Source organism: Thermus tengchongensis, from assembly GCF_021462405.1.
Classification (GTDB): Bacteria; Deinococcota; Deinococci; order Deinococcales; family Thermaceae; genus Thermus; species Thermus tengchongensis.
Window position 1 is genome coordinate 383,618 of record NZ_JAKEDU010000001.1, and the last position, 47,697, is coordinate 431,314.

The 47,697-nt window shown below is 66.2% G+C and carries 72 protein-coding genes and 2 tRNA genes (1 of these 74 running past the window's edge); 55 read left to right on the top strand and 19 right to left on the bottom strand.

The annotated features are described in order from the left end of the window. The 7 genes from gcvPB to L1087_RS01980 form a co-directional block, all read right to left on the bottom strand. Positions 1 to 807, bottom strand: partial view of an aminomethyl-transferring glycine dehydrogenase subunit GcvPB gene (gcvPB, locus tag L1087_RS01950; protein WP_234557366.1) — the 5' portion only. Its footprint begins 618 nt before the window's first position; 807 of the gene's 1,425 nt are visible here — the first part of the coding sequence; the start codon lies at positions 805 to 807; the stop codon falls past the left edge of the window. Then, positions 804 to 2,120: an aminomethyl-transferring glycine dehydrogenase subunit GcvPA gene (gcvPA, locus tag L1087_RS01955; RefSeq protein WP_038043049.1), complete on the bottom strand. Its 1,317-nt coding sequence runs from the start codon at positions 2,118 to 2,120 to the stop codon at positions 804 to 806. Before gcvPA ends, gcvPB begins: the two co-directional genes overlap by 4 nt. Positions 2,121 to 2,237: 117 nt before the next feature. Continuing rightward, positions 2,238 to 2,624 (bottom strand): glycine cleavage system protein GcvH, encoded by a 387-nt coding sequence (gene gcvH / locus L1087_RS01960; protein ID WP_038043050.1) that lies wholly within the window; start codon positions 2,622 to 2,624, stop codon positions 2,238 to 2,240. An 18-nt stretch (positions 2,625 to 2,642) separates the two neighbouring features. Beyond that, a complete protein-coding gene (gcvT, locus tag L1087_RS01965; protein ID WP_234557367.1) occupies positions 2,643 to 3,692 on the bottom strand; it encodes a glycine cleavage system aminomethyltransferase GcvT in 1,050 nt (349 codons plus the stop codon). A gap of 108 nt (positions 3,693 to 3,800) precedes the next feature. After that, the gene (locus tag L1087_RS01970; RefSeq protein WP_234557368.1) at positions 3,801 to 5,525 is read right to left on the bottom strand and encodes an ATP-binding protein; all 1,725 of its coding nucleotides are present in this window, start codon (positions 5,523 to 5,525) and stop codon (positions 3,801 to 3,803) included. A 3-nt stretch (positions 5,526 to 5,528) separates the two neighbouring features. Next, the gene (locus L1087_RS01975; protein WP_234557369.1) at positions 5,529 to 6,410 is read right to left on the bottom strand and encodes a DNA double-strand break repair nuclease NurA; all 882 of its coding nucleotides are present in this window, start codon (positions 6,408 to 6,410) and stop codon (positions 5,529 to 5,531) included. 4 nt (positions 6,411 to 6,414) lie between these two features. Next, complete coding sequence (locus tag L1087_RS01980; RefSeq protein ID WP_234557370.1) at positions 6,415 to 8,145, bottom strand: NAD-dependent malic enzyme; 1,731 nt, start codon at positions 8,143 to 8,145, stop codon at positions 6,415 to 6,417. A 196-nt stretch (positions 8,146 to 8,341) separates the two neighbouring features. Here L1087_RS01980 and surE point away from each other — a divergent pair, with 196 nt between their 5' ends. Next, positions 8,342 to 8,998, top strand: a complete 657-nt coding sequence (surE, locus tag L1087_RS01985; protein ID WP_234557371.1) for a 5'/3'-nucleotidase SurE — start codon at positions 8,342 to 8,344, stop codon at positions 8,996 to 8,998. 127 nt (positions 8,999 to 9,125) lie between these two features. Here surE and L1087_RS01990 read toward each other — a convergent pair whose 3' ends face one another. The 5 genes from L1087_RS01990 to L1087_RS02010 all read right to left on the bottom strand — a co-directional run bounded on the left by L1087_RS01990 (position 9,126) and on the right by L1087_RS02010 (position 12,353). After that, entirely contained in the window at positions 9,126 to 10,253 is a 1,128-nt protein-coding gene (locus tag L1087_RS01990; protein WP_234557372.1) for a tyrosine-type recombinase/integrase, read from the bottom strand. Continuing rightward, positions 10,243 to 10,602, bottom strand: a complete 360-nt coding sequence (locus tag L1087_RS01995) for a hypothetical protein (RefSeq protein ID WP_234557373.1) — start codon at positions 10,600 to 10,602, stop codon at positions 10,243 to 10,245. Before L1087_RS01995 ends, L1087_RS01990 begins: the two co-directional genes overlap by 11 nt. Continuing rightward, positions 10,562 to 11,035, bottom strand: coding sequence for a hypothetical protein (locus L1087_RS02000; RefSeq protein ID WP_234557375.1), 474 nt, complete (start codon positions 11,033 to 11,035; stop codon positions 10,562 to 10,564). The genes L1087_RS01995 and L1087_RS02000 overlap by 41 nt, the downstream gene beginning before the upstream one ends. Position 11,036: 1 nt before the next feature. After that, a complete protein-coding gene (locus tag L1087_RS02005) occupies positions 11,037 to 11,312 on the bottom strand; it encodes a hypothetical protein (protein WP_234557377.1) in 276 nt (91 codons plus the stop codon). A 546-nt stretch (positions 11,313 to 11,858) separates the two neighbouring features. Beyond that, entirely contained in the window at positions 11,859 to 12,353 is a 495-nt protein-coding gene (locus tag L1087_RS02010) for a S24 family peptidase (RefSeq protein WP_234557380.1), read from the bottom strand. Between the two features lie 270 nt (positions 12,354 to 12,623). Between L1087_RS02010 and L1087_RS13375 the strand changes: the two genes are divergently transcribed. The 37 genes from L1087_RS13375 (at position 12,624) to L1087_RS02180 (ending at position 30,864) form a co-directional block, all read left to right on the top strand. Beyond that, positions 12,624 to 12,848, top strand: a complete 225-nt coding sequence (locus L1087_RS13375; RefSeq protein ID WP_386083142.1) for a helix-turn-helix domain-containing protein — start codon at positions 12,624 to 12,626, stop codon at positions 12,846 to 12,848. Continuing rightward, positions 12,838 to 13,038, top strand: coding sequence for a hypothetical protein (locus L1087_RS02015; protein ID WP_234557381.1), 201 nt, complete (start codon positions 12,838 to 12,840; stop codon positions 13,036 to 13,038). The genes L1087_RS13375 and L1087_RS02015 overlap by 11 nt, the downstream gene beginning before the upstream one ends. A gap of 110 nt (positions 13,039 to 13,148) precedes the next feature. Then, positions 13,149 to 13,361 carry a helix-turn-helix domain-containing protein gene (locus L1087_RS02020; protein ID WP_234557384.1) on the top strand — a complete coding sequence of 71 codons (213 nt, stop codon included), beginning with the start codon at positions 13,149 to 13,151 and terminating at the stop codon, positions 13,359 to 13,361. Next, positions 13,358 to 13,606 (top strand): hypothetical protein, encoded by a 249-nt coding sequence (locus L1087_RS02025; protein ID WP_234557385.1) that lies wholly within the window; start codon positions 13,358 to 13,360, stop codon positions 13,604 to 13,606. Before L1087_RS02020 ends, L1087_RS02025 begins: the two co-directional genes overlap by 4 nt. 10 nt (positions 13,607 to 13,616) lie before the next feature. Next, positions 13,617 to 13,904 carry a hypothetical protein gene (locus L1087_RS02030; protein WP_234557386.1) on the top strand — a complete coding sequence of 96 codons (288 nt, stop codon included), beginning with the start codon at positions 13,617 to 13,619 and terminating at the stop codon, positions 13,902 to 13,904. Beyond that, positions 13,901 to 14,437 (top strand): hypothetical protein, encoded by a 537-nt coding sequence (locus L1087_RS02035; protein ID WP_234557387.1) that lies wholly within the window; start codon positions 13,901 to 13,903, stop codon positions 14,435 to 14,437. The genes L1087_RS02030 and L1087_RS02035 overlap by 4 nt, the downstream gene beginning before the upstream one ends. Before the next feature lie 48 nt (positions 14,438 to 14,485). Further along, positions 14,486 to 15,748 (top strand): hypothetical protein, encoded by a 1,263-nt coding sequence (locus L1087_RS02040; protein WP_234557388.1) that lies wholly within the window; start codon positions 14,486 to 14,488, stop codon positions 15,746 to 15,748. A gap of 3 nt (positions 15,749 to 15,751) precedes the next feature. Next, on the top strand, positions 15,752 to 16,096 hold the full coding sequence (locus tag L1087_RS02045; protein WP_234557389.1) for a hypothetical protein: 345 nt from the start codon (positions 15,752 to 15,754) through the stop codon (positions 16,094 to 16,096). Next, positions 16,093 to 16,518 carry a hypothetical protein gene (locus tag L1087_RS02050; protein WP_234557390.1) on the top strand — a complete coding sequence of 142 codons (426 nt, stop codon included), beginning with the start codon at positions 16,093 to 16,095 and terminating at the stop codon, positions 16,516 to 16,518. The genes L1087_RS02045 and L1087_RS02050 overlap by 4 nt, the downstream gene beginning before the upstream one ends. Before the next feature lie 34 nt (positions 16,519 to 16,552). Beyond that, positions 16,553 to 16,849 carry a JAB domain-containing protein gene (locus L1087_RS02055; protein ID WP_234557391.1) on the top strand — a complete coding sequence of 99 codons (297 nt, stop codon included), beginning with the start codon at positions 16,553 to 16,555 and terminating at the stop codon, positions 16,847 to 16,849. A gap of 101 nt (positions 16,850 to 16,950) precedes the next feature. Beyond that, the gene (locus tag L1087_RS02060; RefSeq protein WP_234557393.1) at positions 16,951 to 17,415 is read left to right on the top strand and encodes a hypothetical protein; all 465 of its coding nucleotides are present in this window, start codon (positions 16,951 to 16,953) and stop codon (positions 17,413 to 17,415) included. Between the two features lie 229 nt (positions 17,416 to 17,644). Then, positions 17,645 to 17,773 carry a hypothetical protein gene (locus L1087_RS13125; RefSeq protein WP_267964615.1) on the top strand — a complete coding sequence of 43 codons (129 nt, stop codon included), beginning with the start codon at positions 17,645 to 17,647 and terminating at the stop codon, positions 17,771 to 17,773. 161 nt (positions 17,774 to 17,934) lie between these two features. Next, a complete protein-coding gene (locus tag L1087_RS02065) occupies positions 17,935 to 18,504 on the top strand; it encodes a hypothetical protein (RefSeq protein WP_234557394.1) in 570 nt (189 codons plus the stop codon). 73 nt (positions 18,505 to 18,577) lie between these two features. Beyond that, positions 18,578 to 18,997: a hypothetical protein gene (locus L1087_RS02070; protein WP_234557396.1), complete on the top strand. Its 420-nt coding sequence runs from the start codon at positions 18,578 to 18,580 to the stop codon at positions 18,995 to 18,997. Next, positions 18,912 to 19,436 carry a hypothetical protein gene (locus tag L1087_RS02075; RefSeq protein WP_234557397.1) on the top strand — a complete coding sequence of 175 codons (525 nt, stop codon included), beginning with the start codon at positions 18,912 to 18,914 and terminating at the stop codon, positions 19,434 to 19,436. The genes L1087_RS02070 and L1087_RS02075 overlap by 86 nt, the downstream gene beginning before the upstream one ends. Positions 19,437 to 19,500: 64 nt before the next feature. Further along, complete coding sequence (locus L1087_RS02080) at positions 19,501 to 19,989, top strand: M23 family metallopeptidase (RefSeq protein WP_234557399.1); 489 nt, start codon at positions 19,501 to 19,503, stop codon at positions 19,987 to 19,989. Between the two features lie 418 nt (positions 19,990 to 20,407). After that, positions 20,408 to 20,602 carry a hypothetical protein gene (locus L1087_RS02085; RefSeq protein WP_234557402.1) on the top strand — a complete coding sequence of 65 codons (195 nt, stop codon included), beginning with the start codon at positions 20,408 to 20,410 and terminating at the stop codon, positions 20,600 to 20,602. After that, complete coding sequence (locus tag L1087_RS02090; protein WP_234557404.1) at positions 20,603 to 21,277, top strand: AAA family ATPase; 675 nt, start codon at positions 20,603 to 20,605, stop codon at positions 21,275 to 21,277. Between the two features lie 163 nt (positions 21,278 to 21,440). Further along, positions 21,441 to 21,860, top strand: a complete 420-nt coding sequence (locus tag L1087_RS02095) for a hypothetical protein (protein ID WP_234557406.1) — start codon at positions 21,441 to 21,443, stop codon at positions 21,858 to 21,860. Between the two features lie 11 nt (positions 21,861 to 21,871). Next, positions 21,872 to 22,381 carry a hypothetical protein gene (locus L1087_RS02100; RefSeq protein WP_234557408.1) on the top strand — a complete coding sequence of 170 codons (510 nt, stop codon included), beginning with the start codon at positions 21,872 to 21,874 and terminating at the stop codon, positions 22,379 to 22,381. Between the two features lie 10 nt (positions 22,382 to 22,391). Next, on the top strand, positions 22,392 to 23,264 hold the full coding sequence (locus L1087_RS02105; protein ID WP_234557410.1) for a hypothetical protein: 873 nt from the start codon (positions 22,392 to 22,394) through the stop codon (positions 23,262 to 23,264). Positions 23,265 to 23,522: 258 nt separating this feature from the next. Beyond that, positions 23,523 to 23,810: a hypothetical protein gene (locus L1087_RS02110; RefSeq protein WP_234557411.1), complete on the top strand. Its 288-nt coding sequence runs from the start codon at positions 23,523 to 23,525 to the stop codon at positions 23,808 to 23,810. Between the two features lie 12 nt (positions 23,811 to 23,822). After that, positions 23,823 to 24,089, top strand: coding sequence for a hypothetical protein (locus L1087_RS02115; RefSeq protein ID WP_234557412.1), 267 nt, complete (start codon positions 23,823 to 23,825; stop codon positions 24,087 to 24,089). After that, entirely contained in the window at positions 24,086 to 24,721 is a 636-nt protein-coding gene (locus tag L1087_RS02120; protein WP_234557413.1) for a hypothetical protein, read from the top strand. Before L1087_RS02115 ends, L1087_RS02120 begins: the two co-directional genes overlap by 4 nt. Continuing rightward, positions 24,721 to 24,924 (top strand): hypothetical protein, encoded by a 204-nt coding sequence (locus L1087_RS02125; protein WP_234557414.1) that lies wholly within the window; start codon positions 24,721 to 24,723, stop codon positions 24,922 to 24,924. The genes L1087_RS02120 and L1087_RS02125 overlap by 1 nt, the downstream gene beginning before the upstream one ends. Continuing rightward, entirely contained in the window at positions 24,914 to 25,222 is a 309-nt protein-coding gene (locus L1087_RS02130; RefSeq protein ID WP_234557415.1) for a hypothetical protein, read from the top strand. Before L1087_RS02125 ends, L1087_RS02130 begins: the two co-directional genes overlap by 11 nt. After that, positions 25,219 to 25,665, top strand: a complete 447-nt coding sequence (locus L1087_RS02135; RefSeq protein WP_234557416.1) for a hypothetical protein — start codon at positions 25,219 to 25,221, stop codon at positions 25,663 to 25,665. Before L1087_RS02130 ends, L1087_RS02135 begins: the two co-directional genes overlap by 4 nt. Positions 25,666 to 25,674: 9 nt before the next feature. Beyond that, positions 25,675 to 26,097, top strand: a complete 423-nt coding sequence (locus L1087_RS02140) for a hypothetical protein (RefSeq protein WP_234557417.1) — start codon at positions 25,675 to 25,677, stop codon at positions 26,095 to 26,097. After that, complete coding sequence (locus L1087_RS13130; protein ID WP_267964616.1) at positions 26,094 to 26,222, top strand: hypothetical protein; 129 nt, start codon at positions 26,094 to 26,096, stop codon at positions 26,220 to 26,222. The genes L1087_RS02140 and L1087_RS13130 overlap by 4 nt, the downstream gene beginning before the upstream one ends. 13 nt (positions 26,223 to 26,235) lie before the next feature. Beyond that, positions 26,236 to 26,403, top strand: coding sequence for a hypothetical protein (locus L1087_RS02145; protein ID WP_234557418.1), 168 nt, complete (start codon positions 26,236 to 26,238; stop codon positions 26,401 to 26,403). After that, positions 26,382 to 26,822: a hypothetical protein gene (locus L1087_RS02150; protein ID WP_234557419.1), complete on the top strand. Its 441-nt coding sequence runs from the start codon at positions 26,382 to 26,384 to the stop codon at positions 26,820 to 26,822. Before L1087_RS02145 ends, L1087_RS02150 begins: the two co-directional genes overlap by 22 nt. Next, a complete protein-coding gene (locus L1087_RS02155) occupies positions 26,822 to 27,904 on the top strand; it encodes a hypothetical protein (RefSeq protein WP_234557421.1) in 1,083 nt (360 codons plus the stop codon). The genes L1087_RS02150 and L1087_RS02155 overlap by 1 nt, the downstream gene beginning before the upstream one ends. Before the next feature lie 9 nt (positions 27,905 to 27,913). Continuing rightward, the gene (locus L1087_RS02160; protein ID WP_234557423.1) at positions 27,914 to 29,056 is read left to right on the top strand and encodes a hypothetical protein; all 1,143 of its coding nucleotides are present in this window, start codon (positions 27,914 to 27,916) and stop codon (positions 29,054 to 29,056) included. Further along, positions 29,056 to 29,316, top strand: a complete 261-nt coding sequence (locus L1087_RS02165; protein WP_234557425.1) for a hypothetical protein — start codon at positions 29,056 to 29,058, stop codon at positions 29,314 to 29,316. Before L1087_RS02160 ends, L1087_RS02165 begins: the two co-directional genes overlap by 1 nt. Further along, complete coding sequence (locus tag L1087_RS02170) at positions 29,294 to 30,001, top strand: lytic transglycosylase domain-containing protein (RefSeq protein ID WP_234557427.1); 708 nt, start codon at positions 29,294 to 29,296, stop codon at positions 29,999 to 30,001. Before L1087_RS02165 ends, L1087_RS02170 begins: the two co-directional genes overlap by 23 nt. Beyond that, complete coding sequence (locus tag L1087_RS02175; protein WP_234557429.1) at positions 29,998 to 30,258, top strand: hypothetical protein; 261 nt, start codon at positions 29,998 to 30,000, stop codon at positions 30,256 to 30,258. Before L1087_RS02170 ends, L1087_RS02175 begins: the two co-directional genes overlap by 4 nt. 30 nt (positions 30,259 to 30,288) lie before the next feature. Further along, positions 30,289 to 30,864 (top strand): hypothetical protein, encoded by a 576-nt coding sequence (locus L1087_RS02180; protein ID WP_234557431.1) that lies wholly within the window; start codon positions 30,289 to 30,291, stop codon positions 30,862 to 30,864. A gap of 68 nt (positions 30,865 to 30,932) precedes the next feature. Here L1087_RS02180 and L1087_RS02185 read toward each other — a convergent pair. From L1087_RS02185 to L1087_RS02195, 3 genes are all read right to left on the bottom strand, one after another. Continuing rightward, a tRNA-Val gene (locus tag L1087_RS02185) sits at positions 30,933 to 31,014 on the bottom strand. 144 nt (positions 31,015 to 31,158) lie between these two features. Continuing rightward, a complete protein-coding gene (locus tag L1087_RS02190) occupies positions 31,159 to 31,353 on the bottom strand; it encodes a type II toxin-antitoxin system HicA family toxin (protein WP_234554523.1) in 195 nt (64 codons plus the stop codon). Positions 31,354 to 31,358: 5 nt separating this feature from the next. Continuing rightward, on the bottom strand, positions 31,359 to 31,580 hold the full coding sequence (locus L1087_RS02195) for a DUF1902 domain-containing protein (protein WP_038043060.1): 222 nt from the start codon (positions 31,578 to 31,580) through the stop codon (positions 31,359 to 31,361). A 41-nt stretch (positions 31,581 to 31,621) separates the two neighbouring features. Between L1087_RS02195 and L1087_RS02200 the strand changes: the two genes are divergently transcribed. The 9 genes from L1087_RS02200 to L1087_RS02240 all read left to right on the top strand — a co-directional run bounded on the left by L1087_RS02200 (position 31,622) and on the right by L1087_RS02240 (position 37,580). After that, positions 31,622 to 32,155, top strand: coding sequence for a hypothetical protein (locus L1087_RS02200; RefSeq protein WP_234557433.1), 534 nt, complete (start codon positions 31,622 to 31,624; stop codon positions 32,153 to 32,155). A gap of 78 nt (positions 32,156 to 32,233) precedes the next feature. Further along, complete coding sequence (locus tag L1087_RS02205) at positions 32,234 to 32,440, top strand: hypothetical protein (RefSeq protein WP_234557435.1); 207 nt, start codon at positions 32,234 to 32,236, stop codon at positions 32,438 to 32,440. A gap of 10 nt (positions 32,441 to 32,450) precedes the next feature. Then, positions 32,451 to 33,443: a bifunctional DNA primase/polymerase gene (locus tag L1087_RS02210; RefSeq protein WP_234557437.1), complete on the top strand. Its 993-nt coding sequence runs from the start codon at positions 32,451 to 32,453 to the stop codon at positions 33,441 to 33,443. Then, the gene (locus tag L1087_RS02215; RefSeq protein WP_234557469.1) at positions 33,443 to 34,582 is read left to right on the top strand and encodes an AAA family ATPase; all 1,140 of its coding nucleotides are present in this window, start codon (positions 33,443 to 33,445) and stop codon (positions 34,580 to 34,582) included. Before L1087_RS02210 ends, L1087_RS02215 begins: the two co-directional genes overlap by 1 nt. Further along, on the top strand, positions 34,570 to 35,187 hold the full coding sequence (locus tag L1087_RS02220; protein WP_234557439.1) for a hypothetical protein: 618 nt from the start codon (positions 34,570 to 34,572) through the stop codon (positions 35,185 to 35,187). The genes L1087_RS02215 and L1087_RS02220 overlap by 13 nt, the downstream gene beginning before the upstream one ends. An 81-nt stretch (positions 35,188 to 35,268) precedes the next feature. Beyond that, on the top strand, positions 35,269 to 35,517 hold the full coding sequence (locus L1087_RS02225; RefSeq protein ID WP_234554939.1) for a hypothetical protein: 249 nt from the start codon (positions 35,269 to 35,271) through the stop codon (positions 35,515 to 35,517). Next, positions 35,514 to 35,999: a hypothetical protein gene (locus L1087_RS02230; RefSeq protein ID WP_234557441.1), complete on the top strand. Its 486-nt coding sequence runs from the start codon at positions 35,514 to 35,516 to the stop codon at positions 35,997 to 35,999. The genes L1087_RS02225 and L1087_RS02230 overlap by 4 nt, the downstream gene beginning before the upstream one ends. Positions 36,000 to 36,205: 206 nt before the next feature. After that, on the top strand, positions 36,206 to 36,424 hold the full coding sequence (locus L1087_RS02235; protein ID WP_234557443.1) for a hypothetical protein: 219 nt from the start codon (positions 36,206 to 36,208) through the stop codon (positions 36,422 to 36,424). Further along, positions 36,405 to 37,580, top strand: a complete 1,176-nt coding sequence (locus tag L1087_RS02240) for a site-specific integrase (protein WP_234557445.1) — start codon at positions 36,405 to 36,407, stop codon at positions 37,578 to 37,580. The genes L1087_RS02235 and L1087_RS02240 overlap by 20 nt, the downstream gene beginning before the upstream one ends. A gap of 77 nt (positions 37,581 to 37,657) precedes the next feature. Here the strand turns inward: L1087_RS02240 and L1087_RS02245 are convergent. Beyond that, positions 37,658 to 37,732 (bottom strand) — tRNA-Val (locus L1087_RS02245). A 91-nt stretch (positions 37,733 to 37,823) separates the two neighbouring features. Here L1087_RS02245 and L1087_RS02250 point away from each other — a divergent pair. From L1087_RS02250 to L1087_RS02265, 4 genes are read left to right on the top strand one after another with little or no spacing between them, the layout of a single operon-like run. Next, the gene (locus tag L1087_RS02250) at positions 37,824 to 38,537 is read left to right on the top strand and encodes a response regulator transcription factor (protein WP_234557447.1); all 714 of its coding nucleotides are present in this window, start codon (positions 37,824 to 37,826) and stop codon (positions 38,535 to 38,537) included. After that, entirely contained in the window at positions 38,534 to 39,427 is an 894-nt protein-coding gene (locus L1087_RS02255; protein ID WP_038043079.1) for a sensor histidine kinase, read from the top strand. Before L1087_RS02250 ends, L1087_RS02255 begins: the two co-directional genes overlap by 4 nt. Positions 39,428 to 39,449: 22 nt before the next feature. Continuing rightward, positions 39,450 to 40,112 carry a phosphate signaling complex protein PhoU gene (gene phoU, locus L1087_RS02260; protein ID WP_234557448.1) on the top strand — a complete coding sequence of 221 codons (663 nt, stop codon included), beginning with the start codon at positions 39,450 to 39,452 and terminating at the stop codon, positions 40,110 to 40,112. 4 nt (positions 40,113 to 40,116) lie between these two features. After that, positions 40,117 to 40,527: an iron chaperone gene (locus L1087_RS02265; protein WP_234557450.1), complete on the top strand. Its 411-nt coding sequence runs from the start codon at positions 40,117 to 40,119 to the stop codon at positions 40,525 to 40,527. A 237-nt stretch (positions 40,528 to 40,764) separates the two neighbouring features. On the opposite strand, the gene prfB is transcribed toward L1087_RS02265, so the two are convergent. Next, a protein-coding gene (prfB, locus tag L1087_RS02270; RefSeq protein ID WP_135343688.1) for a peptide chain release factor 2 occupies positions 40,765 to 41,863 on the bottom strand; the annotation gives its coding sequence in 2 pieces (ribosomal slippage) (positions 40,765 to 41,811 and positions 41,813 to 41,863; 1,098 coding nt in all). A gap of 464 nt (positions 41,864 to 42,327) precedes the next feature. Further along, complete coding sequence (gene murA / locus L1087_RS02275; RefSeq protein ID WP_135343689.1) at positions 42,328 to 43,626, bottom strand: UDP-N-acetylglucosamine 1-carboxyvinyltransferase; 1,299 nt, start codon at positions 43,624 to 43,626, stop codon at positions 42,328 to 42,330. Positions 43,627 to 43,712: 86 nt separating this feature from the next. Between murA and L1087_RS02280 the strand changes: the two genes are divergently transcribed. From L1087_RS02280 to meaB, 4 genes are read left to right on the top strand one after another with little or no spacing between them, the layout of a single operon-like run. Then, on the top strand, positions 43,713 to 43,925 hold the full coding sequence (locus tag L1087_RS02280; RefSeq protein ID WP_015716565.1) for a hypothetical protein: 213 nt from the start codon (positions 43,713 to 43,715) through the stop codon (positions 43,923 to 43,925). A gap of 1 nt (position 43,926) precedes the next feature. After that, entirely contained in the window at positions 43,927 to 45,744 is a 1,818-nt protein-coding gene (locus L1087_RS02285) for a protein kinase domain-containing protein (RefSeq protein WP_038043085.1), read from the top strand. Between the two features lie 4 nt (positions 45,745 to 45,748). Further along, entirely contained in the window at positions 45,749 to 46,123 is a 375-nt protein-coding gene (locus L1087_RS02290; RefSeq protein ID WP_038043086.1) for a RidA family protein, read from the top strand. Positions 46,124 to 46,155: 32 nt separating this feature from the next. Next, entirely contained in the window at positions 46,156 to 47,100 is a 945-nt protein-coding gene (gene meaB, locus L1087_RS02295; protein WP_135261118.1) for a methylmalonyl Co-A mutase-associated GTPase MeaB, read from the top strand. Here the strand turns inward: meaB and L1087_RS02300 are convergent. Further along, positions 47,097 to 47,582, bottom strand: a complete 486-nt coding sequence (locus L1087_RS02300; RefSeq protein WP_135261119.1) for an NUDIX hydrolase — start codon at positions 47,580 to 47,582, stop codon at positions 47,097 to 47,099. The two genes, meaB and L1087_RS02300, sit on opposite strands and share 4 nt — an antisense overlap. Positions 47,583 to 47,697: the final 115 nt, after the last annotated feature.

Consider the following 47,697-nt stretch of genomic DNA (forward strand, 5'->3'; position numbering starts at 1 on the left):
GGTGAAGGTCTTGTGGAGGTTCAGGTGCACCACATCAAAGCCCATGTCCCCGGGGCGGGCCCAGCCCATGACGGCGTTCAGGTTGGCCCCGTCGTAGTAGAGCTGCACCCCCGCCTCCTTGGCCAGGCGGGAGATCTCCAGGATGCGCCTTTCAAAGAGGCCCAGGGTGTTGGGGTTGGTGAGCATGATGGCGGCCACGTGGGGGCCGAGCTCCCGCTTCAGGGCCTCGAGGTCCACCTCCCCGTCGGGCCCGGAGGGCACCTCCTTCACCTGATAACCCGCCATGCTGGCGGTGGCCGGGTTGGAGCCGTGGGCGGAGTCGGGCACCAGGACAAGCCTGCGGGTCTTACCCTCCCCCCGGTCCTGGTGGTAGGCGCGGATGATGAGGATCCCGGTAAGCTCCCCGTGGGCCCCGGCCGCGGGCTCCAGGGTGATGGCGTCCATGCCGGTAAGGGCCTTCAGGTACTCCCCAAGCTCCCACATGAGCTCCAGGGCCCCTTGGGCCGTGCTGGGGTCCTGGTAGGGGTGGAGGTCGGCGAAAAGCCTCGCGGCCTCCTCGTGGAGCTTGGGGTTGTACTTCATGGTGCAGCTCCCCAAGGGGTAGAAGGTGGTGTCCACCCCCACCTGGCGGCGGGAGAGCCCCGTGTAGTGGCGCACCAGGGTGAGCTCGTCCACCTCGGGAAGCCGGGGTGGGTCCTTGCGCAAGAACTTCTCCGGGATGTAGCGGGTGGCCTCAGGCGTCTCCTTCACTAGCCTCAGGCCCCGCCTTCCCGGACGGCTTCGCTCAAAGATCAGGGGGTAGCTCATGCCAACACCTCCCGCATGGCCGCTTGCAGGGCCAAAAGGTCCTCCTCCCGGTGGAGCTCCGTGGCGGCAAAGAGGGCGAGGTTCTCCCCGTACTCCTTCGGCACCGGGGTGGCGGCATGGAAGCCCCTTGCCGCCAGGGCTTCCCGCACCGTCTGGGGTTCCTTGGGAAGCCTGAGAACAAACTCGTTGAAGAAGGGCTTTGGGGTGAAAGGCTCCACCCCCGGGATCTCCAAAAGAAGCTCCCAGAGGCGGTGGGCCATGGCCACCCCGCTTAGGGCCACCTCCTTGAGCCCTTCGGGCCCCAAGGCCGCCAGGTACATGGCCCCCATGAGGGCGGTGAGCTGGGCGTTGGTGGTGATGTTGCTCTTGGCCTTGGCCCGGCGGATGTACTGCTCCCGGGCCTGGAGGGTGAGGATATAGCCCCGCTTGCCCTCGGCGTCCACCGTCTCCGAGACCAGCCGCCCCGGCATTTGCCGCACGAAGGCCTTCTTGGTGGCCAGGTAGCCGAAGTGGGGACCGCCAAAGCCCATGGGCAGGCCCAGGGTCTGCCCGTCCCCCACGGCGATGTCCGCTCCGTAGGCCCCCGGGGGCTTCAGCACCCCCAAGGAGAGGGGATCGGCCACCGCCACCAAGAGGGCTCCCGCCCGGTGGGCGGCTTCCGCCAGGGGGGCCAGGTCCTCTAAGGCCCCCAGGAAGTTGGGGTTCTGGGCCACCACCGCCCCTACCCCCTCGGGCACCTCCACCGCCGGGGTCCGCCCGCCCTCCAGGGGCAGGGTGCGGAGGGAAGCCCCCACCGCTTCCAGGTAGGTGAGGAGCACCTGCCGGTACTCCGGGTGGACCCCTTGGGACACCCAGACCTCCATCCGCCCCGTTTCCCTAAGGGCCAAGAGCACCCCCTCGGCCAAGGCCGTGGCCCCGTCGTACATGGAGGCGTTGGCCACCTCGAGGCCCGTGAGCTCGGCGATCATGGTCTGGTACTCAAAGGTGGCCTGCAAAACCCCTTGGCTCACCTCCGGCTGGTAGGGGGTGTAGGCGGTCAGGAACTCCCCCCGGCTCGCCAAGGCCTGGACCACGGGGGGGGTGTGGTGGCCACGAACCCCACCCCCCAAAAAGGCCTTAAAGGCCGGTTTGTTTTTCCCTGCAAGCCGCTTGAGCTCCTCCAGCACCGCCCACTCCGGCAAGGGCTCGGGCAGGGAAATCTCGGGGTTCAAAACCTCCTTTGGCAGGTGCCGGTAGAGGTCCTCGAGGCTTCCGGCCCCCACCCGTTCCAGCATGGCTTGGATCTCTTCTTCGGTATGGGGCGTGTAGTCCATAGGATCATCCTTAAACAAAACCCCCGGGCCATTTGACCCGGGGCCACATAAGGGCTCTGCCGCCCAGCTAAGGGCATCCGGGCACCCCAAAGCCCAAAGCTCGCCATACCGGCCGCCTTATCCTTCGCTCTCCAAAACCTCCTGGTAGCCAGCGGCATCCAGAAGGTCGTCCAGGTGCCCCATGTCCAAGGGACGGATGCGGAAGATCCAGCCCTCCCCGTAGGGGTCCTGGTTGATGAGCTCCGGGGTCTTCTCCAAGGCGGCGTTCACCTCCACCACCTCCCCGGCCACGGGGGCGTAGATGTCGGAGGCGGTCTTCACGCTCTCCACCACCGCCACCGCCTCCCCTTTCTCCACCTTCCGCCCCACCTCGGGGAGCTCCACATAGACCACGTCCCCCAAAGCGTCCTGGGCGTAGTCGGTGATGCCCACCAAAACCGTGTCCCCCTCGGGCAGGGCCCACTCGTGGGTCTTGGTGTAAAAGCGGTCCTTGGGTATGTCCATAGCGCCTCCTAACCCCCGCTATTTTAGCGGCACAAAGGGCAACGGGCTAAGGGAAGCCCCCGCCTTGCGGCCCCGAACCTCCACGAAGAAGGGCTCTTGCGCCTCTTTCTCCACGTAGGCCAAGGCGATGCCCTTTTCCAAAAGGGGAGAATAACCCCCGCTGGTTACCCGGCCCACCGCCCGGTCGCCGGAGTACACCCTATACCCCTCCCGGGGAATCCCCGCCTCCAGCACCAGACCAACGAGCTTCTCAGCGCACGGCCTAGCCAGCATCGCCTCCTTGCCGTGGAACTCCTTCTCCTTCTTCACCACCCAGGCCCAGGGGGTGCACAGGGGGTTGGTGTCGTCGGTTAGCTCGTGGCCGTAGAGGGGAAACCCAGCCTCCAGCCTCAGGGTGTCCCGGGCCCCCAGGCCCGCCGGGGTCGCTCCCGCCGCCAAAAGGGCTTCAAAAACCGCCTCGGCATCCTCGGGAGCCAGGAAGAGCTCAAAGCCATCCTCCCCCGTGTACCCGGTGCGGGCCAGCCGGGCGGGCCTACCGGCCACCTGGGCGGTGAACACATCATTCTTCCGCTTTTGGGAAAGGTCCGTATCCGTCAGGCCCTGGAGAAGGGAAGCCGCCTTCGGACCCTGCAAGGCCAAGAGGGCGGTTTCCTCGGAGATGTCGGCAAGCTCCACGGCAAAGCCCTGGGAGAGCTTCTTAAGGTGCGCCCAGTCCTTGGCGATGTTGGCGGCGTTCACCACCATGAGGTACTCCTCCTCGGCGAGCCGGTACAGGTAGATGTCGTCCACCACGCCCCCTCGGGCGTTGGGGAGCATGGAGTACTGGGCCCGGCCTACCTTTAGCTTGGCGGCGTCGTTGGCTGTGGCCCACTGGAGGAAGGCCAGGGCCTCGGGGCCCCGGATGAGGAACTCCCCCATGTGGCTCACGTCAAATAGCCCTGCACCCCGGCGCACCGAAAGGTGCTCCTCGCGGATGGAGGTGTACTGCACCGGCAGCGCGTAGCCCGCGAACTCCACCATGCGCCCCCCGTGGCGCAGGTGGGCTTCATAGAGTGGGGTCTTCTTCATGGCAAGGCCATCTTACCCCCAACACGGGGGATGCGCTGGGGACAAAAAGCCTCCGCACGGGGTTCCCTGCGCTTCCCCCCAGGCCCACCCGTTCCTAGCCGCTCAACTTCAGAAAAGCTCCCGCCTCAGGGCCTCGGCGGAGTTGTCCTCCAGGACCTCCTCCCGCTTGGTGGCCCAGGCGGGGAAGGGAAAGCGCACCAGGAGGGGCACGGGGATCTCGGGCTGGGAAAGGATCACCATCCCCTGGGGCAGGATCAGAGCCCGTTGGCGGAAGGAGGCGGGAAGGTAGCGGTACTCGGGCCGCTCGGCCTCGGCGGCGTCCAGGCGGCCCACTACCCGGATGGCGGCGTTGCCCACCACCCTGCGCTCCACCTCGCTAGCCGTCTGCTGCGCCCCGATGAGGATCACCCCCAAGGAGCGGCCGCGCTCGGCGATGTCCAGGAGGACGTCCTTGATGGGGCTCTCCTCGTCCCGGGGGGCGTACTTGTTGAGCTCGTCCAAGACGATGAAGACCCGGCCCCGGTACTGGCCCCGCTCCTTGCGCTCAAAGAGGTCCTTGAGCAAAGCGCCCACCACGAACATCTGCGCCTGGGGGTGGAGCTTGGCCAAGTCCACCACGTGCACCTGCTCCCCTTTTAGGGGGTCCGGGGGGTTGCCGGGGCGGTCGCCCCGGAGGAGGTGGCCCACGTTTTCCACGCTGGCGCGCAGGCGCCGCACGAAGGCCTCGAGGGTCCCTCGGGCCTGCCGGGCGGTCCAACCCCGGTCTCCCTCCCCTTCCCCGCTTTCCGGGCCCAGGAGCTTGAACTCCAGGTAGCGCACCAGCTCGGCAAAGCTCTGGAGGCGCACCCGGCCCAGGGCGTCGAAGGTGATCCCCTCCGGCAGGTCTTCCCCGGGCCAGTCCTCCACCAAAAGGGCCGGGCCCTTCTGCTTCTCCGCCAGCCGCCTGAGCTTCTCCGCCACGTGGACCACCAAGAAGCCCAGGTTGGTAAGCGCCCCCTTGTCGGCGAAGAGGAAGGGGAGGAGGCCCCTTTGGGCGAACTGCACCAGGTCCCAGTGGTAGGCCCGCACCCCCTCCAGCCGGGTGTCCACGTCCGGCAGGTACCCCTCCTTCTTGGGCGGGGCCAGGAAGGCCACGCTCCCGAAGGGGGTGGCGGGCAGGCCCAGCCGGGCGTACTCCTTCCGGGCCTCCTCCGTGAGGCGGGCGTTGGTCTTGTCCAGGAAGAAGAGGTCTTCCCCCTTCACGTTGAAGAGGAGCACCTTGGCCTGGTGGGCATCCTCCAGCACGCCGCTTTCCAGGAGGCTCTTGAGGAGAAAGGTGGCGTAGCTGGTCTTGGCCGCCACCCCGCTGATGCCGGAGATGTTGACGTGGCCCCCTTTGACCCCGTTCAGGAACTCCAGGTTGAGGTAGGCCACCTCCCCGTTCTTGAGAAGCCCTGCCGGGAGCTTGGTGCTCCCCCTCTGGTTCCTCATGGCCTCGTAGTAGAGGGCAAGCTCCAAGTCCCCCCCTTGCGCCAGGTAGACGGGGGAGCCAGGGTCTGGGGGGAAAAACTCCTCGGGCAGGATGCGGGTCACGCTCACGTGGGCCACGTAGGCCAGGGAAACGGGGATCTTGCCCTCCACCGCCAAAAAGGTGTCCGTGTCAAAGTTCTCCCCCTCGTGGGCCTTGGCCACGTGGTCCACCATGCCGAAGTAGCGCACCTGGCCCACCTTGGGGTGGTATCCCTCCACCACCACCAGGTCGTCCAGGCGCAAAAGCCCCTCCCCCTCCACCCCCACCCAGAACTCCAGGGGGGTGGCCTCCCGGCTTCCCAGCACCACGCCGATCCGCTCCACCCTTCACCTCCCAAGATGCCTGGCCAGCATGCGGGCCACCACCTCGCGGCTTCCCATCCTTCGGGCCAGCTCCCGCTCCAGCCCCCCCACGGGCAGGAGGTTCTGCGGAGCCCGGGGGTCTTTCACCGGGTGAGAGGCCAAGGCGGGGAAGAGGCTTAAGGATAGGTCCGCCAGGGCGCCGAAATCCCCCTGTAGCGGGGTTTCCACCCGCAAAAGCCCGCTTTCCGGCGGGCGCACCCCCTCCGGGGGCAGGGGCAGGCGCAGGTACCAGCTGGCGAGCTCCATCCCCTGCCTGCGCACCCGAAAGGCCGGGGTGCGCTCCCCTGGGGCCAGGGCGCGGAGGAGGGCCTCCTCCTCCTTGGGCAGGTACCGGGCCCAGTGGGTCTTGATGTAGCCCAGCACCGGGCCTTCCCGCACCGCGCGCACCGGCCCGTCCACCACCAAGAGCCCCCCCACTAGCTCCTTGGCCAGTTCCTGCTCCAGGCCAGCCCGGGCTTGGCGCAAGCCCTCCTGCAGACCCTCGAGGCCCTCCCCCACCGCGGACACGGGTTCGTAGGCCAGCTCCCCCACGGCCAAGGGCTTCTCCAAGCCAACCCCCACCCGGCGCACCACAGGGGGAAGAAGCCGCATCCTTCCCCCCTCCCACACCACCGTCCCTGCGGCCACGCACCCCAGGAGGGCAAGCCGCTCCCCGTCGGAGATCAGGGCCTCGGCCCGCTCCCGCCCGTCTAGGAAGTAGAGAGGCTCGGGCCAGGGTTGGGGAGGAGCGGTCCTGGCCTCCCAGGACTCCTCCAGGAGGTGGAAGGCCTCGGGCTCGCTCCCCCGGAGAAGGGCCTCTTCGGCCTCCTGCCAGGGGAGGTCCAGGGCGTAAAGCCGCCAGGCCATGCCCCTAGATTACCGGGGCCGGGCGGTAGGGCAGGTACTTGGGCTCCCAGAAGCGGGAGCGCACGAACTCCATGAGCCCCTTGAAGGAAAGCCCCTTTACCCGCTCCTCCTCGGCCACCCCGTCCTCGAGGGCCTCCTGCATGACCCGGGCCGCCACGTAGGGGGAAACCTCCCGCAGGCGAGCCACCGGCGGGTAAAGGAGGTCTGGGAAGTGGGCCTTGGTGTAGTCGTAAAGGGCGTAGGCCGCCTCCAGGACCATGCCGTCCGTGACCTCCCGGGCCCGGGCCAAAACCGCCCCAAGGCCTAGGCCCGGGAAGATGAAGGCGTTGTTCCCCTGGCCGATGGGGATGGTGCGCCCCATGTACCCCACCGGGGGGAAGGGGCTCCCCGCCGCCACCAAAGCCCGGCCCTCCGTCCAATAGATGAGGTCGTCGGGCAGGGCCTCGGAGGCCGAGGTAGGGTTGGAGAGGGGAAAGATGACGGGGCGCTCGCTAAAGGCCAACATGGCCTTGGCCACAGGCTCGGTGAAGCTCCCTCCCTGACCGGAAAGGCCCAGGAGGACGGTGGCCTTGGCGTTGCGGATGGTCTCCAGAAGGCCAGGGTAGGGACCGGAGAACTCCCAGCCCGCAAGGCGCTCGGGCCGCTGGGCGTAAGGACGCTTGTAGTCCTCCATGCTCCGCCCCTCCACCAAAAGCCCCTTGGAGTCCAGCACCAGCACCCGGGCCCGAGCTTCCTCCTCGGAAAGGCCTTCCCGCTTCATGCCCTCCCGCAGGGCCCAAGCCACCCCGATACCCCCGGCGCCCGCCCCATAAATCACGATCACCTGCTCGGAAAGCTTCTCCCCCTTCAGACGGCAGGCGGAGAGCACCCCTGCCAAAGCCACCGCTCCTGTCCCCTGGATGTCGTCATTGAAGGAGGGTATCACCTTGCGGTAACGCTCCAAAACGGCGAAGGCCGTCTCCTTGGCAAAGTCCTCCCATTGGATTAGGGCCTTGGGGTAGCGCTTGCGCACCGCCTCCACGAACCGGTCCAGGAAGCGGTAGTACTCTTCCCCCCTCAGGCGCTTGTGCCGCACCCCCAGGTAGAGGGGGTCGGCCAGGAGGTCTTCCCGGTCGGTGCCCACATCCAGCTCCACGGGCAGGGTCTTGTCCGGCCCCACCCCCCCTGCGGCGGTGTAGAGGGTGAGCTTGCCGATGGCGATGGCCATGCCCCCGTACCCCTGGTCCCCGATGCCCAGGATGGCGGAGGAGTCCGTGGCCACGATGAGGCGGACCTCCTCCAGGGGAACGTTGGCCAGGGCCTCCTCGATGTGGCCGATGTTTCTGGTGCTGGCGGTGAAGCCCCGGGGGTAGCGGTAGATGTGGGAGAACTCCCGCACCGCCTCCCCCACCGTGGGGGTGTAGAGGATGGGAAGCATCTCCTCCAGGTGGTCCACCAAGAGGGCGTAGAAGAGCACCTCGTTGCGGTCCTGAAGGTGGCGGAGGTAGATGTGCTTCTCCAAGGGGCTCTGGATCAGGCGGTAGCGGCGGTAAACCCGCTCCTTTTGCTCCTCCAGGGTGTTCACGTGGGGGGGGAGGAGGCCCTCGAGGCCCAAGGCTCTCCGCTCCTCCTCCGTGAAGGCCGTGCCCTTGTTGAGAAGGGGAAGCCGAAGCAAAAGAAAACCGGAAACGTAGGGCTCCAGGTAGCGCTCGCCTCGTTCGTCCCGTTTGACATCGTAATAGCGGCTAACCGGCATAGCCCTATTCTTCCACCACCAAAGCGGCAAGGCTAGGGTAGAAACGTCCTGAGCGCGATGTAAAGAGGGGTTGGCCCTCCCCGCACCTGCAAGGGGAGGCCGGGGCACCCCAACGGGTGGGAGGGACCAGGACGGACGCCCAAAGGAAACCCGCCTCCTGCTGGTGGTCCGCTGACAGTGGCCCCTTAGTGGGGGCATGCACATCCTGGTAAACGACGACGACGGCCTCTTCAGCCCCGGGCTTTGGGCTTTGGCAGAGGCGGCAAGCCGCTTTGGCGAGGTCTTCGTGGCGGCTCCGGACGTGGAGCAAAGCGGGGTGGGCCACGCCATCACCATCGCCCACCCCGTGCGGGCCCTCCCCCACCCATACCCTTTGCCGGGCCCCCACTTTCCCGCCTACCGGGTGCGGGGTACCCCCGCCGACTGCGTGGCCCTGGGCCTCCGCTTCTTCGGCCCCGTGGACCAGGTCCTTTCCGGCATCAACCTGGGGAGCAACCTGGGCCACGAGATCTGGCACTCGGGCACCGTAGCCGCCGCCAGGCAGGGCACCCCGCATCGCCCACCACCTAAGCCTGGACCGGGCCACAGCCCGGCGGGACCTCAGGCGGCGGGTGAAGGGGTGGTTGTGGCTGCGGCGGTGCTACGGGAGCGTGGAGGAGGTGAGGCGAGGGGTGGAGGAGGCGTTGAGGAAGCTGCAGGAGCGCCTGGAGAGGGAAGTGGGGCAAAGCCTATGCAGGGCTACTTAGCCTGGATCAAGCCAAGGGCCAAACCAACGCATTGGGGTGAACAACAGAAAACCCGGGAGTGTCCCGGGTTTTTTCCTCCCCACCCTGGTGGGCGGCGTAGGACTTGAACCTACGACCTCTCGCGTGTGAGCCGAAGGCGACGGTTATGTGCTCCAGAACGGCCTGGTAGCTTTTAGTCTCCCCTAGCGGAAAAATCCCTTCCGGGTAGTGCTAGGTTAAGCGCTTTGGTACACCCTAATCCGAAGCCTCTAGGTGTAATAAGGTGTCAAGCCCGAGGGCGGCCCGGCGGCGGTCCTCCTCCTGGAGGTGCTGGTAGACCCGGAGGGCCAGGGCAGGGTCCGCATGCCGTAGCCGCTCCGCCACCTCCTTGGGGCTCAGGCCGGCCCGGAAGGCCAGGGAGGTGTAGGTGTGCCGGAGGCCGTGGGGGGAAACGTAGGGCACGCCGGCCTTCTGCACCAGCCCCTTCCAGGTGCGGAGGAAGGAGCGGTAGCCCAGGGGGGTCCCCACCTCGGAGGGGAAGATGAGCCCGTGCTCCTCCCACCGGCGGGCCACCGCCTTCTCCTCCTCCTGGGCCAGGCGGTGTTCCGCCAGGAGAGCCTGCGTCCGGGGGTCCAGGTAGAGGTAGCCCTGGGACCTGGGGGTCTTGGTGGGCCCCAGGGTGCCGTCCCGGCGGAGGGTGTGGCGGATCCAGAGGCGATCCCCCTCCCAGTCCTCCCAGCGGAGGGCCAGGGCCTCCCCTATCCGGAGACCGGTGGCCAGCATGAGGGCAAGCATGGGGTAAAGGCGGTGCCCCTCCGCGGCCTTCAGGAACTGGGCCGCCTCCCCCGCACTCCAGGCCCGGGCAGGGCGCACCTGGCCCGAGGGGGGCGGGTCCACGGCCTCCACGGGGTTCCGTTCCAGGAGGCCCGCCCTCACCGCGTCCCGTAAGGCGGCCTTGAGGAACTGGTAGGCGTGGCGGCGGACCGAGGGGGAAAGCCCCCGCTCTGCCAGCTCCGCAAAGAGGGCCTGGATGGCGAGGGGGTTCAGGCGGGGCAGGGGGGTAGAGGCCAGGGGCTCCAGGAGCTGAAGGTAGTGGCGGTAGGTGTTCAGGGTGGCCGGCCTCAAGCCCTTGCTCTTGGCCCGGTGGTCCGCCCAGTGGCGCAGCCAGTCCCCGAGGCGGAGGCGGCCCGGGTCCTGCACCACGGCGTAGCCCGCCTTGGGCAGGAGGCGGGCTAACTTTTCCGCCACCTCCCGGCGGGTGCGGCCATACACCCACTTCTTCTTCTGCCGCCCATCCGGCCCGTAGCCCACCGTGACGAAGCCCGCCCAGCGCCCGTCCTTGCGCTGGAAGATGCTGCCTTCACCTTTGCCTCTACGGGACATGCCAAGCCCTTCTCAGGTTCGCCCAAATGCTTTGGGCCTCCTGAAGGTACTTCTGCAAGCTATTAGGGTCCGGACACTTGTAGCGGACCTCAAAGCTGAGGCTGAGGAGGTGGTTGTAAGCCTTCCTATGCTTCCTTGCTACCCCAGCCCTTTTGAGGAGGGACTTGACCTCTTGGTGGTCTTCCGGCTCATCGTTAATGCCCCGGTGGATCAGGTAGGCCCTCGCCTGATGGTAGGAAGCGTAAAAAAAGGCCGTGACCGCCCAATCCTTGTAGGTTCCACCTGCCAAAGTGAGGGCCAGGGTCTCGTTATGGATGGCCTGGGCTTTGTGCTGGTTCAGGTGGGGCATCTTCGCTCAGGAGAATGACGGTGATGTCTTCCAACCCGTACTTTTCCTCCACATCCAGGGCAAGGTCGTAGATGGGTTCTAGCTCCTCGTAGGTGTAGCGCTCCGGAGGATGGTAAGCGTAGAGAAGGATGTACCCCTTCCTTACCTGCGGTTCCTCAAAGCGGGTGATGAGGCCTTCCTCCCGGAACCTCTCAAGCCCCTGGATGAGTTCTTGTACGGCCTGACGCTCCACCCTGAGGTCATCTTCCCTTTCCTTCTGGAGCCTGACAAGAATCACCTGAACATTTTCCTCAGGGATAGTCCTCAAGAGCAGAGCGAAGAGGCCCCTTTGAGTCTCCTCAAAATAGCGCACAGGGATTTTTTTTGGTGGAGGGAAGAAGGTAGTGCGTATTTGCTCCTCCCAAATCCTTTGCGAAGTGATGGCGCTTGGCATCCTAAACCTCCTCCCCCACAGCTTGCAGAAACTGCTTCAGAGTTTCGTACAAAAACTTTGCCTGCGGAGGGGTAAAAGCATAAGCCCCTGTAAGGGTCAAGTGCATGGCATGCTCACTCGTGCTGTTTCCCTTAGGAAGGGGCATCCCGGACAAGAGACCTAAAGTGAGGATCTTTAGCTCAAGGTTTTGGTTGATGACCACGCCGCTCACGTAAACCGGTGTTACCCTATCAGGGGGGATGTAAATCTGCTCCGGAAGGTCGGGCTTTTCACTCATACCAAACCTCCTTTTACTTCCTATGGCGGCTTACGGTCATGCCGCTCACGTAAAGAGGCACGGCCCGGTAGGGGTCCGAGATGGAGAAGCGCTGGGGGGGTGGGGTTTGTTGGTCAGGCATGGGGTACCTTCCTGCTTTTCACCTAACAACACAGGTCCCGTCAGGTCTTTGTTGTCCAAGGCGTGTAGGGGATTCGTAATAGTCCCAATACAAGCCGTACAGCCTTTCACGAGCGTGGCGGACAACAACAACATCGCCCGGAACATACCGTGAAAGCTCGTAACGGACAGAGCTCACAAAGGGGGTTGGAACTCCGTTGATTGCTACTATGACATCCCCCTCACGAACACGCGCCAAATATAGGGGGCCTCCACTTTGCAGGGAAACGATTTTTGCTCCCCTGGGATTTTGATGGTCTTGAAGATAAGCGCCAAGGCAAGCAGGCCCAGCAGTAGGGGGCTCAAAATCGGGAAGAGTGACGGTAACGGGGGAGCAAGCGGTGAAAATGTAGGCTCCTAACAGAAGGCCGAAAAGCACCCTCATACTCACACCTCCCTAATGCTGATTACCCGGTAAACCTCCCCCACGATCTTCGCTTCATCTGGGGTGAGGATGGGGCCCTTGGGGTTGTCCGAGGCGAGAACCCAACCGCTCTTGGTGCGGCGGGCCCGCTTGACGGTAAGGCCGTCCCCTATGATCTCCACCAGGAAGACCTTCCCCTCCCTAAACTCCTTGAGGTTCTGGTCCACCAGGACGTAGTCCCCATCCCGGATGCCACCTTCTTCCCCGTTGTCCATGCTGTCCCCTTCTACCCGGAAGACGATGCTCCCCGGGCGAAGCCAGCGCTTAGTGATGGGGATGTGCTCCACCGTGGGCCAGGGGCGGCCCCCCGAGGCAGAGCCGATGACCGGGACAAGCTCAATCTCATCTGGCGAGACGGGCTTAGCGTCTCCGCCTCGCTTGGGCTGGGTGTAGATGGAGGGGACCTCCAGGCCCGTAGCTTCAGCAAACTCTTCGGGGGTCCAGCGGAGAGTGGCCAAAATGCGGTCTAAAGTGGCAGGCTCCTTATAGGCAAGGTAGCGTATAGCGTTCTCAACGTTTGGCAAAAAGCGGGTTGCTGCCCAGCTTGGGCTCTTCCCAACCTTAGTGGAAAAAGAGGCTTGGGAAATCCCTAAAGTCTTTAAGCGGGCCTTGATCGCTTCCGCCGGGTCTTTAACGGCCACCATAAAACCCCTTACCACTTAGGGTAATGAGGCAATAACTACAGGTGGTATTGACAAAACCTTAAGTAGTAGTCACAATGGGTGACGATGACCGGAGTGGGCCAGAAGCTAAGGGAGCTAAGGCTCAAGCGGGGCCTAAGCCAAACCAAGTTAGCTCAAAAAGTGGGGGTTTCTCAAACATTCATTTCCGCCTTGGAGATGGGGCTTAAACAGCCCAGTTTAAAAACCCTTTTGGCTTTGGCGGATGCTCTTTCTGTTTCCCCCGATGAGTTGCTACATGTAGCGGCTGAGGAGGTTCCCCATGATTCCTGACTGGGCCCCCATCCTGGCGACCTATCTCCTCGGGGTCTTCCTGGCCCTCTCTACCCTGCTCCTCTACCTGCAGGGCCGCGGCCTTAAGCCCGGCCCTGTCGTGCTTGCGGTTGTTTCGTTTATCGCCGGGGTGGCCGGGATCCTCCTGGCCTACCTGGCCGCCCTGGCGGCGTGGGGAGGTGGAAGGTGAAGCGGGAAGGGTTCTGGTGGCGTTGGGGTTTAGACGCCGTGGGGGGCGTTCTCCTCGGGCTCATCCTCCTTTGGGCCTTGGCCAACGCCCCCGCGGTGGGGAGGTGAGGCATGGACAAGCCGGTGTACCGGGTGGACGAGGTGGCAAAGTTGCTGGGGGTCTCAAAGGACACGGTCTACGAGCTGGTACGCGCTGGGCGCATCCCCCACAAGCGCATCGGGCGGCGGATCGCCATCCCCAAGGTCCTCTTCATGGAGTGGCTCAACACGCCGGACCCCTGGGAGTCCTACGACGTGCCCCGGCGTAGGGAGGTGAGGCCATGACGGAAGTGCAGGGCAGGGCGGCCAAGATTCTGGCTGGGCGGGCGTTTGAGATCGGCGGGCGCTTCTCCAAGGCGGCCCGGGAGCTCCTGGAGTCCGGGGAGGTGAGCGTGGCCCTGGCCCAGGACCTCCTGCGGCACGCGGCGGCCTTCCACCTGGCCGTGGTGCTTCTGGAGGAGGGCCAGGAGGAGGAGGCCATCCGGACCCTGAACCACCCGCACCGCATGCGGGGGTACGAGGTGCCCTAGGGGGTGGGGGATGCTGGACATGGAGCGCATAGAGGCTGAAGAGCGGGCCCAGGGCATCCAGCACGTGCGGGTCATGCCCAGGTGGAAGGCCGGTATGCGCCGCCTGGCCCGGGCGGGCTACATCGTCTCCCTCCGGCGGGAGATCGGCCCCCGGGACGGGGAGTACTGGTTCTGGGCCCGGGCTTCCTACCTGGACGAGGGCCTTTTTGACTCCGGCCTCCGCCTGGTGGCCGAGGTGGGACCCTTCCCCGAGCCCGACCAGGCCGTCCAGGCCCTTCTCGGGGAGGTGGGGGTGTGACGGTGCAAACCCCCGACCGGACTTTCCATCTGGGAGAGGCTCCTAACGTGGCCGGGTTGGTGCGGGCTCTTCGCGAGCGGGGGTACAAGACCTCCTTTGAGCTCAGCTACTACACGATGGAACTTTCCCCCAGCAGCCCGGTCAGCATGATCCTCTGGATCAATGTCTTCTCCCCCGAGCTCGGGGACCGGGCCCATGTGCGGCTCCGCTCCTCAACCTACGCCCGCACCCCCGAAACGGCGTGGCAGATCCTCCCCTCTCCCGTTTTTTGGGGGGCCTACTGGTCCGCAACCGTACCGGGGGGCAAGGGCTCCATCAGGGCCGCCCGGGAGAAAGCCCGGCTGGTGCTGAAGGCCTTCGCCCCCATCATCCCTCCCAACGGGTACATCTACGTCTCCGTTGAGGGCGGCCTGAAGGCCAACGGTTGGCATAAGCCCCAAACCCGCATCTTCGCGGTGAAGAAGCTCCTTGAGGGTCCCCCCTCCGTGTTTGACGAGCTCCCTTCAGACCTCGGCGTGCTGCTGAAGAGCTAACCCCTGCCCCGGGGGCCATCCCCCCGGGGCTTCCCTTCCGGAGGAAACATGGACGCGGAACTCCAAGCCAAGATTGAGGCCATCCGGCAAACAAACCCTGGGATGGCCGAGGCCCTGATGCGGACCTACGAAGCCCTCAGGGCCAAGCAGGAAGGCCAGCAGAAAAGGAGCCCCCATGACGAGGAGGCCCACCAGGACGAGGAAAACCCCCGGCCCCAAAAGGCCGAGAAGGCCCCTCCCCCTCCTCCGGCGGCTCATCCTACCCCCCTACCCCCGGCAGGCCCGGCAGAGGCCCTTAAGGAGGCGGAAAGCCTCCAGGAAAAGCCCGCCCAGGACCTGACCTGGGCCGAGGTGCGCCTCTTTGAGTGGCGGGACCTCCTGGCCAAGGCGGAAGACCTCATCCGCAAGGCCGGGGACTGGGAGGCCCTGGGTCCCCTCCAGCCCCTGGTGCGCCTCCTTGTGGCCTTCGCACTCCGGGAGGGGGCCCGCCACGTACCTGAACGGGAAGCAGCGGTCTTCCTGGCCCAGTGGGAACTGGCCGCGATGCTGGAGGTCTCCACCCGCACCCTGGAGCGCTGGCTCAACGACGACCGCTACGAGCCCTACCGCAGGGTGGCCCAGGACTGGATTGCCTGGGAGACCTGGATGACCTCGGGGGAGGGGATTGGGAAGCCCCACGCGGTCCGGGGGGGCACGGTCTGGCGGGTTCGCGTCAAGCCCGTGCGGCGGAAGGAGGGGCGGAAGATCCGGGTCCTGGCCCCCTACCTGACCCTCCCCTGGCGGAATCTCGCCCAGGACCGCAAGGAAAAGCGCACCGAGCGGACGGCGAATGCGAACTCCGACACAGTGTCGGGATATAAAAGACTCCATCAGTTAGGGAATGGCTTAACTCTCCAGATCTTAGTAGGGGGGCCGTTACCCGCCTTCCAAAGGGAGAAAACCCCGTTACCTTTATATCCCGACACTCGGGCGGCAAGGGACCTCCGGGCCCTCCTCCGGGCCGCCTCCATCCCGGGAAGCCGGGAAGGGCGGCGCTCCTGGGCCCAGGAGGTGGCCTCGGCCATCGCCCGGGCCCTCGGGGACCAGAAGAGCATGGCCTTCTGGCTCCGGATGGTGTGGGCCGCCCTGCGGGTCATCGCCTACGGGGGCGGGGAAGGGGTTTTGCGGGTCCTCTTCCGGGTGGTCTCCATCGCCCAGGAGGCCCGGCAGGACGGCTTTGCCCGCTCCCCGGGGGCCTACGCCCAGCACCTCCTCAAGCGGGAAGGCTTCTTTGACCTGGTGGCCCCCTTCGCGGCGTACCGGGTGGGGTGAACCATGCGGCTGGACCGGATGAACCCCGAAGGCTTGAAGCTGGTCCTTTCCGGCCTACCGGAGAACGCCCGGGCCAAACCGGGGAAACCTGTTTGGACCCTCATCCGCACCTCTGAGGCGGACGGGGTCCAGGTGGGGCTGAAGTGGGACGGCTACGGGTACATCGTCTACCTGAGGCGCCCCAACGGGAAGGAGTACCTTCAGGAGATGGAGGTCATCCTCAGGGCGCTAAACCTGGGCCGCACCCTGGAGATCACCGAGGCCCAGGGTAAACTCCCCCGCAAGTGGGGCCCGAGGAAGTATCTTGTGGCCATCGTGGTGCCCGAGGGAGAGGAGGGAGTGGCATGACCCGGAACACCCTGATCAGCCTGGTGGGCCTGGTGGGGATCGCCCTCTACTTCGCCCTTCAGCCCTCCCGGCCTGCCGCCACGCCGGTGCAGGAGGAACCCTACAGTGCACCCCGGCCTGCCGTCCCGGCGGTGCACGGCGAACAAACCCCGTCCGGGAGCCCGGAAGTGCGGATTGAACTTTTGGGCGAAGCGGCAGGCTGCGGCGCACGAATCACGTCCCTGGGCCGCTCCGGGGCGGAGGTGGTCTTGAGCTACGAGGGGGAGGCCTCCCGGATTTGGGCGAAGTGGCCCGGCGGGACGTACCAAGCCCGTGTGGAAGACGCTTGCTCCGGTTTGACCTGCCGCCTCGTACTACCCCGTCCTGGCATGGGGGAGGTGCAGGTGGGCCTAGACGCGTGCCCAGGGGTGGAAATCCCCTGACACCTGGAGGCGATACGTGGTAGAGTGGGAGCAAATGGAAGAGCTGCGCAAAGGACGCCCTTCACGCCGCCTGTTGGACTTGGCTTCCCGGAAAAGGAACCCCATTCCCCTGGAGCGCCAGCCCCTGGAAGCCCTCCTCTACGCCCTTCTGGGCAACCTCCAGGCGGCCCGGTCCATCGCCCAGGCCCTGGAGGGGGACATCCGCAACATCCACGGCTGGGACATCCGGGACCTGGAGGCCCTTCCCGGGGTGGGGCGGGGGGTGATCGGCAAGCTGGCGGCCCTGGTGGAGCTCATCCGGAGGCTGCACCAGCCGAGGCCCAAGATGTAGTGCCCTGCCGCACATCCAATCAACATCTAGCGGCTTGTGCAAACGTGGTCTGACCCCCTACGGTAGGGAAGGGAAAGGGGTAAGCCCCATAAGGGGGCACCATGACGGCTACCGTGGCTATTGAGAAAGCAAAGCTCCTCCGGAAGGAGAGCGCGGGAGCACTACCCCCTGTCCCTTCGTTGGTCAAGGAGGGGCCAAGGCTTTTCCGGGAACTGGAGGAGTTTGTCCGCGAGAAGTGGGTTGAGCTTCCTCCGGAAGGGCAGGAGGTCCTGAAGGGCTTAGCCTACAGGCTGATCGAGCCCCCCAAGGATTTGCTCACCCGGCTTAAGGCCATTCCGGTGTCCCTTCAGTTGGCCTGGGCAGCTATGAAGGGGCAAATCACCCTCCAGGACCTGGCGGAGTTTTCCCAGGCGGCCCTGGACTTTGCCCGGGCGGTCCTGGACCGCGTGGAGGGAGAGAACCCCGCTTTCCGGGAAAGGGTTTCCCAGGCCTTGCAGGAGGCCTTGGAAGGAAAAACCTCCCCCTTGACCCTGGATGAGCTCCGCTCCGCCATCCTGGACGATTGAAAAGGCCGAGGGCTTCCTCAAAGACCTAAAAAGGCTGGCGAAGAGCCTTTACAAGTCCGATCGGCAGCGGATTGAGTTTGCCGACTACCTTTCATCCCTATACCTGAACTGGGGGGCTACCGGCTTGCCGGTTAGTGCGCCTCCCATGCAAGGTTTTTCGCTTCCTGAAGGGACCCGCCTTCACAAGGTTTACCTAAATCCCCCGGGTACTAGAGGCGCCAGCGGGGAGATGCGCGTCCTCGCGCTGGTCCAAGAGGAGCAGCGCAGGATTGCTCTCCTCATGGCCTACACCCACGCGGAATACGAAAGCCAACCCCCCAAGAGGGAAATCCAAAGGAGAATAGAAGAAGCGCTTTAGCGTCCCCAAGGGCGAAAAGCCGCTTTGCACCGGCGCGGCGGCCTGCCGCTTTGACCCTTTAGGCCGCCTTGCACCGGCAGGTGGGCAGGTCCACCTGCACCTTCGCCTTGCACCTTCCTGCCGAGCTTGATTCTCCCCCCACCCTTCCCGAGCCTGAGGGCATGGCCACCACCTACCGGCGCGTGCCCGTGGACCCGGAGAAACCCCTGGGCCCGGGCACCTACGAGATCGTGGCCGCCCACCGGAGCGGGGACGCTTCCCGGGTTACCCGGGCAGATTTGGAGAGGGCGCTCCAGGCCAAGTACGGCTCCGGGGTGAGGGTCCTGGACTGGGGTAAGAGGGGCGGGGACCTGGTGATCCGCCTCCAGGTCACGTCTTCCCCTTCGGGCTCCGGTTCCTCCGGGCCCACCCTGGACCCCTGGGCCGTGCCCCCCTCCTACGGCGGGTCGGGGTGCGGGTCCCGCTACTGCCCCCAGCCCATGAGCTGGGGCGGGGGCTACGAAGACCTCATCCAGCCGGCCTTCCTGCCGGCCCTTCCCGCCCTCCTCTCCGCGGCGGCGGTGGTGGCGGTCCTGTACCTGACCTTCCGCATCGTGGCGGCCATTAAGGAGACGGTCCAGCTGGTCCCCGAGCCCGCCCGTACCGTGGCCGTGGCGGGTACCGGGGTAGGGGTGGCGGCCCTCGGCCTGGGTGTCCTGGCCCTGGCCGTGTGGCCGAGAAGGAGGAGGTGAACATGCCCAAGCGCAGGAAGACCCGCAAGCGCAAGACCCGGAAGAGCCGGAGGTAAAGAGCCGGAGGTAGGCCATGACCCTGAGGCTTCCCGAGAACCTTTTGGCGGAGAAGGTGGAGATGCCCCCACCGGAGGCCCCCCGTGAGGTGGAGGCCGTCCCCTTGCGGGAGGGGGAGCTGGACCCCGTCCTGACCCGGGCGGTGGAGTCCCAGCCCGAGGTGGGGGTATCCGCGGGATCCCGCGGGAATCCCGGGCCGGAGGTGAAGGGAAAGAAAAGCGTTGAGGAGGCCAAGAACCCAAAGCCCGCCCCTGCCCAGGCTAAACCTACCCTCTCGGGGTACGCCGTGGCCCTTCTGGGCGCGGCCCTGGTGGTGGCGGCGGCGGCCCTAGGCATGAAAGGAGGCACCGGTGCAGGCCCAGCCCCCTGTGGGAACTGCGGAGGCGGAGCCGGAGGTCCTGCCGTTTCCGGCGGGTCCGGCCCCGTCATCTACTGACGGCTTTCAGGACCTGGGGGAGGAGGTCCCCTTCTCTGACCTCCCCCCCGAGCCCCCGCCCATAGAGCCCTTCACCGGAGCCGATTTGGTTCAGGGGGCCACCTGGATCCTCATCCTGGGCCTCCGGCTCCAGTCCCAGGAGGAGGTGGAGGCCTTCACCCGGGCCTTCCAGGGGGGTGTCCTGCCCATGCTCCCCCCGGCCCCGGTGCTGGACGCCCTCAAGGTGGGGGAGGCCCTGGCGGCCTACGGCATCGGGAAGAACCGCCTGCCCCTTCAGGGGGGCCTGGAGGCCCTTCCCCCCTGGCTCCGGATCCTCCTGGGGGCGGGGGTGCTGGCCATGAGCGCCTACGGAGGCATGCGTGCGGTCCAGGAAGTTCGGGCTCGGAGTGCTCCTCCTGCTCCTGTTGGGGGTGCTGATGCTCCACCGGCCCAGGCGTGAACCAAAGCCATGCCCCGAAGCGGAAATCCCCCGCTCAGGCCGGTACTTCTGGCCGCTAAACCCCATGAAGCCCCGACCCGACGCGGGGTTCATGGACCCCAACTACCCAAGCGAGATGGGCTTGCACACGGGGGTAGACCTCAACGGGCCTTTTGGGGGGGACTCCGACTACGGGCAACCGGTGCACGCCATTACCGATGGCCGGGTGGAGGCGGTCCTGCGGAACGTGCCTCCCATGTGGGGCAACATCGTAGTGATTTGGCATCCCGGCCCCGGCATCTGGGCGCGATACGCGCACCTGAAGGACATCTACGTCCGGCGCTGCGACGTGGTCCAGGCCGGCCAGGTGATCGGCACGGTGGGGAAGGGGTACGACAACCGCCTAACCGCCCACCTCCACTTGGACATCCTCATCCGGCGTCCGGAGCGTTGGGATGACTGGCCCGGTCACGACCGAGACCGCCTGCTGGCGCACTACACCGACCCGTGGGCCTTTCTCCAGCGCCAGGCCTTGGCAGGCCGGATGGAGTGGCCGGAGCGGTGGAGGGTCTGATGCCCAAGTTCTTCGTCAAAGCCTTCTCCTGCCCTTCTAAAGGGGATGCCCTGAAAGGGCTTGCCCTTTGCAAGGCCAGGGCGGAAGAGGCGGCTCAGGACGCCAGGGTAGAGTACACCTTTGCCGAGGCCATCCCCTACGAGTTGAAGGACCAGGCGGGCATTGGGCCTTTTTACGTCGTCTGGGGGTACGATGCCCCCAGGCCGCTCCAAATAGGGAACCGGGGGGTTAGCCGCGAAAAGGCCCGGATAGGGGAACCTCCTAGGGGATGGAACCGCTGGAGCCGGGTTCTCAAGGTAGGGAACCGCAAGGTGATTTTTTGGGTCAACTGGAGGGAGCGCGCTTCCCTTTTAAACCGGCTGTTTGGGAAGAGTGGGAAGAGTGAGAAGAGGCCTCAAAGGAGGAAAAGGAGGTGGCGATGAACGCTGATTTTTTAAAAGCAAACGCCTTCCCCCTCGCCGTCCTGGCCGGGGGGGTTTACCTCGGCCTCGGCAGGGTGAAGAACCTGCGGGAGGGGCAAGGTTGCCCCAAGTGCGAGACCGCCCAGGCCGTGGTGGCCTTCGCCCTGGCCGCCTGGGCGGCGTGGGAGGTGTGGCGGGCGTACCGGGGCTAGATGGCCGGTAGGCAGACCTTCCGCATCCTCATCGTGGGAAAGACGGGCTCGGGGAAGTCCACCCTGGCCCGTCAGGTTTTGCTTCGCATGGAGGGGCGCTTCCGGAAGCTCGTCATCGTCAACCGCAAAACGGAGTTCTCCGAGCTCTGTGAGGTCCGCTTCCGGGTGCGGGAGGAGGGGGACCCTGGCCCCGCCCTCCGGCGTCACCGCAGGGTCTTCTTCCACGTCACGGGCTACGACCCCCGCCCCTTCCTGGACGCCCTGGGGGCGGAGATCATGCGCCAACGGGACGTCCTCCTGGTGGTGGACGAGGCCTACCACTTCTTTCCCCGGGGGGCGGTGCCCAAGGGGCTGTTTGAGGTCCTGACGGGGGGAAGGGAGATGGGCCACAACGCCATCTTCGTGACCCAGATGCTCCAGGGCCTCACCGGGGGGATAGACCCCGGCGTGCGCAAGCAGGCTTCTCACCTGGTGACCTTCCGGGTAACCGAGCCCAACGACGTGCGGGCGGTCTCGGAGCACTTCCCCGAACTCGGGGAGAGGGTCCGCACCCTGGCCCGTCCGGATGCTGGCCTACCCCCGGAGTACGGGGTCAAGGACCTGGACCGGGAGGAGGGGGGCCTGGTCCTGCGGGATCCACGGGACCCCAGGCGTAGGATCTGGGTGCGGCTGTAGCGTCTAGAACGGAAAGAGTACGCCCCGGCAGGTCAAAGCGGCCTGCCGGGATGCACTTTGGTGCGCCCCGGCCTGCCGCCCCGCACCGTCGCCACGCACCGCCCCCTTGTTCTTGCTCTTTCCCTTTCCACCGCCCCACGCTCAGGGCAGCAAGGAGGGATAGATGGCGGATCAGGCGGCAATCCAGGCAGGCCGGGACATGCAGAAGCTGGCCAGTACATCCAATCCGCTGGAGGTGATCCAGAACCCCATTGTGGTGGCCACCTCCCTAGGGGTGCTGGGGGCGTACATGTTCCGGAAGGCGCTCTACACCAGCCGGCGCGACCTTTTCGGCTGGGCCAGCAAGGGGCCGGATGGGAAGGTGCACTACTACGCCGTGGGCCCGGACGGCAAGCCGGACACCTCCAAAGAGGTGCCCAACGCCTACACCAACCGGCTTCTCTTGAACCTGGGCGGGGTCCTCCTCGGGACGCTCCTCATCAACAACCGGCTAACCGAGGACCCTATGGTGGACTACATCGGCTTGGGCGTTGCCGCGGGGTCGTTCGCCAACCTGGTGATGACCCTGCTGGCCATTGACTAGGAGGAGGAAAGATGCAGGAGGCTTTTAACCGCATCAAGGCGCTTCGGCCTGGGGCCCGTCCCATTACCCTGATCAAGGGGGGCCCCGATTATCGCGACTACACCGGCAGGCAGCGGGTGAAGGTGGCGGAGTTTGTGGTCCCGCAAGGGGCTTCGTGGGTCATCCCCAACCCCTTGCCCGTGGTGCTCAAGCTCTACGACTCTGCGGGTAACCAGCTCCCTCACGACACGGACGTGTTCCTGGCCCGCAAGACCCGGGGCTTTGACGCCCCTGAGTTCCTGGGCAAGGTCCAGTACGCCAGCTACTACGACCTCACTGAGGCCCAGCAGCGGGACGCCAAGTACTACCAGAACATCCTGGCCACCTTGAGCCCGGCCAAGGGCGGCGTGGCCCCTCAAGGCTTTGCCTTCCGGGAGGGGGACATCCTGGAGATCTACGTGGAGTCCAGCGCCACCCCCAACCTGGCCGACGCCCGCACCCGCATTGAGCTGCCGGTGGGCGTGGACAACTCCACCATTTAAGGAGGGGAGCATGGCCATTCTGGACAACCTCAGGAAGGCCCTTCAGGGCGGCCTGGACCGCTTCCGGGACCTCCCCCGGGTGGAGGCACCCCGGGCCCAGGCGGCCCCTCCCGCCCGCCCCGCTCCGGCGGCGGTGCAGATGGGGGATTGGGCCTTCGCCTGGATTGACGGGGAGGATCTGGAGAGCACCGGCCTGCCCTACCGCTCCAACGAGTGGTTCGCCCTGGCCCAGATGCGCACCCCCGAGACCGCCCACTTCCGCATCCTGGCGGGGGAGAAGCGCCTGCGCATCTACCTGAAGGGGCAGAAGACGGTGCCCGGTCAGAACCTGGCCTCGCCCCAGGCCCGCACCGTGGCCCTGCCCTACCTGGTGCAGAGCGCCCAGGGCGCCCCCACCCTGCCCTCCACCTACCACCCCGACGTGCAGGTCTGGGCTCAGGTGGGCGGGGTGTGGCAAAGGCTCACCATCACCAACGTGGACTACGCGGCGGGCCAGGTGACCTTTACCGAGCCCGCGGGCGTGCCCACCAGCAGCAACATTGAGATCTACTACACCCACGCGGACGGCCAGTTCCGTTTCCGGGTGGCCCGGGACGCGGGCGGGATTGACGACAGCGTAGCCACCGTCTTCAACCAGTCCTTCTCCACCATGCACAGCATTGACCAGAACAACCTGGAGACCATGCTGGCCTGGCCGCAGCAGGTGGAGCTGGTGCCGGGGACGCGGCTGGTCCTGGAGGTGCGCACCGCTCAGGTGCCGATGGTCTGGAACGACCGGGCGGGCCACTACGTCCACATCGCCGCCCTGGCCCGCAGGGTCCAGGTCTTGGACAAGGGGCAGCTGAATCGCCTGGCGGAGCTGGAGAACCGGGCGGGGCTATAAGGAGGCGGCATGGGGCTGGAAGCTCAGTTGGATGATGGTTCCTTCTCCGGAGGAGGGGGATCGACCAGCCTTGGGTCCAGCGGGGGTACTTTTTCCCTAAGCAATAGTTACGGTAGCAACCAGTACTTTCCCAGGGACCTTGACTTCTCTTTGGGCAACAGCTACCAGGCATCCACCGGAGGCTCCTCTGCTGGCTCTGGGTTTTCCATCGCCAACAGCTACCAGTCACCGTTAGGAGGTAGCACAGGGGGGACAAAAATGTACGACTTGAGCACGTCCGGCGTGGGGGCGGGCGGATCTGAGCCCCCTCTCTGGCAGCAGATCCTGGGTGGCCTAGGTGCGCTCAACTCCCTGCTGGACCCCTACATCCTCACGGAGCAAGAGCGCATGCAGCTGGAGCTGGAGCGGGCCAAGGCTCAGGCGGAAGCCGAGAAGGCGCGCCTGGCCTCCATCCAGGTCCAGCCCCAGCCCGCGGTGCCCACCTGGGCCTGGGTGGTGGGGGGAGCAGCCCTGGTCCTGATCCTTTTCCTGCTGCTCCGGGAGTGAGACATGGAAGTGGTGGCGGGACTCCTCGCGGGGATCGGCTCCATAGGTGGCCTCCTGGATGACTGGATCGTCACGGAGGAAGAGCGCCAGGCCCTGGAGAACCAGCGCAAGGCGGTAGAGGCCGCCATGCGCCAGGCCGAGCTGGAAGCCCGCCTGCGGGAGGAGGAGGCCCGCCTTCGCGCCGCTGCTGCCGCCAACCAGGCTAGGGCCACGATGGTCATCGGCATTGCCCTGGCCATCGCCCTGGTGCTGGTGGTGCTCATCTGGAGGTTCGCATGAACACGGGAGAGGTCCTGTTAGGCGTCGCGGCCCTTGGCGCGGTGGGGGTGGGGGCCCTGGTGGCCCTTCGCCTCACCAGCCCCGAGCGGGCCCAGGTGCCCAACCCCTACGCCGCGCCGGTCCAGCCCCCGGCTTCGTCCCCGGTGCTGCCCCCGGCGTACGCCCCCGCTCAACCTCAGTCCGCGGCCCCCGCGTATCCTGCCCCTGCGCCCGTTTACCCCGCTCCTCCCCCCTCTACTCCCACCATCACCAAGGGGCAGCTCTGCGCGGAGTACCAGCAGAAGAAGGCCAACCTGGAAACCCTCATCCAGGACACACAGAAGAAAATGGACGCCCTGGTGGCCAAGGGGTCCAGCGCGGACAAAAACTGCTGGAGCTACGCTCAGCGGGAGGCGTGCTTCTTTGGCATCTGCTCCCCTGCTCTAAACGGCAACTACAGCGCCTGCATGAGCTACGTCAAGGGGGAGGGGCCGAGGCCGGGGAACCTGTTTGATTTTGAGGACTCCCGGGCGGTGGACCAGGCCCACCGGGAATACGCCGCCCTGAAGGAGAAGCTGGCGGACTACCAGTCCCAGCTGGAGGCCGTCCGCCAGCAGCTCAACAAGCTGGCCGCTGAGGGGGTGGTTTGCTGATGGACTGGGGCTTCCTGGACGCCGTGGACAAGGGCCTGGGGGTGGTGGCCTTCCTGGCCTTCCTCCGGCTGGTCTTCGGCGATCTCCAGGAGATGAAGGCCTCCCTCAAGCGGATTGAGGAGCACCTGGCCCTGCAGGCGGAGCTCGCCCGGGCCCAGGCTAGGGCCAGGAGGAAGGAAAAGGAGGTGGAAAGTGGACGCTAAGACGCTGGTCCTCATCGCCCTTCTGGGCGGTTTAGCCTACCTCGGCTGGAAGGCCTTGGGGGGCACGGGGGCAAAGGGGGAAGCCTCTCCGGATGAGGCTCCGCCCCCTTCCGGAACTGGGGACAACCCGGAGTACTACCCCGTCCCCTACCCGGTTTATCCCGTGCCGGTTTGGGACCCCGGCTACCAGAACGGGGGGCTGCCCGGCTTCGGCCTGGGCTCCTTCGTGAACCCCTGCGCGGCCTTCCCCAGCCTCTGCCGCCCGCTGGTGCCCATCCCCGGAGGAGGCGAAGCGTGAAGTGGATCTGGTGGGCGGTGGCTGGGGTAGGGGCGGTGGGGGTGGGGGTCTACCTGCTCTCCCGTGAGAAACCGGCTCAGGGGAAAGCCTCTCAGCAGGCCTCCACCTCCGCACCCTCCACCGGTTCCGGCCTCATCACCTGCATGGCGGCCTGGGCTTGCGCGGACGGCTCCACCCGCTCCGGCTGCAGCGCGGAGCAGGCCTGTGCGGGCTACGGGGGGCCGGCCAAGGTGGTGGTGGATGACTTCACCCCCAAACCTACGCCCATCTTCAGGGAACCTCTTCCGGAACCTACCCCTGTGGTACCCTCCCCTAAACCGGAAGACCCGATTCTGGAGCCGGTACCCGTCCTTCCGGAGGAGTTCATCCCCAAACCTACGCCCATCTTCAGGGAGCCGTACCCCATCGCCATTGACGTTTTCCCCATTTGGGACCGCATTTAGGAGGCCCTGATGACCTGGACTGACCTTATCCCGCCCGGAAACCTTTGGATCGTTTGGCTTCTCCAGGCTGCCCTGGCCGTGGGGGTGATCGCCCTTCTGGCTGGGGCCCTTGTGGCCCTCCTCGGGAAGGTCCCGGTGGTGGGGCCGGTCCTCGCGGCCATCGTGCGCGTCCTCGCGGGGAACTACGAGAAGTGGCTTGCCGAAAGGGTGCCCAAGCTGGCGGAGCAGGCCGTCCTCAGCGTGGAGGAGCGCTACCGGCGCTCCAGTCTCCCCCCCGAGGAGCGCGCCCGGGCCAAGCTGGAGGAGGCCATCGCGGCCCTGCAGGAGATGGCCCCCGGCCTGGCCCGCGACATCGCCCGGCGGCAGATTGAAGCGGCCCTGGCCCGCATCCGGGCCACGGGCATGGAGCAGAAGGCTGGAGGTGGGAAATGAGCTTCCAAGACGGCGTTCAGCTCGGCGCAGGCTTCGTGGTGGGCGCGGCCCTGGTCTGGTTGGGGATTCTCCTCATCCTGGCCATCCTGGGGGCTCTCCTTGGACGAGATGGCGGCGGCAACTAGCGGAGGGACTACCTTGTGGCAGGCCTACAAGCAGGGCATAGGGGTGGGCCTGGGGCTCCTCACGGTCTACGCCCTGGCCCTGCTCCTCCTGGCCCTCCTGGTGCGGCAGAGCGTAGCGGGGGGAACTCCAGCCCAACCCCCGGCGGAAGGAGGTCCTAGGTGTTCAACCTCTTGGGCGTGAAACCGGATGAGCTCATCGCCCAGGCCCAGGGCGCGGTGAAGGCCCTGGATGAACGGCTGGCGTGCGTGGAGGACCGCCTGGCGGCCATCCAGCGCACCCTGGAGTACGAGTACGGGCGCCCCCGGCGGGACGTGGCGGGCCACGATCCCGCCCGCCTCCCCCTCATCGCCCAGATCCCGGCGGGGGACACCCCTCACCGGCTGGAGCTGGTGGGGCTCCTCGGGAAGCCCGCCACCCGGGGCCACCTGGTGAACATCGGGGACTCTAAGGCCCGCATCTGGTTCACCCTGGGCTCCTCCCGGGTGGGGCCCTACGTTCTCCTGCCCGCGGCGGCCCTGGACCTCTCCTTCATCGTGGACGGGGTGGAGATCGCGGACGCGGGGGAGGGGCCCACCACGCTGCAGGTCCTCTTCCAGTGATGCTTCCGGTCAGGGTCGGGAAACGGGGCAAGGGCTACTTCCCGGAGGCCCGCATCGTCCGGGGCCCCCGGGTCATGGGGGAGACCGCGGACAACTCCTTTCAGGCCCTCCTGGGCTACGCCTGGATGGGGGTCCTGGACCGCGCCCAGCGGCGCTTCCGCCTCTTCCAGGCCCGCAAAACTGCCTTAGGCTCCGAGCCCTGGCCCATCGGTTCTCCGGATGAGGCGGAGTGGGTGGAGGTGGAAGCCCCACCCCTCCCCCACCCCGTGGAGGAGATCCGCCACCTGGCCCTGTGCTTTGACCAGGCCGCCCGGCATGTGGTGGCCTACGAGCGGGACGAGGAGATCTGGATCCGCCAGTGGGACCCTCTGCGGGGGGGCTATACCATGCGGGGGCCCTTCCCGGGGAGGGACCCGGTTCTCATCTGGGACTTTGAGGTGGGGTACTTCCTGCCGGACTCGGATGTGCTTCTCCTCCACCTCTCCCCGGACCGCACCCGGGTCATCATGCGGGTCCAGCGGGAGCTGTACGCCACGCCCCACGTCCACCAAACCCTACCTTCCCCCGGCTACCTGGACCAGGCCGTGGCCCTCCCCTACCAGGGGGAGGTCCTGGGGAGCCTGGAGGGGGATCCGGACACCACGGGGCTGGTTCTGCGCACGGACCCCTATCCGGTGCGGGGGGAAGATCCCCTTGCCCCCACAGTCTTTTCCCCCCCAAACCAGTGGGCCCTTATCCCCGTGGTTGTGGTGCGAGATGTGGGGGAAGATGGGGTGGCGGCTCCGCTTTCGCCCCCAGTTGAATGGGCGTACATTCCCATTGTCCTGGTCAGAGACCTGGGAACAGATACGCTTTCCCCAGGCTTGTCTCCACCATCGGCCTGGACCTATACCCCTGTCGTCATAGTCAGGGATTTGGGGCAGGACCAAGCTTCTGTAGGCGCTTCTCCTCCTCTTTCCTGGTCCTACCAGCTCGTGGTGGTGGCGGTGCGCTTGGACCAGCCTCCCTACACGAATACGGGTTACGAGAACCTCGGGGGTGGGGCCATGTCCCCACCCACGGCGTGGAGCTATGGACCGTAGGGGGTAAACATGGGACGAATCATCACGACGCTTGACCAGATTTTGCGCGCCAAGGTTCGGTTGCTGGAAAACCCACCCCGCATGGGGGCTCGCGTGGAAGGCGGCTACCTGCATTGGCAGGTGGGCCGGTACCGGGAAAAGCTGTTCCGGGTTGGGCCGGGGGGCGTGGGGCGCAAGCAAATCTGGGTGCCTGAGTTTGAAGCTGAGCAACACAACCTTGTTCTGAACCAAGCGTACGACAGCCTCATCCCCCAGCATGGCCTGGTCCCCCTGAACCGGTACGCCGCTGTGGGGACCGGCTCCACGGCTCCCGCGCCGACCCAAACGGGGCTGGTCAATGAAGTGGCCCGCACCGGTACTGTACCGGGCGGCGAGTCGGACCAGGTCCTTTATATCAGCCCCGGCGTTTACGACATACGCCGGGTCAAGGAGTTCACGGAAGCCCAGGTGGGGGGGCGGAACCTGACTGAATGGGGATTTTCCCCGGTTTCTTCCGCCGGGAACAACCTGATGTGCCGTGAGCTTTTCCGCGACGGGAACGGAAACCCCGTTGTTTTGACGCTTGATGCTGACCAGCGCCTGCGGCTCATCTACACCCTGCGAATCACGCTGACCCCGGTTACGCCACAGGCGGTAACGGTCAACATTGCCGGGGTAGGGACTCGTACAGGGCAGTTTATGCTTACTGGCCATCTTAGCACAAGGACAGATACGGGTGGCTTTATAACGATAGACCATGGCGGGATAGCGTTCAATTCCTTTTCTGAGGGCGACCGGCGCGGTGACCTTTTGGCCCTTTCCGTTTTTGCCGCAGGAAGCAGATTGGGGTATACTCCCGACCTGTTTTTGTCTTCCAACGCCGCCCCCCTGACCTATCTCCACACCACGGAAATGCTGGGTGGCAATGCCGCCCCGAACTTTAAACAGCTTTCCTACCTTCCACCGTCCGGTAGAAGCCGTTCCGCCTATGTCCTGGTAGCCAACACGGAATGGGTGTTCACCTTCCGAAGCATCTGCCTCCGGGCCACTACAAGCAACTATCACTATTACACCCCCACCATTAACCTAGTGCTGGATTTTGGCCAGGAGTTTACCAAAGACAATCTTAACAAACTTCTCATCGGCAACTGGGTGCTTACTTGGGGGCCGTGATGATCCCGACTTGGCGCACCCGCACCCTAGTTGTCCCCTCCCCCGTGGGAGTCCCCGAGCCGCCCCTTGGGGTCTTCCCCTCGGGGCGAGAAAGCCACCATCACGTGGCCGGGGAGGTGCGGGGTGCCCGGGCTGTTTACGGAGATCTGAATGCCTTCGCGTGGTACTACGGCGGGGGCTATCTGACCTTGAACCGAGGCCGCAAACGGATTGCCCGCACCGCCCGGGGAGGTGAGGATGCCAAGCGGAGGCAAGGATAAGCTCCTTTGGCTTGGCCTGGGCGGGGTGGCCCTCCTGGCCCTGGCCGGGGGGCGGGCCGCCGCGGCTTCACGGCCCAGGGGAGGGTTCTCGGGATCACCATCCTGCCCCTACCCTCCTTCCGACCCTCCACTGGACAAAACGCGCTGGGACCTTATAGACCGCATTTACGCCCGGATTGTGGAGGCCAATCCCGCTTTGAGGTCGTCCTGCGGGGACTGCGGGGGGCGCTCCCTAGCCGCCATCGTGGCCGGCGCGTTGGCCCAGGCGGAGGGCATGGGGGTCCCCCCGGACCTGGTGGTGGCGGTGGCCTGGCGGGAAAGCCGCTTTAACCCTTACGTGGACCGGGTGACGGAGGCCCTACGCCTCAGCAAGGACGGGGCCAACTGCGCCTCGGGGACGGAGATTGGCCCCATGCAGGTGAAGCCCTGCGCCTTCCGCACCGTGGGCATGGACCCCACCCTCCTCCTCAACATGCCCACGCCCTCCCGCATTCAGTACGCGGTGGCCGCAGGGATCCGGTACCTGCGGTGGTTGAAGGAGACCCGCCTTCCCGGCTCTACCTGGTGTGACGTTCTTCACGCCTACAACGTGGGGCCGGGGGCCTTCCTCTCGGGAAAGCGCAACCCCGCCTACGTCCAGGCCGTCCTGGCCAAGGCGGCGGAGTACTCGGAGCTTAGGGTATGATGGGGGTTCTCCTCTCCTTCCTGGCGGTGGCCGCGGTCTTTGGGGCTGCGGGGCTCTGGTACTGGATGGGATTTGTGCTGGCCATCCTGGTGGTCCTGGGGGTTTTTGAGCTGGCCTCGGTGCGGGCCCGGGGGAAGACCCTTTCCCAGGAGTTCAAGGAGTTTGCCGAGCGCAGGCCCATTTGGGCCGGGGTCATCATGGCCGTTCTCTTTGGGGCCCTCGGGTGGATCGCGGCTCATCTCTTCACGGGGGTTTAGATGTTGCCGATAGGGCAAAAGGTATGTACCGTGCGCAGGCGAGACCCCAAGACCGGGCGCTTTGTCTCCACTTGCGACGATCCGCAAAAACCCGAGTCCAGGGTGGTAGACGATGTGCGGGTCCGCTTTCAGGCTACCTGTGATGCCTCGGGACAACCTTCGGATGTGCGGATCCTCTCCATCTCTTCTCCTGCCCTACTGGAGGCTAGGAGAGCCCTAAGGAAGGGGGAGATCTCCCGCGAAGAGTACGAGGCTTTTAGGGAAGCCCTGAAGGAAGAAGTGGCTAAAGACCTTCGCAGGGAGCTTTCCCGTTCCCTTGCCTTCAAGCTTGAGGGCTCCATGCGTTCAGATTTGGGCCGCAAAGCTGCGTCCACCAGAAAGCGTAAACAGGCCGCCCTCTCGGAAGCCGAACGTCGCAAGGCCCGGGACATGGCGGAGGCCCTGGCCCAGAAGATTAAGGCCCTGGAAGCTGCTCCCCCCAAGAACCCTAAAGAAAAGACCAGGTGGCAGGCTAGGCTTAAGCGCTTGAGGAAGGCCAGGGACAAGCTTTTAAGGATTGCCCAGGGTAAAGCCTACAAGTGGCCCTCCCCCTCGGAGATGCGTTAAGGTGTCAAATAGGTGTCAAAGGGCAATCCCCCGGGCTTGAGAAGGCCCGGGGGATTGCGTTCTGGACGTGGTGGGCGGCGCAGGACTCGAACCTGCGGCCTCTCGCGTGTGAGGCGGAAAAAATCCATTCTGCATCCTCCGGCACCGCACGGAAACGCCCTTCCTCATGATGACTATCATCCGGTATAGCACGGGCTCTTCCCCCCTGCTTCGGGTCCAATAGCCCCCCAAATGGCCCTCCTCTTTCTGGTCCCTTTCCAAGCCCTTTCTGGTAGCCTTGCAAGAAGGAAGGGGTCAGAACCGCTTGGGTAGCCCGGCCTGCTTCAGGACACCATTGGCGGTATGGCGGGACAGGATTTTGCCGTCTACCACGAACTTGCGCCCGGTGAGAGGGCTGTACCAGATTTCGTGGTCCCCCTTCCCCTGACGGACAAAGTAACAACCCGCCTCCCGGAGAAGGCGCTTGACCTCGGGGGCGTAATCCGCCATAGCCCTTAGGCGGGGGTGAGGGCTTGGCGGGCCTCGAGGTGGAGCTCCAAGGGTAGGGCCAGGGGAAGGCCGTTCTCCTCCAGGAGCTCAGGCACCATCACCCTGAGCTTGAGGAGGAGGCCATCAAGGTCTTGGGCCTCGGTTGCAAGCCCGGGCACATCCGGGGACTCTGCTACCCACACCCCAGCCTCCTCATCCCAGAAGGCGCGCACGCGTACGGGGGTCATAGCCGTATGATACCGCGCGAGGGCGGTGTATAATGCAAGTGATGCGGCCCTTCCGCCAAAGCCCGGAAGTGATTCTCTGGGCGGCTTTTGCCCCTGCACCGCCTAGGTGGGCTTGGCGGCTTTGGAGCAGGGCCTTCCGCGGCCTCCCCTCCCCTGAGGAGCGCTTCACCGTGGTGCGGGTAAAGGGGGACTTCGCCGCTTTGCGGGAACAATGGGCCAGGAAGCTCCTTCCCGGCCTTGGGGGGAGGGAGCGCGAAATCTTGAGGAGGCTCCTCCCCTACCTGCCCGGCGCGGTGGAGGGTGAGCGCATCTTCAGCGTCCTCCCCCCGGCCCGGCTGGCAAGCGCCCCTGGGGCCATCCGCCTTCTGCTCAATCCGGGAGGGGGCATAAAGCTGGCCCTCCTGATAATCGCCAGCACGCTGGCCTGGGCATTCCTCCTCGTGCTGGCTTGGCTTAGTCCAGAACCGCGCGGCGCGCGGTTTACGCAAGAATGCGAAAGCCGCGGGCCTCCCCTCAAAACCGAGCTTCTCGTGGTCAAAACTGTCGCCCAGCAGAACGCCCCTGGTGCGGCCTAAAGCGTTGGCGTAGCGGCCAAAGGCTTTAGGCCCGGTTAGCCGCGCCCCGAGCTAACCGAGGAGCACCAGGGGCAAAGCATGATTGAGCTGAACGAACTCCCGCATCTTTTGACGGTGAAACAACTTCGCGAGGTGGTAGGACCGGAAATCTTGGGCCGGGACGAGGCTTATCGCCTTGCCCGCGCCTACGGCCTGAAGCTGGGGCGCAAGCTGGTAGTCCCCCGCCGGGTGGTCGTGGCCCTGCTTGAGGGTGAGCTGAAGCCCCCCAGCGGGGGGCGCGGGTAGGAGGGCCGCGATGGCACAGGCTGAGGCCATTTTACTCGCGGCCTTGGGCTACGCCCGGCTGGGCTACAAGGTTTTGCCTTTGGCCCCGGGGGAGAAGCGCCCCCACGGGGGCTTGGTCCCCCATGGGCTAAAGGATGCCACGGCTGACCCCGCCATCATCCGGGCCTGGTGGACCCAGGAGCCTCGGGCAGGGGTGGGCCTCCTGGCCCCGGAGAATGTCTTGGTCCTGGACTTTGACTTGCCCGAGGCTTGGGAGGCCCTACGCAGGGAGCACCCGGAGCTCCTCCAGGCCCCACGGCAACGAACGCCGGGGGGCGGGGTCCACCTCTTCCTCGCGCTCCCCCCCGGCCTGGAGGGGGCCTTGAGCGCCTCCGTGAGGCGGCTGGAGGGGGTGGACCTCCGGGGCATGGGTAGGGCCTATGTGGTGGCCGCCCCTACCCGCTTGGCGGATGGCCGGGGGTACGCCTGGGAGGTGCCCTTGAGGAGGCCGGAGGAGCTTCCCCTGGTGCCCTCCGGGCTCCTCCAAAGGCTCTTGCCGCCGCCCCCTCCCCCGCCCCGGGAGGTGGAGCTGGGGGCCTCGCCAAGGAGGTTGCGGGCGATCCTCGAGGCCTTCGCGGATCGGGTGGCCGTCGCCCACATAGGGCAAAGGCACCTCACCCTCATCGCCTATGCCCGGGCCGCTGGGGGCCTCCTCCCCCACGGCCTGGACCCCAGGGAGGCCGAGGAGGCCCTAGTGAGCGCGGCCCTGCAGGCGGGGCTTCCCGAGCGGGAGGCACGGGAGGCGGTGCGGTGGGGCCTCGAGGTGGGAGCCCAGGCCCCCCTCCCCCTGGAGGGGCCCGGGGGGTTTTGGAACACCCCAGGGTTTTGGAACAGGGGGGTGTACCAAAACTTTAGCCCTTCGCTATCGCGAAAACCCGGTTTTGGAACACGGGAGGTAAAGAGTGAGGGGGAAAGGAAGAGGCCTACCCTCTCCTTCCGCCCCAGGCTGGGGGGGTGGTCCTGATGGGGCTCAAGCGCATTGACCTCACCGCCCAAGTGGAGCCCATCCCCTGGGCTTGGGAGGGGCTTCTGCCCAAGGGCTTCGTGAGCATGGTGGGGGCCCTGCCCGGGGAGGGGAAGACCGTCCTCCTCACCGCCTTGGCCTGGCAGGCCACCCGCCCCCAGGGGGAGCTCCTGGGCCGGGCGGTGGAGCCGGGTCCCGTGGTCTTCTTGGACTTCGACGCGGCCACCGGGGACGGGCGGGCCACCCGGAGGTGGCTTGAGGCCCACCAGGCCGGCTTCCCGGATGGGGATATGGGCAAAATCACCCTCCTGGAGCCGGACGGCGATACCTACGGCCTGGGGGAGAAGGAGATGGAGGAGCTGGAGGGGGTGGTGCGGGAGGTGGGGGCCGGGCTGGTCATCCTGGACAGCTTCATGGCCGCCTTCCCCTTGGATCCGGTGAAGCTCCACCAGGTGCAAAGCGCCATGTGGTGGCTTCGCCGCCTCGCCTTGAGGACCGGGGCGGCGGTGGTGGTGGTGGACCACTTGCCCAAGCCCGTGGGGGGTGAGCGGGCAGGGGCTCGAGGCCTCCTGGGCTCCATCGCCAAGACCGCCCAAGCCCGGGCGGTGCACATCCTGACCCGCGTCCCACCCGCAGAGGTGCAGGGGCGGCATGTCCTGAAATGGGAAGTGCTCAAGAGCTCCTTCGCCCCCATCCCCGAACCCTTCGGCGTGGAGCTCATCTTCAGCCTGGGGCGGGTGGAGGTGGCCGAAACCCCCTTGCCGGAGGGCACGGCCAACCCCAAGCGGGACAAGGCCCGTCAAGCCATGCTGGAGCTCCTGAACGCCCAAGCCGGGAGCCTGGTGCCCAAGGCCGAACTGGTCCAGGCCGCGGTGGAGGCGGCCAACATCGCCCGCAAGACGGCGGAGCGCTACCTGAAGGAGCTGGCCGAGGAGCTTGCCTTGGAGAAGGTTCACCTCCCCGGCCAGGGGGCCCCGGTAGCCTACCGCCTCCGGGATGCCTCACTCTATAGGGAGGATGTTCCAAAACCCCAAGAAAGCCCTTCCTCATCGCAAAAGGTTTTGGTACAGGGGGGTGTTCCAAAACCTTCGCCTGTACCAAAACCTGACCCCCTGGAGGAGCAGATATGGCACCCCTAAACCTTCTGGTGGAAACCCTCGCCCAGGCCCAGTACCAGGCCATCCGGGGCGGCCAGGGGGTGGGCTTCTCCCCCGCACCGCCGCCTGAGCACCGCCCCATCCTGGTCGCCTGGAGGGATGGCCTCCCCCACGGCCTGGAGGAGGGGGAGCGCATCCCCGCCAAGGAGCTCCTTCGGCTGGAGCGCCTGGCCTGCACCCTCCTGGCCGCCCAGGGGGGGCTCCCGCCCCTGACCTGGGCCACCTTCTACTACCTGGACCGCCATGAGCCTGAGCGGGTTCTGGCCCCTCGGGAAAACCTCCTCCCTCATCTGCGCTGGAGGGCCAGGAACCTGCCTGCGGCCCGGAGGGTCCACTTGGCCGCTACGGATGCAAGCTTCCTCCTGGACCTCGAGGCCCCCTTGGAAGCGTTCTTACAGATAGAGGGAAGCGGCCTGGAGCTCTACGCCTGGCCGGAGGAGCGCCTGCGGGAGTACCTCCAGGCCGCCGCTAGAGGCCGGGCACCCCAGCAAGCCACCCTGGAATGGCGCGGCCAGACCTACCGGGGAACCTGGGAGGAGCTCGCCCAGGTAGTGGGGGCCATCCGTAAGGTGAAGCTGGTCATATGAGCCTTGTAATGCCTGTGCTTTTCCAGGAAACCTCCCCCGGGGCAACCCCCCGGGGGGGTCATGACCACAGGGAGGTGAAGAATGCCCTTCCCCGCGAAGAAGGTGAACGACCTAGGCCGCGCGGCAAGCGCCCTGCGTAGGGCGCTGAAGACCGCCGTAGGGCTCCTTGATGACCCTGACCCTCAAACCCGGCTTAGGGCGGTGCACGCCGTAGCCCAGGCCGCTACCGCCTTGGCGCGGGTCCATGAGGCCAGGGAGCTTGAGCAGAGGGTGGCCGAACTTGAGGCCGCCGTGGAAGGCCTCGCTAAGCCGCAAAGGAGGACCGCATGAAGCGCAAGCTGGAGAAACTACGCCAAAGCCTCGAGGCCCGCTTCCGCGAGGAATGGACCCGCCTGTTCGCCCTCGCGGCTGAAGAAGGCGGCGATGACGCTGTCCAGGCTCTTCAGGCTTTGATGGAGAAGCACCCCAAGGCCCTGAGGGCGGATGAGTACGCGGTAGCCCGCCGCCTGGAGCTTGGCCGGGAGTACCTGGCCTTGAGCTTCTGGGCCATGGCCTACTGGCCTGGGGAAACCGCCCTCACTTCCCCCTCCCGCATCCCGCTTCCCCCCATGAGCAGGGAGAAGCTTGGCCGCTTGCGTGCGTATCTGGCCGCCGTACCCGCCCAGGCCCCTGAGGAGCAGGCCGTGGTCCAGGCCCTCCTTGGAGTGGTGGCCCTGGCCTTGGCGGTCCACCGCTACCACGCCGGGGAAAACCCCGCCCCCCGCATCCGGGTCATCTACGAAACCCCGGACGATGGGGGTGATGCACCATAGGTAGAAAGCGCCGGGGCGAAAACTCGGATTTGGCACGCTATGGAACGGAATCCGCCCCCAGCGCGGGGCGGATTTCGTCCCGCTATGTCCCGCTTCCCCCTGGGGGGCTGTCGTGCGCGAAATCATACTTTCGCGAAGAACCTATGTGGGGGCTACCCACATAAACCCGGAAGGTCTAGGATGAGGCTATGCCAAGAGGGGAGCATTTGATACGGAACCGCCCGCCCAAGGAAGTGCTGGCCGCGCGGCTGGGCCAGGAGCCCTTGGGTCCGGGGGAAGCAGGCTTGAGGACTTATGTTCGCGGGGAAGAGGCCGCCTTGCGCCTGTTCAAGGCCCTTTCCGCCAAGGAGCGGGGGGCCGTGGTCAAGGCAGGCCTCGAGGCCCTGGGCTACCTGGAGGTGAGGGATGGCGCGCGGGAAAGGTAGCGGGAGCACTTACTACGACCAGGCCAAGGGGAAGTGGGCGGCTGAAGTGAAGTGGATTGACCCCGCCACGGGGCGGGTGCGGAAAGTGAAGCGGTACGCCGAAACCCGCCGCGAAGCGGAAAAGCTCCTAGCCGAGCTGGTAGACCAGAAGGCCAAGGGCCTCCTGGCCGAGCCCTCCAAGCTCACCACGCGGGAGTTTGCCCAGGAGTACCTCAAGCGCTTAGCCCGTGAGGGGTTGCGGCCAAACTCCTTGCGCCTTGCCAAGGATGAGCTGGCCTATGCCCTCCCCTCCCTGAAGGAGCCTGGGGCCCACGACCCCATAGGCCGCATGCGCCTCCAGGAAGTGAAGCCCGCCCACATCCGCGCCGTCCTGGATGACCTCCTGGAGCAGGGCTATGCCCCCAGGACCATCCGCCGGGTACACATGCGCCTCAAGGCCCTCTTCCGCGAAGCCCTCCGCCTGGAGCTGGTGGCCCGCAACCCCGTGGAGGCGGTGAGCCTCCGCCTCCCTCAAGGGGAAAGGGCGGCCCGGGCCCTGGAGCCCCACGAGGTGGCCCGCCTCCTGGAGGAAGCAGGGCGGTCCAAGAGCCCCGATATGGCCCTCCTCCTTCGCCTCATGCTGGAAACCGGGCTACGCCGGGGGGAGGCCCTGGCCCTCCAATGGCGGGACATAGACTTTGCCCGGGGGGAGCTCAGGGTGTGGAGGGCCTGGGCCAAGGTAAACGGCAAGGCCACCTTCACCGGGCTCAAGACTCCCACCGCCAAGCGGCCCGTCCCTGTCCCCCTCAAGCTCCTCGCCCTCCTGGAGGCCCGCCGTCAAGAGCTCCTGGAGCGCTTGACCCCGGAGGAGCTTGCGGAAGTCTTCCTCTTCGGTGGGGACAGGCCCTTTGACCCCGATGCCTTCAACCACTACCTTCGCCGCTTGGCCCAGAAGGCGGGGCTAGGGAGGGTGCGGGCACACGACTTGAGGCATACCTGGGCCTCCCTGGCCCTCTCCCGGGGCGTCCCCCTGGAGGTGGTGAGTGAGCGCCTGGGCCATGCCAACCCCAACATCACCTTGGGCATTTACCGCCATCTCCTGGAGGAGGAGCGCCGGGGCTATGTGATAGACCTGGAAGACCTCCTAAAAGGCCCTGGAAACAGACCCCAAGCCTGAGCCCAATAGCCCCCCAAATGGCCCTCCAAAGCACTTCCCCCCTCGCTACCGAGGGGGGAAGCTTTGCGTTCTGGAGCTGGTGGGCGGCGTAGGACTTGAACCTACGACCTCTCGCGTGTGAGGCGAGCGCTCTTCCGCTGAGCTAGCCGCCCCCAAGCCTTTTGCAGGGTAGCATGGGCCAAGGAGGCCTGTCAAGCAAGCACCCTGACCTTCCTCTGACAAGGCCCAGGCTAGACTAAGGTCGTGGCCACGGTCCTTGTGGTAGAGGACGAGCCAGCGGTGCGGCTTGGGGTGCGGCTGGCTCTGGAGCGGGCCGGGCACAAGGTCCTCGAGGCCCCCTCGGCCACAGAGGCTTGGCCCCTCCTGAAAGAGGCAGAAATCTTGCTCCTGGACTGGATGCTCCCCGATGAACCGGGGATACGCTTCCTGGAGCGTATGCGCCAAGGAGCCTACCCCGAGCTTCCCGTCCTCATGCTCACCGCCCGGGCGGAGGTGCGGGATCGGGTGGAGGGGCTTTCCCGCGGAGCCGACGACTATCTTGTGAAACCCTTCGCCACCGAGGAGCTTTTGGCCCGCCTCGAGGCCCTCCTGCGCCGTGCGGGTAGGCGGAAGGTGCTCCGGCGCGGCCCCCTTCTCCTGGACCTGGAGCGCAAGGAAGCCAGCCTGGGCGGCAGGCCCTTACCCCTAACCCGGCGTGAGTTTGAACTGCTGGCCTTTCTGGCCCAGCGCCCGGGCCGGGTCTACTCCCGGGAGGAGCTTCTGGAAGCGGTCTGGGGCCAGGACTACCTGGGCACCCCGAGGACGGTGGACCAGCACGTGCTCCAGCTCCGGGAGAAGCTGGGCGAAGACCCCAAGGCCCCCCGCTTTCTGGAAACCGTGCGGGGCATGGGGTACCGCTTCAAGGTAGCCCCGCAAGAAACAAACCACGGTCCCAGCCAGACCAAGGGGGAAGGGTGAACGAACTTCTGGCCGAAGCCTGGGAGAAAGCCCTGGAGGGCCTGGTCCTTCACCAGGACAGGCAGGTCCTCTACCTGAACCCCAAGGCGGAGGAGCTTTTGGAGGTAACCCGGGAAAAGGTGGTGGGCCGTCCCCTCCTCCTCGCCCTCCGGGACCACCGCCTCGAGGCCCTGGCCCTCCAGGGGGGCGAGCGCACCCTGGAGGTGCGAAGCCGCACCCTCAGGGTGAGGGCCCTTCCCGGGAAGCTCTACCTCCTGGACGAAACGGAGCTAAACCGGCGCCTGGAGGCCCTGGAGGAAGCCACCCAGGCCCTGGCTCACGAGCTCCGCACTCCCCTGGCGGGGATGGGCCCCCTCCTCGAGGCCCTCACCCCCAGGACCCCCCAGGAGAAGGAGGTGCTGGACCTTCTCAAGGGGGAGGTGGCCCGCCTATCCCGATTGGTACGGGACCTCTCCCTCACCCAACCAGGTCCCAAGCGCACCTTCCCCCTGGAAGACCTCTGGACCCGCTTGGAAAGGCTCCTTAACGAGAAACTCCGGGGAAGGCGGGTGGAGGTCCACCTGCCCCACACCGCCCACACCGACCCCGAGGCCCTCTTCCAGATCCTCCTGAACCTCTTGGATAACGCCCTCAAGTATGGCCAAGATCCCATCCGCCTCCTCTCCCGGGAAGAAGGGGGGCGCCTTTTGCTGGAGGTGCGGGACCAAGGGCCGGAACTTCCGGATTACGAACGCCTCTTCCTGCCCCGCCACCGGGGATTCCAGGGAGGAGCCGGGCAGGGCCTGGGCCTCTACCTGGTGCGCCGGATCGCCCAGGGCTTGGGCGGGGAGGCCCACGCCCGGAGGGACGGGACCGAAAACGTTTTCAGCGTGGCTCTTCCTCTAAACTGATAAACTGAGGCAAGGAGGCAACATGCGCGAGGTACTGGACAAAGCCCTAAACGAACTGGTGGGGGAAACCCTGAGGATGCTCTCCCTGGTCCGGGAGATGACCCAAAAGGCCACGGAGGCCCTGGTGGAAGGGAACCGGGCCAAGGCGGAAGAGGTTATCGCCAAGGACCAGGAGGTGGATGCCCTGGAGCTGAAGATCGAGAACCAGGCCGTAGCCGTCATCGCCCGGCACCAGCCCGTGGCCTCAGACCTTCGGCTCATCTTTACCATCATCAAGGCCCTCACCGACCTGGAACGGGCCGGGGACTACGCCATGCACGTGGCCGAGGACGCCCTCCTTTTGGCGCAGGAACCCCCCCTTAAGCGCTACGTCACCCTCCCTGGGATGGGCAAGCGGCTTCTGGAGATGATGGACACCCTGGGCAAGGCGGTAGCCGAGCGGGACCCCGGGCTTGCCCGCAAGGTAGTGGAGATGGACGACCAGGTGGACGGCCTCTACGAGGAGGTAACCCGGGAGCTCATCACCTACATGCTGGAAGATCCCCGCACCATTACCAAGGCCCTCACCCTGATGCGGGTGGCCCGGAGCTACGAACGCCTGGGAGACCACCTGGAAAACGTGGCCGAGCGGGTCATCTACTGGCTCACCGGCGAGGTGTACAAGGCTCCTGAGGACGTGTATTGAAGCCATGGCCAAGAAGGGGAACCCCAAGCTCACCCCCGAGGAAAAGCAGGCCCTGAGGACCCGGCTTCGGGAGGGAAAAGGAGCCCAAGGGGAGGCCGCGGTGCTCAGCGCCATCGCCTCCTGGCCCGAGCCGGACCGCACCCTGGGAGAACGCCTCCATGCCCTCATCCGGCGGCAGGCCCCTTTCCTCACCCCCAGGCTCTGGTACGGGATGCCTGCGTACGCCCTCGAGGGCAAGGTGCTCTGCTTCCTCCAGCCCGCCCACAAGTTCCAAACCCGCTACGCCACCTTGGGCTTCACCGACCTGGCGCGGCTGGAGGAAGGCAACATGTGGCCCGTGGCCTTCGGCCTCAAAGAGCTCGGCCCCGCCGAGGAAGCCCGCATCGGAGAACTCCTGCGCCGCACCCTGGCCTAACCCCCACGAGGGGACTGCGGCAGAGCGGAATGCCCGCGCGCGGAGGCTGCCCCCTGGGCAAGGGCCGGAAGCGCCTTGCCCATGGCCTTTCCGGGGCCCCCATCCTGGCGCAAACCCGACGGGGTACTTAGGCTTGCCCAAGGGGTTCCCGCCGCGGCTTGCGCCGCACGGGGGCGCATGGCCTCCTTCCCTTGTCCCCCGGAGCCCCAAGCCGTACCCCACGTGGACGAGGTGGCGTTAGTCAGCCTCCACCTCCTCCACCGCCTGGCGGCGGCCCGCCTTCCACTCCAGCCCCGCCCAGATGAAGTCCAGGAGGTCCCCGTCCAGGACGTTCTGGGGGTCAAAGCGCATGAGGCCCGTGCGGTGGTCCTTCACGTACTGCTTGTCCAGCACGTAGCTCCGGATCTGGCTCCCCCACTCGATGGGCCGCACCTCGCCCCGCAGCTTCTGAAGCTCTTCCTGCTTTTTCCTCCACTCCAGCTCGTAAAGCCGGGAGCGGAGCACCTTCATGGCCAGCTCCTTGTTCTTGATCTGGCTCCGGGTGGTCTGGCAGGTGACGGTAATCCCCGTGGGCAAGTGCACGATGCGCACGGCGCTATCGGTGGTGTTCACCCCCTGGCCCCCATGCCCCTGGGAGCGGAACACGTCGATGCGCAGGTCCTCGGGGCGGATCACCACCTCCACGGAATCGTCCACCTCGGGCATCACCTCCACCCCGGCGAAGGAGGTGTGGCGGCGCCCCGAGGCGTCAAAGGGGGAGGGGCGGACCAGGCGGTGAACCCCCGCCTCGGGGACGAGGAAGCCGTAGGCGTTCTCCCCCCGGACGACAATCTGGGCGTAGTCGATGCCCGCCTCCGCCCCGGGGGTTACATCCACCACCTCCACCTGGAACCCCTGGCGCTCGGCGAAACGGGTGTACATCCGCAAAAGCATCTCCGCCCAGTCGCAGGCCTCCGTGCCCCCAGCCCCGGGCTGGATGGTAAGGATGGCGTTCTTCTCCGCATGGGGGAAGGAAAGAAGCGTCTCGTGGTAAAGGCCTTCCAGCTTCTTGGCCGCCTCCAAAAGCTCAGGCCTAAGAGCCTCCCGCTCCTCTGCGGGAAACTCCTTCCACAGCTCCAGGAGACCCTCGAGGTCGCTCTCCAGGGAGCGGAAGGTATCCACCGTGCGCCGCAGGCGGGCGGCCTCCTGGCTTATCCGCCTAGCCTCCTCCGGGTTCTGCCAGAGAGTCGGGTCTTCCAGGCGTTTCTCCAGCTCCTTTAAACGGGCTTCCTTACCGGGGATGTCAAAGATACCCCCGGAGGCTTTCCAAGCGGGTGGCAAGAAGGTCCAGGTCCATACCTCTCCCAGTATACAGGCCTCAACTGGGGAGTACAAGAACCCTTTACATTTTGCCACTCACATTTTATGCTAATCGCCATAGGTGGGCTATGGCACCCAACGGGTCGGCGAGAGAAGCCCGCAGGCCCTTCCCTCAAGGCCATGCCCAACGCCTTACCGGGGCAAGGCGCCCCCCAACCCTCCCCTCCCTATCCCCGGACCTCCGCACCCTCACGCGAACCCTGGCCCAGGAATACCGGGAGTTGGTGGGGAAAAGGGATGAGGAGGAGGCCTGGAGCTTCCTCGCCGCCAAGCTTGGGGAAGACCGGGCGGTGACCCTGGAGGTGTGGGAAGCCCTCCACCGGGGAGGCCTGGGGGGCAAGGGATATAACCCCAAGGAACACCGGAACCCACTTTCCCTCCGCTTCCTCGAGGCCCTGCGCCTTTCAAAGCTGTTCCTATCCCGGCAAACCCCCAGGCCACTCAGTCGGCGGCCAGTGGGGCCAAGGGAACCTCGGCCAGGTTCACCCTGGCCCCTAAGGCCTTCAGGCGCTCCTCCAGGTGCTCATACCCCCGTTCCAGAAAGTAGACCCCTTCAATCTCGGAAACCCCCTCGGCGCTCAGGGCGGCCACCACCAGCCCGCCCCCGGCGCGAATATCCAGGGCCTTCACCTGGGCCCCGTGCAACCGCTTCCCGTTCACCAGGAGGGTGCGGTCCCGAAGGTAAAGCTCGGCCCCCATCCGGACCAGCTCTCCCACATGGGTGAAGCGGTCCGGGTAAACCCGGTCGGTGATGGCGCTCTGCCCGGGAACCGTGGCCAGATAGGCGGTAACGATGGGCTGAAGATCCGTGGGGAAGCCGGGGTACTCCCGGGCCTCCACGAAGAAGGGCTTGGGATCCGGTACGGCCCAGAACCGCACCCAGTCCTTCCCCACCTCCACCCGGTGCCCAGACTGCTGAAGCTTATCCAAAAGGGCATCCAGGTGGTCGGGGCGCACCTCCCTTAGGGTGATGGACCCCCGGGTGGCCGCCGCCGCCAGGAGGTAGGTGCCGGCCTCTATGCGATCGGGGATGATGCGGTAAGTGCCTCCGCCCAGCCGCTGGGCACCCCGGATGTGCAGGATGGGGCTGCCCAGGCCCTGGACCTCCACCCCCAGCATCCGCAGGAAATGGCCCAGGTCCTCCACCTCCGGTTCCATGGCCGCCTGCACCAAGGTGGCCTCGCCCCCAAGGGCCACCGCCAGCATGGCCTGCTCGGTTCCGCCCACCGTGGGCAGGTCGAAGACCACCCGCCCCGAAAGGGGGCGGGCCCTTCGGGCGTAGAAGGTGTTCTCCTCCTCCACCACCTCGGCCCCCAGGGCCCGCAAGGCCTTCACGTGCTGGTCCACGGGCCTGGCCCCAAAGGCGCACCCCCCCGGAAGGGAGATGCGCCCCTCCCCCACTCGGGCAAGAAGGGCCCCCCAGACGATGAAGCTGGCCCGCATCTGCCCCACCAGCTCATAAGGGGCGTGGGTGTTCCGGATCTCCGGGGTGTGCAGGTGGAGGGTGCGTCCTTCCCACTGGTAACGGGTCCCCAAGTGGGAAAGAAGCTCCAGCATCACCTCCACGTCCCTGAGCCTGGGCACCTCCAAGAGGGTGATGGGCTCGGGGGTGAGAAGGCTTGCCGCCAGAATGGGCAAGGCGGCGTTTTTAGCCGGATAAATGCGCAACTCGCCGGAAAGGGGCTGGCCTCCCTCAATCCGCAAGATCCTGCTGCCCCGCCGCGAGTCCTTGAGCATCATACACACCTTACTCAAGGTGAGGATAAAAGGGACCATCCACATTGTCAAGGGCATGCGCTCTTTGCTACACTCTTCCAAGGGAAGGTATGCCCAAGAAGGAAAAGAAGCGGTTGCAGGTGGTCATCTCCGAGGAACAGGACGCCCTCCTCACCCGGGCGGCCTACGCCCTTTCCAGCCCCGAAAGGCTGGTTTCCAAGTCGGAGGTGGTGCGCCTGGCCATCGCCAAGATCGTGCAGGAGCTGGAGGGCAACAAGGAGGAGCTGGCCGAACTCCTAAAGCAGCTGGAGCCCGAGGAATAAAATGACGGGCATGGTCCTGGGCGGGCGGTACCGCCTCGAGGCCTCCTTGGGTTCCGGGGGGATGGCGGAGGTGTGGCGGGCGGTGGACGAGCGCCTGGGGCGCAAGGTGGCGGTGAAGCTCCTCCACCCCCGGGCCCTGCCCCCCGAAAGGGAGCGGTTTCTCCTCGAGGTGCGGGCCCTTTCCCGCCTCTTCCACCCGGGCATCGTCCAGGTGCTGGACCTGGGGGAGGAGGAGGGGAGGCCCTACTTCGTCATGGAGCTGGTGGAAGGGGGTACCTTTGACCGCCTGGGCCCCTTCGAGGAAGGCCCGGAAGGGGAGAGGATCCTCGAGGCGGCCATCCAGGTGATGGAGGCCCTGGCCCACCTCCACGCCCAGGGCATCCTCCACCGGGACCTCACCCCCAAAAACATCCTCCTCACCAAGGAGGGGCATCCCAAGGTCATGGACTTTGGCCTGGCGTACCTCTTACAAGAAAGCCGCCACCTGACCCGCACTGGGTACACCCTGGGCACCCCCACCTACATGGCTCCCGAACAAGCCAAGGGCCTGCCCCTTACCCCCCGGGCTGACCTCTACAGCCTGGGAGCGGTCCTCTACCGCACCCTCACCGGCAAACCCCCCTTTGAGGGGGAAAACGATCAGGCGATCCTCTTCCAGCACGTCTACGAGCCCCCTAAGCCTCCCCAGGCTTTGAACCCCACCATCCCTTCTGGGGTGGCGGAAGCGGTGCTTTCCCTTTTGGCCAAGCACCCGGAGGAAAGGCCCTCCCACCCCAGCCTCTTCAAAAGCCCCCTGCAGGAGTTCCAGGCCCTCCGCCTTGCCACCCCCCGGGCCGGGTCCAGCCGCTCGGGCCACTACCCCCTGGCCCCCGACCCCCGCAGGCTTTCCCTCAAAGGCAAGCTGGACCTGGGAGGGGAGGCCGCCTGGCCCGGGGAGATGGTGTACGCCCACGGCCGGGTCTACTTGGGAGCGGGGCGGGGCCTGGCGGAGGTGGACCTCCTTTCAGGAACGGTGCGCCGGGAACCCCTTCCTGAGGAGGTCACCGCTCCCCCGGTGGTGCGGGGTGGAGTTTACGTGGCCGCCTGGGACGGCCGGGTGCGCCGCTTCAAGGCCCAAGCCTTGGAGTGGAGCGCCGACACGGGAGCGGAGATCACCGCCGCTCCCCTGGTCCTGGGGGAGCGGGTCTTTGTGGCCAGCCGGGACGGAAGCCTCTACGCCTTCGAGCAAGGCCGCCTCCTCTACCGCTTCCAGGCGGGGGGGCACCTCTCCGCCAGCCCCACCTTCCACCGGAACCTCCTTTTCTTGGCCTCGGAGGACGGGTTCCTCTACGCTCTGGATCCGGACACGGGCACCTTGCGCTACAAGGTGAAGACCGGTCCGGTGCACGCTCCTGTGGCCGCCTACCGCGGGGTGCTCTTCATCCCCACCTGGGAGGGAGAGGTTTACGCCTTTGAACCTTTGAGCCGGGAGACCCTCTGGAACACCGCCGTGGAAGGCGAGATCTGGGGCGGACTGGCCCTGGACGGGGAACGGGTGTATGTGGCCGCCTGGGACGGGGTCTTAAGGGCCCTGGACCAGGCCACGGGGGAGGAGGTGTGGAGCCTCGAGGTGGGCAAGGTGACGGCAGGCCTTTCCTATGCCGCCGGGCACGTCTATGTGGCCACGGAGGAGGGGCGTTTCCTAGCGGTGGACCAAAGGGGCCAGGTGGTCTTTGAGGCCACGGGCCTGGGAGCGGTCCAGGTACCCCCTCTGCCCCTATCCCAGGAGGTCTTGGTGGCCAACCTTGCCGGGAAACTTTTCCGCTTTGGCGTAGGATAGGGGTATGGAAGCCATCCGCACCAACAGAGCCCCCCAGGCCATCGGCCCCTACTCCCAGGCGGTGCGGGCCGGAGGGCTGGTCTTCGTCTCCGGCCAAATCCCTCTAAGGCCCGACGGCACCCTGGCAGAAGGGGATATCCGCACCCAAACGGAGCTGGTGATGGAGAACCTAAAGGCCATCCTCGAGGCGGCGGGCTCCTCCCTCGCCCGGGTGGTGCAAACCACCTGCTTCCTGACCGACCTGGAGGACTTCCCCCTTTTCAACGAGGTCTACGCCCGCTATTTCTCGCCCCCCTACCCGGCCCGGGCCACGGTGGCGGTGAAGGCTTTGCCCAAAGGGGTCCGGGTGGAGGTAGCCTGCATCGCCCTGGCGGATTAAGGCATAAGGGCAAAAAAGCGTAAAATATCGGCATGACGGTCCAGGAAAACCAAGCGGAAGAACTCCTCCACCGCTTTCGCCAAGGGGATGTGCGGGCCCTGGCCCGGGCCCTCACCCTGGTGGAATCGGGACACCCTGTGGGGCAGGAGCTGCTTAAGCGCCTGCGGGGACAGGCCCAGGCCAAGGTGGTGGGCATCACGGGAAGCCCGGGAGCCGGCAAGAGCACCCTCACCGACCGCTTGATCCTGGAGGCCAGGAAGCGGGGGGAGCGGGTAGGGGTCTTGGCGGTGGACCCCTCTAGCCCCTTCACAGGAGGGGCCATCCTGGGGGACCGGATCCGCATGATGCGCCACCACCGGGACCCGGGGGTCTACATCCGCTCCCTGGCTTCCAGAGGCGCCCTGGGAGGCCTGGCCGGGGCCACGGTGGCCGCTTTAGCCCTCCTGGAGGCCTTCGGCTTTGACCGCATCTTCGTGGAAACCGTGGGGGTAGGCCAGAGCGAGGTGGACATCGCCCGGGTGGCGGACACCACCCTCCTCGTCCTCACCCCCGCCGCAGGCGATGCGGTCCAGGCCTTCAAGGCCGGGGTCATGGAGATCGCCGACCTCTTCGCCGTGAACAAGTTTGACCTTCCAGGCGGGGAAAGGATCATCCAGGAGCTGAAAAGCGCCCTGGAACTCTCCCCCCCGCGCCCCGGGGGCTGGCGTCCCCCTATCTTCCCCACGGTAGCGGCCACCGGGGAAGGGGTGGAGGCGCTCTTTGAGGGCCTCGAGGCCCACCACCGCCACCTTCTGGAGCATGGCCTCCTGGAAACCCACCGCCTGGAGCGGGCCCGGTTTGAGGTGGAAAGCGTCATCCAGGAATGGGGACGGAGGAAGACCCAGTCTGCCGGGGAGCTGGTGGCCCGGGTGGCCCGGGGAGAGCTCTCCCCCGAAGAAGCGGCCCTCGCCCTCCTGGACCCGGACCAGCCCCGCTAGTTCTCAGGGCCCGCAGCCTGACCCCTGGCTCCAGGGGAACGCCAGCGGGCCAGCGCCTTCAGAAGCATCTCTCGCTCGTTGGGGTAGGAAAGGCGATCCAGAGCTTCCTTAACGGGGAGGAAAAAGGCGGCCTCCACCTCGGAAAGCTGGGGCCTGGGTTCCCCTCCCCGGTAGGCCATGAGGAAGTAGTGGACCTCCTTGCTCACGGTCACCGGTTCCCCACCATCCCGGACGGTGAAGTAGTAGCGCACCTTGCCTAGAGGCGAGACCACTGCGGCCTCCACCCCCGTTTCCTCCCGCACCTCGCGCACCGCCGTTTCCGGATAACGCTCGCCAGGCTCCACCTGGCCCTTGGGCAGGGTAACCACCCGCCCTTCCTTCAAGGAGACCACTAGTACCTCAGGAACCTCCCCTCGGAGAACCACGCCCCCCGCGGAGACCACCCGCTTCCTCGCCGTTCGGACCTGCCGCTTCCTCCGCACGTACCCGGCCCACCTCCCAGCAACAAAAAAGGGCGCCCGAAGGCGCCCCCAAAGGACCCGAAAAGGGGAGAGCAGGGCTTGGGTACTCCTTAGAAAGGAGGTGATCCAGCCGCAC

Excerpts from the sequence above, each read along its gene's own strand:
- L1087_RS13125 (WP_267964615.1), top strand. The coding sequence starts at position 17,645 with ATGCGCGTCCTCGCGCTGGTCCAAGAGGAGCAGCGCAGGATTGCTCTC.
- L1087_RS13130 (WP_267964616.1), top strand. The coding sequence starts at position 26,094 with ATGAGCTTCCAAGACGGCGTTCAGCTCGGCGCAGGCTTCGTGGTGGGC.
- gcvT (WP_234557367.1), bottom strand. The coding sequence starts at position 3,692 with ATGAAGAAGACCCCACTCTATGAAGCCCACCTGCGCCACGGGGGGCGC.
- gcvH (WP_038043050.1), bottom strand. The coding sequence starts at position 2,624 with ATGGACATACCCAAGGACCGCTTTTACACCAAGACCCACGAGTGGGCC.
- L1087_RS02025 (WP_234557385.1), top strand. The coding sequence starts at position 13,358 with ATGACGGAAGTGCAGGGCAGGGCGGCCAAGATTCTGGCTGGGCGGGCG.
- L1087_RS02140 (WP_234557417.1), top strand. The coding sequence starts at position 25,675 with ATGACCTGGACTGACCTTATCCCGCCCGGAAACCTTTGGATCGTTTGG.
- gcvPA (WP_038043049.1), bottom strand. The coding sequence starts at position 2,120 with ATGGACTACACGCCCCATACCGAAGAAGAGATCCAAGCCATGCTGGAA.
- L1087_RS02095 (WP_234557406.1), top strand. The coding sequence starts at position 21,441 with ATGGCGGATCAGGCGGCAATCCAGGCAGGCCGGGACATGCAGAAGCTG.
- L1087_RS02120 (WP_234557413.1), top strand. The coding sequence starts at position 24,086 with ATGAACACGGGAGAGGTCCTGTTAGGCGTCGCGGCCCTTGGCGCGGTG.
- L1087_RS02230 (WP_234557441.1), top strand. The coding sequence starts at position 35,514 with ATGAAGCGCAAGCTGGAGAAACTACGCCAAAGCCTCGAGGCCCGCTTC.
- phoU (WP_234557448.1), top strand. The coding sequence starts at position 39,450 with ATGCGCGAGGTACTGGACAAAGCCCTAAACGAACTGGTGGGGGAAACC.
- L1087_RS02225 (WP_234554939.1), top strand. The coding sequence starts at position 35,269 with ATGCCCTTCCCCGCGAAGAAGGTGAACGACCTAGGCCGCGCGGCAAGC.
- L1087_RS02110 (WP_234557411.1), top strand. The coding sequence starts at position 23,523 with ATGTACGACTTGAGCACGTCCGGCGTGGGGGCGGGCGGATCTGAGCCC.
- L1087_RS02220 (WP_234557439.1), top strand. The coding sequence starts at position 34,570 with ATGGCACCCCTAAACCTTCTGGTGGAAACCCTCGCCCAGGCCCAGTAC.
- L1087_RS02100 (WP_234557408.1), top strand. The coding sequence starts at position 21,872 with ATGCAGGAGGCTTTTAACCGCATCAAGGCGCTTCGGCCTGGGGCCCGT.
- L1087_RS02050 (WP_234557390.1), top strand. The coding sequence starts at position 16,093 with ATGACCCGGAACACCCTGATCAGCCTGGTGGGCCTGGTGGGGATCGCC.
- L1087_RS02055 (WP_234557391.1), top strand. The coding sequence starts at position 16,553 with ATGGAAGAGCTGCGCAAAGGACGCCCTTCACGCCGCCTGTTGGACTTG.
- L1087_RS02015 (WP_234557381.1), top strand. The coding sequence starts at position 12,838 with ATGATTCCTGACTGGGCCCCCATCCTGGCGACCTATCTCCTCGGGGTC.
- L1087_RS02155 (WP_234557421.1), top strand. The coding sequence starts at position 26,822 with ATGCTTCCGGTCAGGGTCGGGAAACGGGGCAAGGGCTACTTCCCGGAG.
- L1087_RS02190 (WP_234554523.1), bottom strand. The coding sequence starts at position 31,353 with ATGGCGGATTACGCCCCCGAGGTCAAGCGCCTTCTCCGGGAGGCGGGT.
- L1087_RS02240 (WP_234557445.1), top strand. The coding sequence starts at position 36,405 with ATGGCGCGCGGGAAAGGTAGCGGGAGCACTTACTACGACCAGGCCAAG.
- L1087_RS02080 (WP_234557399.1), top strand. The coding sequence starts at position 19,501 with ATGAAGCCCCGACCCGACGCGGGGTTCATGGACCCCAACTACCCAAGC.
- surE (WP_234557371.1), top strand. The coding sequence starts at position 8,342 with ATGCACATCCTGGTAAACGACGACGACGGCCTCTTCAGCCCCGGGCTT.
- L1087_RS02020 (WP_234557384.1), top strand. The coding sequence starts at position 13,149 with ATGGACAAGCCGGTGTACCGGGTGGACGAGGTGGCAAAGTTGCTGGGG.
- L1087_RS02090 (WP_234557404.1), top strand. The coding sequence starts at position 20,603 with ATGGCCGGTAGGCAGACCTTCCGCATCCTCATCGTGGGAAAGACGGGC.
- L1087_RS02105 (WP_234557410.1), top strand. The coding sequence starts at position 22,392 with ATGGCCATTCTGGACAACCTCAGGAAGGCCCTTCAGGGCGGCCTGGAC.
- L1087_RS02170 (WP_234557427.1), top strand. The coding sequence starts at position 29,294 with ATGCCAAGCGGAGGCAAGGATAAGCTCCTTTGGCTTGGCCTGGGCGGG.
- L1087_RS13375 (WP_386083142.1), top strand. The coding sequence starts at position 12,624 with ATGACCGGAGTGGGCCAGAAGCTAAGGGAGCTAAGGCTCAAGCGGGGC.
- L1087_RS02030 (WP_234557386.1), top strand. The coding sequence starts at position 13,617 with ATGCTGGACATGGAGCGCATAGAGGCTGAAGAGCGGGCCCAGGGCATC.
- L1087_RS02175 (WP_234557429.1), top strand. The coding sequence starts at position 29,998 with ATGATGGGGGTTCTCCTCTCCTTCCTGGCGGTGGCCGCGGTCTTTGGG.
- L1087_RS02085 (WP_234557402.1), top strand. The coding sequence starts at position 20,408 with ATGAACGCTGATTTTTTAAAAGCAAACGCCTTCCCCCTCGCCGTCCTG.
- L1087_RS02290 (WP_038043086.1), top strand. The coding sequence starts at position 45,749 with ATGGAAGCCATCCGCACCAACAGAGCCCCCCAGGCCATCGGCCCCTAC.
- L1087_RS01990 (WP_234557372.1), bottom strand. The coding sequence starts at position 10,253 with ATGTCCCGTAGAGGCAAAGGTGAAGGCAGCATCTTCCAGCGCAAGGAC.
- L1087_RS02070 (WP_234557396.1), top strand. The coding sequence starts at position 18,578 with ATGACCCTGAGGCTTCCCGAGAACCTTTTGGCGGAGAAGGTGGAGATG.
- L1087_RS02285 (WP_038043085.1), top strand. The coding sequence starts at position 43,927 with ATGACGGGCATGGTCCTGGGCGGGCGGTACCGCCTCGAGGCCTCCTTG.
- L1087_RS02160 (WP_234557423.1), top strand. The coding sequence starts at position 27,914 with ATGGGACGAATCATCACGACGCTTGACCAGATTTTGCGCGCCAAGGTT.
- murA (WP_135343689.1), bottom strand. The coding sequence starts at position 43,626 with ATGATGCTCAAGGACTCGCGGCGGGGCAGCAGGATCTTGCGGATTGAG.
- L1087_RS02165 (WP_234557425.1), top strand. The coding sequence starts at position 29,056 with ATGATCCCGACTTGGCGCACCCGCACCCTAGTTGTCCCCTCCCCCGTG.
- L1087_RS02215 (WP_234557469.1), top strand. The coding sequence starts at position 33,443 with ATGGGGCTCAAGCGCATTGACCTCACCGCCCAAGTGGAGCCCATCCCC.
- L1087_RS02065 (WP_234557394.1), top strand. The coding sequence starts at position 17,935 with ATGGCCACCACCTACCGGCGCGTGCCCGTGGACCCGGAGAAACCCCTG.
- L1087_RS02265 (WP_234557450.1), top strand. The coding sequence starts at position 40,117 with ATGGCCAAGAAGGGGAACCCCAAGCTCACCCCCGAGGAAAAGCAGGCC.
- L1087_RS02210 (WP_234557437.1), top strand. The coding sequence starts at position 32,451 with ATGGCACAGGCTGAGGCCATTTTACTCGCGGCCTTGGGCTACGCCCGG.
- L1087_RS02205 (WP_234557435.1), top strand. The coding sequence starts at position 32,234 with ATGATTGAGCTGAACGAACTCCCGCATCTTTTGACGGTGAAACAACTT.
- L1087_RS01995 (WP_234557373.1), bottom strand. The coding sequence starts at position 10,602 with ATGCCCCACCTGAACCAGCACAAAGCCCAGGCCATCCATAACGAGACC.
- L1087_RS02195 (WP_038043060.1), bottom strand. The coding sequence starts at position 31,580 with ATGACCCCCGTACGCGTGCGCGCCTTCTGGGATGAGGAGGCTGGGGTG.
- L1087_RS01980 (WP_234557370.1), bottom strand. The coding sequence starts at position 8,145 with ATGCCGGTTAGCCGCTATTACGATGTCAAACGGGACGAACGAGGCGAG.
- L1087_RS01975 (WP_234557369.1), bottom strand. The coding sequence starts at position 6,410 with ATGGCCTGGCGGCTTTACGCCCTGGACCTCCCCTGGCAGGAGGCCGAA.
- L1087_RS02040 (WP_234557388.1), top strand. The coding sequence starts at position 14,486 with ATGGACGCGGAACTCCAAGCCAAGATTGAGGCCATCCGGCAAACAAAC.
- L1087_RS02005 (WP_234557377.1), bottom strand. The coding sequence starts at position 11,312 with ATGAGTGAAAAGCCCGACCTTCCGGAGCAGATTTACATCCCCCCTGAT.
- L1087_RS02045 (WP_234557389.1), top strand. The coding sequence starts at position 15,752 with ATGCGGCTGGACCGGATGAACCCCGAAGGCTTGAAGCTGGTCCTTTCC.
- meaB (WP_135261118.1), top strand. The coding sequence starts at position 46,156 with ATGACGGTCCAGGAAAACCAAGCGGAAGAACTCCTCCACCGCTTTCGC.
- L1087_RS02125 (WP_234557414.1), top strand. The coding sequence starts at position 24,721 with ATGGACTGGGGCTTCCTGGACGCCGTGGACAAGGGCCTGGGGGTGGTG.
- L1087_RS02280 (WP_015716565.1), top strand. The coding sequence starts at position 43,713 with ATGCCCAAGAAGGAAAAGAAGCGGTTGCAGGTGGTCATCTCCGAGGAA.
- L1087_RS02200 (WP_234557433.1), top strand. The coding sequence starts at position 31,622 with ATGCGGCCCTTCCGCCAAAGCCCGGAAGTGATTCTCTGGGCGGCTTTT.
- L1087_RS02000 (WP_234557375.1), bottom strand. The coding sequence starts at position 11,035 with ATGCCAAGCGCCATCACTTCGCAAAGGATTTGGGAGGAGCAAATACGC.
- L1087_RS02060 (WP_234557393.1), top strand. The coding sequence starts at position 16,951 with ATGACGGCTACCGTGGCTATTGAGAAAGCAAAGCTCCTCCGGAAGGAG.